The organism is Photobacterium sp. (assembly GCF_033720175.1).
In the GTDB taxonomy this organism is placed as follows: Bacteria; Pseudomonadota; Gammaproteobacteria; order Enterobacterales; family Vibrionaceae; genus Photobacterium.
In genome coordinates this window covers 1-57,671 of the sequence record NZ_JAWWDA010000005.1, presented here as the reverse complement: position 1 = coordinate 57,671, position 57,671 = coordinate 1, and the positions used below count along the sequence as shown (strand labels likewise).

The 57,671-nt window shown below is 44.4% G+C and carries 51 protein-coding genes and 1 pseudogene (1 of these 52 running past the window's edge); 27 read left to right on the top strand and 25 right to left on the bottom strand.

Annotated features, from left to right (window positions below; translation table 11 throughout):
* Window positions 1-190: the beginning of a low-specificity L-threonine aldolase gene (gene ltaE / locus R3289_RS07230; RefSeq protein WP_318924848.1), read on the bottom strand. 821 nt of this gene lie to the left of the window's left edge; 190 of the gene's 1,011 nt are visible here — the first part of the coding sequence; it begins with the start codon at window positions 188-190; its stop codon lies beyond the left edge, outside the window.
* A 235-nt stretch (window positions 191-425) separates the two neighbouring features.
* Between ltaE and R3289_RS07225 the strand changes: the two genes are divergently transcribed.
* Entirely contained in the window at window positions 426-728 is a 303-nt protein-coding gene (locus R3289_RS07225) for a hypothetical protein (protein ID WP_318924847.1), read from the top strand.
* A gap of 124 nt (window positions 729-852) precedes the next feature.
* Here the strand turns inward: R3289_RS07225 and R3289_RS07220 are convergent, their stop codons facing one another.
* The 4 genes from R3289_RS07220 to msrP all read right to left on the bottom strand — a co-directional run bounded on the left by R3289_RS07220 (window position 853) and on the right by msrP (window position 4,810).
* On the bottom strand, window positions 853-2,184 hold the full coding sequence (locus tag R3289_RS07220; protein WP_318924845.1) for an MATE family efflux transporter: 1,332 nt from the start codon (window positions 2,182-2,184) through the stop codon (window positions 853-855).
* A 79-nt stretch (window positions 2,185-2,263) separates the two neighbouring features.
* Entirely contained in the window at window positions 2,264-2,791 is a 528-nt protein-coding gene (locus tag R3289_RS07215) for a hypothetical protein (protein WP_318924844.1), read from the bottom strand.
* A 370-nt stretch (window positions 2,792-3,161) separates the two neighbouring features.
* On the bottom strand, window positions 3,162-3,791 hold the full coding sequence (gene msrQ, locus R3289_RS07210) for a protein-methionine-sulfoxide reductase heme-binding subunit MsrQ (protein ID WP_318924843.1): 630 nt from the start codon (window positions 3,789-3,791) through the stop codon (window positions 3,162-3,164).
* On the bottom strand, window positions 3,791-4,810 hold the full coding sequence (gene msrP, locus R3289_RS07205; protein ID WP_318924842.1) for a protein-methionine-sulfoxide reductase catalytic subunit MsrP: 1,020 nt from the start codon (window positions 4,808-4,810) through the stop codon (window positions 3,791-3,793). The genes msrQ and msrP overlap by 1 nt, the downstream gene beginning before the upstream one ends.
* 245 nt (window positions 4,811-5,055) lie before the next feature.
* On the opposite strand from msrP, the gene R3289_RS07200 reads away from it, so the two are divergent.
* The 4 genes from R3289_RS07200 (at window position 5,056) to R3289_RS07185 (ending at window position 8,421) form a co-directional block, all read left to right on the top strand.
* Complete coding sequence (locus R3289_RS07200; RefSeq protein WP_318924841.1) at window positions 5,056-5,472, top strand: hypothetical protein; 417 nt, start codon at window positions 5,056-5,058, stop codon at window positions 5,470-5,472.
* Window positions 5,473-5,552: 80 nt separating this feature from the next.
* On the top strand, window positions 5,553-6,023 hold the full coding sequence (locus R3289_RS07195) for a hypothetical protein (RefSeq protein ID WP_318924840.1): 471 nt from the start codon (window positions 5,553-5,555) through the stop codon (window positions 6,021-6,023).
* A 109-nt stretch (window positions 6,024-6,132) separates the two neighbouring features.
* Window positions 6,133-7,257: an acyl-CoA desaturase gene (locus R3289_RS07190; RefSeq protein ID WP_318924839.1), complete on the top strand. Its 1,125-nt coding sequence runs from the start codon at window positions 6,133-6,135 to the stop codon at window positions 7,255-7,257.
* Between the two features lie 252 nt (window positions 7,258-7,509).
* A complete protein-coding gene (locus tag R3289_RS07185) occupies window positions 7,510-8,421 on the top strand; it encodes a L,D-transpeptidase family protein (protein WP_318924838.1) in 912 nt (303 codons plus the stop codon).
* A 64-nt stretch (window positions 8,422-8,485) separates the two neighbouring features.
* Here R3289_RS07185 and R3289_RS07180 read toward each other — a convergent pair whose 3' ends face one another.
* The 7 genes from R3289_RS07180 to R3289_RS07150 all read right to left on the bottom strand — a co-directional run bounded on the left by R3289_RS07180 (window position 8,486) and on the right by R3289_RS07150 (window position 13,735).
* Window positions 8,486-8,749, bottom strand: coding sequence for an Lpp/OprI family alanine-zipper lipoprotein (locus tag R3289_RS07180; protein ID WP_318924836.1), 264 nt, complete (start codon window positions 8,747-8,749; stop codon window positions 8,486-8,488).
* Between the two features lie 234 nt (window positions 8,750-8,983).
* Complete coding sequence (locus tag R3289_RS07175) at window positions 8,984-9,454, bottom strand: copper chaperone PCu(A)C (protein ID WP_318924834.1); 471 nt, start codon at window positions 9,452-9,454, stop codon at window positions 8,984-8,986.
* Entirely contained in the window at window positions 9,454-10,050 is a 597-nt protein-coding gene (locus R3289_RS07170; RefSeq protein WP_318924833.1) for an SCO family protein, read from the bottom strand. Before R3289_RS07170 ends, R3289_RS07175 begins: the two co-directional genes overlap by 1 nt.
* Window positions 10,047-10,520, bottom strand: a complete 474-nt coding sequence (locus R3289_RS07165) for a hypothetical protein (RefSeq protein WP_318924832.1) — start codon at window positions 10,518-10,520, stop codon at window positions 10,047-10,049. Before R3289_RS07165 ends, R3289_RS07170 begins: the two co-directional genes overlap by 4 nt.
* A 199-nt stretch (window positions 10,521-10,719) precedes the next feature.
* Window positions 10,720-11,634 (bottom strand): DUF368 domain-containing protein, encoded by a 915-nt coding sequence (locus R3289_RS07160; RefSeq protein WP_318924830.1) that lies wholly within the window; start codon window positions 11,632-11,634, stop codon window positions 10,720-10,722.
* A 161-nt stretch (window positions 11,635-11,795) separates the two neighbouring features.
* A complete protein-coding gene (locus R3289_RS07155) occupies window positions 11,796-13,058 on the bottom strand; it encodes a HAMP domain-containing sensor histidine kinase (protein WP_318924829.1) in 1,263 nt (420 codons plus the stop codon).
* Window positions 13,055-13,735: a response regulator transcription factor gene (locus R3289_RS07150; RefSeq protein ID WP_318924828.1), complete on the bottom strand. Its 681-nt coding sequence runs from the start codon at window positions 13,733-13,735 to the stop codon at window positions 13,055-13,057. The genes R3289_RS07155 and R3289_RS07150 overlap by 4 nt, the downstream gene beginning before the upstream one ends.
* 637 nt (window positions 13,736-14,372) lie before the next feature.
* On the opposite strand from R3289_RS07150, the gene R3289_RS07145 reads away from it, so the two are divergent.
* A complete protein-coding gene (locus R3289_RS07145) occupies window positions 14,373-14,771 on the top strand; it encodes a VOC family protein (RefSeq protein WP_318924827.1) in 399 nt (132 codons plus the stop codon).
* Window positions 14,772-14,873: 102 nt separating this feature from the next.
* Here the strand turns inward: R3289_RS07145 and R3289_RS07140 are convergent, their stop codons facing one another.
* The 3 genes from R3289_RS07140 to pdsR form a co-directional block, all read right to left on the bottom strand.
* Complete coding sequence (locus R3289_RS07140; RefSeq protein WP_318924825.1) at window positions 14,874-15,512, bottom strand: hypothetical protein; 639 nt, start codon at window positions 15,510-15,512, stop codon at window positions 14,874-14,876.
* Window positions 15,513-16,039: 527 nt separating this feature from the next.
* Window positions 16,040-18,253: a proteobacterial dedicated sortase system histidine kinase gene (gene pdsS / locus R3289_RS07135; protein ID WP_318924824.1), complete on the bottom strand. Its 2,214-nt coding sequence runs from the start codon at window positions 18,251-18,253 to the stop codon at window positions 16,040-16,042.
* Window positions 18,254-18,258: 5 nt separating this feature from the next.
* Entirely contained in the window at window positions 18,259-18,945 is a 687-nt protein-coding gene (pdsR, locus tag R3289_RS07130) for a proteobacterial dedicated sortase system response regulator (protein ID WP_318924823.1), read from the bottom strand.
* Between the two features lie 267 nt (window positions 18,946-19,212).
* Between pdsR and pdsO the strand changes: the two genes are divergently transcribed.
* Window positions 19,213-19,968, top strand: coding sequence for a sortase-associated OmpA-like protein PdsO (gene pdsO, locus R3289_RS07125; RefSeq protein WP_318924822.1), 756 nt, complete (start codon window positions 19,213-19,215; stop codon window positions 19,966-19,968).
* A gap of 21 nt (window positions 19,969-19,989) precedes the next feature.
* Window positions 19,990-20,217: a hypothetical protein gene (locus R3289_RS07120; RefSeq protein ID WP_318924821.1), complete on the top strand. Its 228-nt coding sequence runs from the start codon at window positions 19,990-19,992 to the stop codon at window positions 20,215-20,217.
* Window positions 20,218-20,617: 400 nt separating this feature from the next.
* Here the strand turns inward: R3289_RS07120 and R3289_RS07115 are convergent, their stop codons facing one another.
* The gene (locus R3289_RS07115; protein ID WP_318924820.1) at window positions 20,618-21,562 is read right to left on the bottom strand and encodes a chemotaxis protein CheV; all 945 of its coding nucleotides are present in this window, start codon (window positions 21,560-21,562) and stop codon (window positions 20,618-20,620) included.
* 439 nt (window positions 21,563-22,001) lie between these two features.
* On the opposite strand from R3289_RS07115, the gene fdhF reads away from it, so the two are divergent.
* Complete coding sequence (fdhF, locus tag R3289_RS07110; protein WP_318924819.1) at window positions 22,002-26,177, top strand: formate dehydrogenase subunit alpha; 4,176 nt, start codon at window positions 22,002-22,004, stop codon at window positions 26,175-26,177.
* A gap of 468 nt (window positions 26,178-26,645) precedes the next feature.
* Window positions 26,646-27,020 (top strand): NADH:ubiquinone oxidoreductase, encoded by a 375-nt coding sequence (locus tag R3289_RS07105; RefSeq protein ID WP_318924818.1) that lies wholly within the window; start codon window positions 26,646-26,648, stop codon window positions 27,018-27,020.
* A 144-nt stretch (window positions 27,021-27,164) separates the two neighbouring features.
* Here the strand turns inward: R3289_RS07105 and nagA are convergent, their stop codons facing one another.
* Together nagA and R3289_RS07095 are read right to left on the bottom strand one after the other, a co-directional pair.
* Window positions 27,165-28,292 carry an N-acetylglucosamine-6-phosphate deacetylase gene (gene nagA / locus R3289_RS07100; protein WP_318924817.1) on the bottom strand — a complete coding sequence of 376 codons (1,128 nt, stop codon included), beginning with the start codon at window positions 28,290-28,292 and terminating at the stop codon, window positions 27,165-27,167.
* A gap of 174 nt (window positions 28,293-28,466) precedes the next feature.
* Window positions 28,467-29,366 carry a LysR family transcriptional regulator gene (locus tag R3289_RS07095; RefSeq protein WP_318924816.1) on the bottom strand — a complete coding sequence of 300 codons (900 nt, stop codon included), beginning with the start codon at window positions 29,364-29,366 and terminating at the stop codon, window positions 28,467-28,469.
* 93 nt (window positions 29,367-29,459) lie between these two features.
* Between R3289_RS07095 and R3289_RS07090 the strand changes: the two genes are divergently transcribed.
* Window positions 29,460-30,857, top strand: a complete 1,398-nt coding sequence (locus tag R3289_RS07090) for an MDR family MFS transporter (protein ID WP_318924815.1) — start codon at window positions 29,460-29,462, stop codon at window positions 30,855-30,857.
* Window positions 30,858-30,931: 74 nt separating this feature from the next.
* On the opposite strand, the gene R3289_RS07085 is transcribed toward R3289_RS07090, so the two are convergent.
* Both R3289_RS07085 and R3289_RS07080 read right to left on the bottom strand, forming a co-directional pair.
* Window positions 30,932-31,471 (bottom strand): hydrolase, encoded by a 540-nt coding sequence (locus tag R3289_RS07085; protein ID WP_318924814.1) that lies wholly within the window; start codon window positions 31,469-31,471, stop codon window positions 30,932-30,934.
* A gap of 118 nt (window positions 31,472-31,589) precedes the next feature.
* On the bottom strand, window positions 31,590-33,134 hold the full coding sequence (locus R3289_RS07080) for a glutamate synthase-related protein (RefSeq protein WP_318924813.1): 1,545 nt from the start codon (window positions 33,132-33,134) through the stop codon (window positions 31,590-31,592).
* A 296-nt stretch (window positions 33,135-33,430) separates the two neighbouring features.
* Here R3289_RS07080 and R3289_RS07075 point away from each other — a divergent pair, with 296 nt between their 5' ends.
* The 6 genes from R3289_RS07075 to R3289_RS07050 all read left to right on the top strand — a co-directional run bounded on the left by R3289_RS07075 (window position 33,431) and on the right by R3289_RS07050 (window position 39,593).
* Window positions 33,431-33,574, top strand: a complete 144-nt coding sequence (locus R3289_RS07075; protein WP_318924812.1) for a hypothetical protein — start codon at window positions 33,431-33,433, stop codon at window positions 33,572-33,574.
* 216 nt (window positions 33,575-33,790) lie between these two features.
* Complete coding sequence (locus tag R3289_RS07070; RefSeq protein WP_413466685.1) at window positions 33,791-34,477, top strand: VC0807 family protein; 687 nt, start codon at window positions 33,791-33,793, stop codon at window positions 34,475-34,477.
* A 340-nt stretch (window positions 34,478-34,817) separates the two neighbouring features.
* Window positions 34,818-35,273 (top strand): hypothetical protein, encoded by a 456-nt coding sequence (locus R3289_RS07065; RefSeq protein WP_318924809.1) that lies wholly within the window; start codon window positions 34,818-34,820, stop codon window positions 35,271-35,273.
* A gap of 336 nt (window positions 35,274-35,609) precedes the next feature.
* On the top strand, window positions 35,610-36,044 hold the full coding sequence (gene trxC, locus R3289_RS07060) for a thioredoxin TrxC (protein WP_318924808.1): 435 nt from the start codon (window positions 35,610-35,612) through the stop codon (window positions 36,042-36,044).
* Window positions 36,045-36,234: 190 nt separating this feature from the next.
* Complete coding sequence (locus tag R3289_RS07055; protein WP_318924807.1) at window positions 36,235-37,149, top strand: cation diffusion facilitator family transporter; 915 nt, start codon at window positions 36,235-36,237, stop codon at window positions 37,147-37,149.
* An 860-nt stretch (window positions 37,150-38,009) separates the two neighbouring features.
* The gene (locus R3289_RS07050; protein WP_318924806.1) at window positions 38,010-39,593 is read left to right on the top strand and encodes an EAL domain-containing protein; all 1,584 of its coding nucleotides are present in this window, start codon (window positions 38,010-38,012) and stop codon (window positions 39,591-39,593) included.
* Window positions 39,594-39,669: 76 nt separating this feature from the next.
* Here R3289_RS07050 and nagZ read toward each other — a convergent pair whose 3' ends face one another.
* Window positions 39,670-40,674 (bottom strand): beta-N-acetylhexosaminidase, encoded by a 1,005-nt coding sequence (gene nagZ / locus R3289_RS07045; protein WP_318924804.1) that lies wholly within the window; start codon window positions 40,672-40,674, stop codon window positions 39,670-39,672.
* Window positions 40,675-41,063: 389 nt separating this feature from the next.
* Between nagZ and R3289_RS07040 the strand changes: the two genes are divergently transcribed.
* Entirely contained in the window at window positions 41,064-41,549 is a 486-nt protein-coding gene (locus tag R3289_RS07040) for a DUF1097 domain-containing protein (protein WP_318924803.1), read from the top strand.
* 105 nt (window positions 41,550-41,654) lie between these two features.
* Here the strand turns inward: R3289_RS07040 and R3289_RS07035 are convergent, their stop codons facing one another.
* Window positions 41,655-42,590: an NAD(P)-dependent oxidoreductase gene (locus R3289_RS07035; RefSeq protein ID WP_318924801.1), complete on the bottom strand. Its 936-nt coding sequence runs from the start codon at window positions 42,588-42,590 to the stop codon at window positions 41,655-41,657.
* Window positions 42,591-42,870: 280 nt separating this feature from the next.
* Here R3289_RS07035 and R3289_RS07030 point away from each other — a divergent pair, with 280 nt between their 5' ends.
* Window positions 42,871-43,986, top strand: a complete 1,116-nt coding sequence (locus tag R3289_RS07030; RefSeq protein WP_318924799.1) for an efflux RND transporter periplasmic adaptor subunit — start codon at window positions 42,871-42,873, stop codon at window positions 43,984-43,986.
* A gap of 9 nt (window positions 43,987-43,995) precedes the next feature.
* The gene (locus R3289_RS07025; RefSeq protein WP_318924798.1) at window positions 43,996-47,148 is read left to right on the top strand and encodes a multidrug efflux RND transporter permease subunit; all 3,153 of its coding nucleotides are present in this window, start codon (window positions 43,996-43,998) and stop codon (window positions 47,146-47,148) included.
* 68 nt (window positions 47,149-47,216) lie between these two features.
* Here the strand turns inward: R3289_RS07025 and R3289_RS07020 are convergent, their stop codons facing one another.
* Window positions 47,217-48,254: a serine protease gene (locus R3289_RS07020; protein WP_318924797.1), complete on the bottom strand. Its 1,038-nt coding sequence runs from the start codon at window positions 48,252-48,254 to the stop codon at window positions 47,217-47,219.
* Between the two features lie 289 nt (window positions 48,255-48,543).
* On the opposite strand from R3289_RS07020, the gene R3289_RS07015 reads away from it, so the two are divergent.
* The 7 genes from R3289_RS07015 to maoP all read left to right on the top strand — a co-directional run bounded on the left by R3289_RS07015 (window position 48,544) and on the right by maoP (window position 55,515).
* Complete coding sequence (locus tag R3289_RS07015; protein WP_318924796.1) at window positions 48,544-49,368, top strand: DUF5718 family protein; 825 nt, start codon at window positions 48,544-48,546, stop codon at window positions 49,366-49,368.
* A 320-nt stretch (window positions 49,369-49,688) separates the two neighbouring features.
* A complete protein-coding gene (locus tag R3289_RS07010; protein ID WP_318924795.1) occupies window positions 49,689-51,467 on the top strand; it encodes an SLC13 family permease in 1,779 nt (592 codons plus the stop codon).
* A 76-nt stretch (window positions 51,468-51,543) separates the two neighbouring features.
* Window positions 51,544-52,113, top strand: a complete 570-nt coding sequence (locus R3289_RS07005) for an outer membrane beta-barrel protein (RefSeq protein ID WP_318924794.1) — start codon at window positions 51,544-51,546, stop codon at window positions 52,111-52,113.
* 256 nt (window positions 52,114-52,369) lie between these two features.
* Window positions 52,370-53,530, top strand: a complete 1,161-nt coding sequence (locus R3289_RS07000; RefSeq protein ID WP_318924792.1) for a cation:proton antiporter — start codon at window positions 52,370-52,372, stop codon at window positions 53,528-53,530.
* Window positions 53,531-53,623: 93 nt separating this feature from the next.
* Window positions 53,624-54,511: a mechanosensitive ion channel family protein gene (locus tag R3289_RS06995; RefSeq protein ID WP_318924791.1), complete on the top strand. Its 888-nt coding sequence runs from the start codon at window positions 53,624-53,626 to the stop codon at window positions 54,509-54,511.
* Window positions 54,512-54,513: 2 nt separating this feature from the next.
* The gene (locus tag R3289_RS06990; protein WP_318924790.1) at window positions 54,514-54,993 is read left to right on the top strand and encodes an ATP-dependent zinc protease; all 480 of its coding nucleotides are present in this window, start codon (window positions 54,514-54,516) and stop codon (window positions 54,991-54,993) included.
* A 174-nt stretch (window positions 54,994-55,167) separates the two neighbouring features.
* Entirely contained in the window at window positions 55,168-55,515 is a 348-nt protein-coding gene (gene maoP, locus R3289_RS06985; protein WP_318924788.1) for a DUF413 domain-containing protein, read from the top strand.
* Between the two features lie 34 nt (window positions 55,516-55,549).
* Here maoP and R3289_RS06980 read toward each other — a convergent pair.
* A pseudogene (locus R3289_RS06980) lies at window positions 55,550-55,722 on the bottom strand (IS630 family transposase); the annotation flags it as partial.
* A 200-nt stretch (window positions 55,723-55,922) separates the two neighbouring features.
* Window positions 55,923-57,314, bottom strand: coding sequence for an L-cystine transporter (locus R3289_RS06975; RefSeq protein WP_318924787.1), 1,392 nt, complete (start codon window positions 57,312-57,314; stop codon window positions 55,923-55,925).
* Window positions 57,315-57,671: the final 357 nt, after the last annotated feature.

Sequence of the window (57,671 nt, the reverse complement as noted above, 5' to 3'; positions counted from 1 at the left end):
GTAAGTTTGCCTGTGTACCAGAACTGCAGAAAATCGCCGCTTTATATCCATGACGTTCAGCAGACCACCGTTCTAAATCATTGACGGTTGGGTCATCTCCATATACATCATCCCCAACAGGAGCAGTAGCCATCGCTTGCTGCATCGACGGAGTCGGGCGGGTTACGGTGTCAGAGCGAAAATCTATCATTATTTTTAGCTTCCTATTGATCTGAAAGTATTAGCTTAGCTCACTATATCATCACGTCCTCATACGCGGAACCGCATGTTTTCAACCCAAGGTGAGGGGCAGAGGTAATGTTTTTGACAAAAATAAAACCTGTCACATTTTAAAGAAAATCGTTTTTTTAAGAGCTTTTACTACATTGAGTAAAGCATTATTGACTAAACTATTAGTAAGGGGTGTGGATTCGGAGGGACAGATCATGTTAGCTGAATATCGGAAATTTACGTTACCCGGAAAAGCTCATCTCCATGCTAGCGTTAAAGTGATCCCGACCGGTGAGGTGGAAGTGTTTATTAAGGAAAAACATGATGAGTTGCACGCTGATTTTGATGAGTTGTGCTTCTATTCATGCGGAAAGAACACGGAATTGATATGCAAAGAGCATGCTGGTCAGGATAAGGTTCGTTGGCATATAGATTTAGCAAACGAAGATGCCAGAGAGCTTGCGAAGCTGATCGAGTCAGCCGAAGAAGAGTTCGAAATACTGATGCGTGATTTATGAAGTGCTTGTCGGTTGGCAAACGGCAGATGGTATAAGCCCTACTCAATATGTAGGGCTTATTTTTGTGGCGTTAATGTAAAGGCAATTAGGCCGACGGTAGGTCAATTTTCTTAACCGATTAATATCAAGCCTTTCGCAAAGCCCAAAGCATCCAGGTTGTCAAAATGGCACTGCATAACGGCAAAGCAATCCAAACGCCATTGACACCGAATAATTTTGCCAACACGAAAATGAACAACGTGATAAAGATCAGTTTGCCACCGGTTAGGATTGATGCCTCTTTAGCCTGGTTAACCGATTGGAAATACGTTGCACCAACTAGCAGCATACCTTCCATGGGAAGCCCCCAAAAATAGCGTTGCATGCCGTTGATTGCCTCGGGTTGAAGTGTCGGATTATTACCGGCAAACAGATAAACGACCCACTCAGGGAAGCCGTACAGAATAAACAGACCAAAAGCGGCCACGATCAGTGTGGTCGCAAATGCGATGTTACGTACCTTGATAACGCGATCTTTCAGCCCAGCCCCTGTGTTATAGCTGGTGATCGGCTGAATGCCTAGCGCAATGCCTTCAAAAACCAGATAAAAGAAGGCTTCTGTATAACTGACAATACTGTAGGCCGCAACGTGAATTGCACCGCCTACCCAGAGGAAGGCTTTGTTATGCAGAATAAGTACCACAGACAGATACAGGTACATAAGCAGACTTGAGCTACCGAGGCGTAATATTTGAGTAACGATGTCCCACTTTAACTTCAGGCTGTCCCAGCCAAACCGCAGGCTGCTTCTATCGCTAAAGAAATGCTGCAGGCAGAGTAGGCAAGTCGCAGCCTGGGAAAGCATGGTGGCGATGGCAGCCCCTGTCAATCCGTAAGGAAAGACCACTATCAGTAACCAATCGAGAACGATATTGAGGATCCCGCCAAAAATCATGATCAGAGTTACGCGATTGGGCTGGCCATCATTTCGAAGCAGTGATGAAAAAGCCATGGAGATGATCGGAAAAGCGCCCAATAAGAAATACCAGAAAAGATAATCGGAGGCCATTGCCAAAATTTCGCCTTCTGCACCGATCCACAGCAAGATATCGCGCCCGAGTAAGATACCGGCACTGCAAAAAAACACGGAGGCGATCAGGCATAATGTCAGTGCATTTCCGACAATTTTTCTAGCCTGCTCGGTTTTCTGTTCGCCCAGTTTGATAGAGACTAACGCCGAAGATCCCATACCTAACATGGCACCGATGGCGTATAGAATTGAACCGATAGGGTAGCCAAGGATGATGCCTGCAAGTCCTTTTTCACCCATGACATGGCCAACGAACATACCATCAATAGCGACATATACTCCGGTGATTAACATTGCCGCGATAGTTGGCAAGGTATAACGCCAGAACAGACGGAAGATAGAATCATCACGTAATGATATAAATTGGGAAGAGCTGGATGCTGGCATAGTGAATCATCATTAATCAGGTTTGAAGGGGGCAGAATTAAGGTTGGCAGCGAGATTATAATCTTACGCTGCTTGCCATCTATATCGGGTAGTATGCCGTCAGCACAATGTATTTGTGCACAACTTTTTTATCTCCACTGCGTTTGAGTGGGTGATGAAGCTGTAATTGCCCTTCGACCAAAGAATAACGGTCAGCAATGCTGTCAGGTAGTGTACGTGATGTGTCGAGTAAACGAATGCCATCAAGACGGTAGTCATCCAGGTTTTCTGGTACTTGTCCCATCCACCATGCGGGAATTTCTTTACTGGCTTTACTGCGATCGAACCAATGGTCAGCGACAAGTAATAAGTGGTTGTTTTTACTTGGTTGGTATTTTTTCATTACCGTATCGATGGTCTCAACAAGTGCTTCTCGACGGGCGAGGTTGGCACTTAACAGATGATGAGAAATGATCCAAATTGTAAAGTCAGCTGAGCTGATGCTGAATATCGGTTGTGGCAAATCATTCTCATCGTCGGTCTGTTGCAACTCCACATTGAGTCCCGCCTGCTGGAAGGTCGCAATTATCCGGCGGCAAAGTGCCTTACCCAGATGGTTTTCGCGCATACCGCGATTATGCACTGTTGGGTAATGTTGCTCGCACAATTGTAAGCAGTCATTCTGAAATTGTTGAATGCTGACAGCAAGTAGATCACAGACCAAGAATAGCTAACCCCAAAAAAGCAACGATATAATTCAGAGATCTTATTAAACAGATAGTTATATCGTTCATGTTGGTCAGAACAGTATAACCCGAATATTATCGTGGATGATTCGGTATCGTAACAGAAAAAAAGCGATTGTCTTGCATCAATTCAATGAATTACAGGTGATTAGAGCAATTAGTATCTAGAAGCGTGAGCGAGGTAAAAAACAAGGTCCAATCTCACTGAACGGCCAGATTGGAACCTAATAAAAAATGATATATATCGACTGGTTAATGGCGATGAGACTCTAGGTGAGAAGGCATCGTTGGAAGCCAGCGTTTAATTGTTTTCCAGCGGCAGGCGAGCAAAATGGCCGCTACGATCAAATACAACCCCGGCTCAATGACCCCGGATTTCACCGACCAGTAATAATGAACCGGTGATAAGATCAATGCCAGGTAGACCCAATTATGAAGCTTTTGCCATTGACGCCCCAGTCGTCGTTGCATCCCTCGGGTGGATGTTGCCGCTAACGCACCGAGAATAATCCAGCTGATTGCGCCCAGCGTGAGGTAAGGGCGAGAGATGATTTCGCTACCGAGCAATTGCCAATTTAAGCCCAGATCTAAAATCAGATAGCCAGCCAGGTGCAAAGCAGCCCAAAAGAAACTGTACAGTCCCACCAACCGGCGTATTTTGACCAATGCACCTTGTTTGAAATATCGTGCGACAGGGGAAATCAATAAGGTAAACAACAAAGTATTCAATGCTGCTTTACCGGTGAAGTGGCTGATCCCTTGAATGGGATCTGCGCCTAGATTTCCCGTTAAGGTTTGCCCGATCAACAGTAGCAAGAAACCCATCGAAACCGCATGAATGAGTATTTTTAACCAGACTATCTGTCGCGGGGTAATTTTCATCAGAAATGTTTCCTTAAATCCATACCTTCATATAAATAGGCAACCTCTTTTTCATAGCCATTGAAATGTAAACTGGGCTGGCGACGACTACTGAACAGATTGCCTTCACCAATAAAACGTTCACTGGCCTGACTCCAGCGAGGGTGATCGACCTTAGGGTTAACGTTGGCATAGAAGCCGTATTCATTGGGTGCCAGGCGATTCCAGGTTGTTGGCGGCTCTTTATCTGTCAGCGTGATGCGTACAATAGATTTGATACTTTTAAACCCATACTTCCATGGCACAACCAAACGAAGTGGAGCACCATTCTGTGGCGCGAGAGTTCGTCCGTACAAACCGACAGATATTAACGCTAGCGGGTGCATCGCTTCATCTAAACGCAGGCCTTCTACATAGGGGTAATCGATTCCTCCGCCAATACGACGTGATGCTTGCCCTGGCATCTGTTCGGGATCATAGAGGGTTTCAAATGCGACATATTTGGCAGTGCTTTTGGGATCGGCAAGTTTGATTAAATCGGCCAGTGGAAAACCAATCCACGGAATATTCATTGACCAGGCTTCAACGCAGCGTAATCGGTAGATACGCTCTTCAAGAGGAAATTTCTTGAAGATATCGTCGTAGCCTAGAGTGATCGGCTTGTTGGCTAAACCATCAATTGTTACTGACCAGGGATCCGTTTTAAAATTCGCGGCCCGAACAGCAGGAGCCGATTTATCAGTACCAAATTCATAAAAGTTATTGTACTGAAGGATTTTACTCTCAGGGGTTAAGGATAAATCCGGGTGGTATCTGGATGACTCAGGAGCGGTTAAAGATCGGCGTAAATCTGGAACGCGATCGGTCTTTTTGCTGTCGGAGAACAGATCAAACACGCCCGCCTGGGCGCTAGTCGCAACAGGCATTCCCACTAAGGCGATACCCAACTTTTTCAATATATCCCGACGGTTCTGGTAGACAGATTCCGGTGTCGCTTCGTTTTCGTTTAATGTCCAGCGACTAGGCTTTCTAATGATCATAATTTTCCTCTACCTGTTCCGTATTGTTTGTTGTGTTGCCAGATTGCTGAATTATGGTTAATGGCAATATGTAAGGCAGTGTAGTCGAACTTCACTTTTTAAAGTGACCGGTAAAGTTGCAAAATAATTTCAAAAACTAATATTTTTTCTATGAATTCAAAAATAAAGCAGGTAATTTCCTTGTCGAAAAAGCCACAGAGTTCAGCGGCAGAGTGATGCTAGTTTGGACCGTTTAGGGATCAGGAATGATTAAAAAAGTAATATTATTTTCTTCGCTGTTGTTGCTACCTTCATACATATCGGCGATGACAACACCGCTTAGCACAGGTGTTTTTCTGGGATCGCCAACGTCAGGTATTACCGTTAAGTACCAGGATGATTTCAAGTTTGCTGTCGGTTTAGATACATTCAGCGTTTCTGCAGATGCGATGTGGAATCTGGGCCAGTTATCAGAACGTATGGAAAATTCACCGCTCTACTCTTTCGCTGGAATTCAGTGGGTTGATAATAGTGAACAGCAGTGGGGACCACGCGTTGGGCTGGGATTAGAGATCCCGTACCGTACATTCCACCTTTATGCTGAAGCGGGAACAACATGGTATCTTGAAAAGGACTCAGGATTTGAGGTAGAAGGCGCATTTGGTGTGCGTTTCAACCTGTAGTATCAACCCGTATTACTGACAACGAAGCGCGGTATATACCGCGCTATTGTGGCTGACGATATTACTGGACAACATCAGTTATGAATCAATTTCATGCCAATATGGAACTGCAGCATATCTATCTGGAAGTGTACGCCGAGCGGTTTCACTATTTGCGTCATTTTATCGAGGCTTATTACTGCTATCAGCATGGCCTGGTCACAAATAAAGGCAAAGCTGATTGGGAAGCGATTTTCGAGCATGGCACCCGATCGTTTTCTGCCAGTAAAGTGAGCAATCGCAAGCGGCTGGTTCGAGATATGCTGCTGCCATTATCCGTCATTACCGGAATGCTAAAAACCTTAGTACGAGATGATGAAGCTAATATAGAGCAGATACAATCCACGTTAGATCAGCATCTACATTACGTCATTATTACCCGCGAAGAACACCTGGCTTTGAAAAAGGCGGGTTTGTCAGAGCGTATGCCAGCCGGATTTTACCAGCAAGACACAGATGATTATCAGGATCCTTACTCGCGGTTTAATGCGATTAATATTTGTTTCGATTAACACACCTAGTTACGTTCGGTAACAAAAATCACATTTTCTGATTGACCCGGATCCATTCGATGATTATTCTGGCTTACACATGTACGCTGAATTGTAAAAGGGTTAGAAAATGTCAACCAACAGGCCTCCGATAATATGGCTGAATGCCTTTATTTTCACTGTCACGTTAGCTATCGCAGTGATAGCGACACCGCTGTATGCTTATTTTGTAGGCTTTGACTGGACACAGGCGATCATGCTGCTGTTCACATTCAGTTATTGCGGCCTGTCTATAACGGCGGGATACCATCGTTTATGGTCGCACAAAGCCTATGAAGCGAACGGTGTACTGCGTTTTATTTTTGCTGTTGGCGGTGCTTTTGCTTTGCAAAACAGTATATTGCATTGGTCATCCGATCATCGAGTTCATCATCGTCATGTTGATAACAATGAAAAAGACCCGTATTCAGCGAAGAGAGGATTCTTTTATAGCCATATTGGCTGGATGCTCAGAGAGTACCATGCGAGCCGTTACACGGATTACTCAAATTGCCGTGATTTGCAGAAAGATAAAATTGTGATGTGGCAGCATAAATATTATATAGCTTTAGCAATTGTAACCAATGTCGGGATCCCGTTACTGTTTGGCCTGATCCATGGTGATGTATGGGGAGCGCTATTGTTAGTCGGTGTCGTACGCTTGGTATTAAGCCACCATACAACGTTTTTTATTAACTCGTTGGCTCATATCTGGGGAGCTCAACCATACACCGATAAAAATACGGCACGTGATAATGGTTTTCTTGCGTTTTTAACTTTTGGTGAGGGTTACCACAACTATCACCATATCTTTGAGCATGATTACCGTAATGGCATTCGCTGGTGGCAGTTTGATCCGACAAAATGGTTGATAAAGTCATGCTTCTGGCTGGGGTTGACTAAAAATTTACGGGTTTGTCCGGAAGAGCGCATCGAGAAATCCAGAGCGACAATGACGCTTAAGCGCTTACAGGCAAAGCTATCCACGACATCGCATAGCAATGTGTGTCAGCAAAGGCTGGAAGAGGAATACGAAGCGCTGATGATCAAAATTTCAGATTATTATAGCGCCAAGAAGCGAATGATTGAGCTGAAGAAGGCACGTCTGGTCAAGCACTATGAAAATTTCGAGTTTGTACAGCAATACAGCGAAATGAAGAGGCACCTTAAAGAGCAGCGTAAAACCTGGAAGATGGTGACAGCACAATACGCTTAACTTTGACAGTACAAATGTAACGAGGATGTAAGCAAAAGGCGGGGGAGACTCCGTCTTTGTGATCTTTTTTCACGGAAAAACCGAATTAGAGTAGAATAGCTATAATGCCGATAAGGAAAGCTGCATGAGTTAGTTGGTCTCTTTACCGGTATGGTTAGGCCTAAGCGTCTTAAAGTTACGGATTTTTTGTCAACTACGACAGTTAAAACAAAACTTTGCCATAATTATCAGATTACTATTGGAGGCGTTTACGTGTATCGCTCATTACTTTTCTCGTTAGCGTGTTTAGTTTCAACGACAGTAAATGCAATTGAATACTCGTTGCCTGCTGACAACAGTAATATCATCGGTACCATGGAGTATTATCAGGTTAGCAAGGGCGACAGCCTGGCTGATATCGCGAATAGATACAATGTGGGATTTTTAGCGTTGCTGGAAGCCAATAAAGGGGTTGATCCGTTTTTGCCCGCGATAGGAACCTTGTTGGCTGTTCCTACCCAATTGATTTTACCTGATGTAAAACGACAGGGGATCATCATTAACCTCGCAGAGCTGAGGCTGTATTATTTTCCAGCCGATGATGATTCAATCGTTCATGTGTTTCCGATTGGTATCGGACGTGTCGGGCGTGAAACGCCGCCGATGGTGACCCGGATCAGTCAGAAAATAGAAAACCCCACCTGGACTCCTACTGCGAATATTAGAAAAGAGTATCTAGAACAAAGAAATATCGAATTACCTGCCGTTGTTCCAGCGGGGCCTGAAAACCCGTTGGGCGATTATGCAATGCGCCTTGGGTACGGTTATGGAGAATATCTAATACACGGTACCAATAAAGACTTCGGCATCGGCCTGCGTGTCAGTGCTGGCTGTATTCGAATGAATCCGTGGGATATCGAATGGCTATTTCCCCAAGTACCAGAAGCAACGCCAGTTCAGGTGATAAACCAGCCATTAAAGCAGACGGTAGAGCCGGATGGGACGCTATTTGTCGAAGTGCATCAGCCTTTATCAAAAACAGAGGAACAAGTCGGACAGCCTAAAAAAGTAAGAGCGAATTCGTTCTTAAAATCGGTAGTGGAAGATGACCGTGTTGCGGAATCAAGATTGAGTGCAGCACTTAGCCTGCAGATGGGGATTCCCGTCGAAATAACAAAATACTAGGCAGGGAGCAGATAAAAAGAAGAAGTGGCGTATGAACGCCACTTACAATTAGTAAATGACAGCTCTACTTAGTGTACGAACTAGCTATGTTATCGATACGCTGATTCGCACGCATTGCTTCTTGGTAGGCCGCATCTGAAGCTGCTCGCGAATCATTTACGGCACCTGCCATTTGATCTTGTTGACTTTGTAGAGCACTGACTTGATCAGAAAGCATGTCTACTTTATTGGTCAGCTGTTGCATTTGATCGACTTCATCTGAGCTAGAGCAACCAATTAAGCTCGCACTCAGGATCAGACCTGCAAGGATAGATAGGGAACGTTTCATTTTTCTTTCTTCTCCTTTGTTTGCCACTACAAACCGAGTGTTAAAAGTACCGGTCGGCACATTCATTATGGCATAACTTGCTAAAACTGCTCATTAAATGTCCTGCATTTGCAAAAAACTTCTCTCAAAGTCGAGAAAATTCTATCGTACAGGGTATGCGATGGGCTCTTTGGGAGTGGTTGTGGTTATTAGTATTTCTAGAAAGTATCTTTCAGGCGTAATCTCCGCAGGTACTTAATTGATCGGATTTTTATCTTCGTCATGCTGCATACCTTTCATTTCAGCCATTACTTTCTGTACGGGGACGAACATTGATTCGGTGCTCCCATCTGCGAAATGCAACGTCAGTACAACTTGTTCGCCTTCTTTTAAGGGGTGTTTCAAACCGAGTAGCATCACATGTAACCCGCCAGGTTTTAAAATGGTGGTGCCGTGAGATGAAATGGCAATCGAATCGACCTGGCGCATTTGCATCATCCCATCAACCATGGTGTGATTATGAAGTTCGACATTCTCTGCAATATCACTTTTGGCGGCCACCAGATTGCGGTCACTTTCGCCATGATTGATTATGGTCATGAAGATCGCACTGTTAGACACTCCGGGAGGCGTTGCGCGTGCGTATATACTATCAATCATCAGATCTGCATATACTGACGTTGAAGCCAGTAATAAACAGCTAAGAGCCAGAATTTTATATTTCATTATGAATCTCCATTTATTATTAGCAGGCGATCAATCGCATCTACCAGAATTGCTGAATTTAATGTATGTGGCACTTTTTCTAATAAGGAGCCGTCTGGTTTTAGAAAATAAAAAAATGAACTGTGATCTATAGCGTATTCCAGGGCGGAATTTTCAAGCTCGGTACGCATATAAAGCACCCCATATTTTTCAGCAAGGGCTTTTGTTTGTGTCGCATTGCCCGTTATACCAATGATGTTCTTATGAAAATATTGCGCATATTCGGCACTTTTCGCTGGCGGATCACGTTCAGGATCGAGTGTGATGAAGATAGGCCAAATTTGATCGAGCTGATCTTGCTTTACCTCTTTTAGTGCTGCAGAAAGTACGGCCAGTGACGTGGGGCAAACATCCGGGCAGTGAGTATAACCAAAATAGATGATACGCAGTCGGGGATCGTCCTGATCATAAAGGTTGACGGTTTGATCGCCACTTTCAAGAATATTCATCGGAGAGGCAGGTTCAATCGCGGTGGTAGAGTCGCGACTATCTACCACATAGCGGGTAATTAACCCTGCACCGAGTGCCAGAGTTAAGATAATCCATTGATACTTCACTTTGTCATCCTTAATGATACGTTAAGAGGCTTGACTTGTTTTGAACTGTGCAAGGGTTGAATTGTGCCTTGCCAGGTCATCGCCTTTGATGTGCAAAAGGGCAGCATTAACTCACCGTGAAATTCTCCTGAGGTATCTTTAGTTAATTTCAATCGGTAGACGCCCATCATCATCTCTTGTCCTTCGAGTGACAATGCCAATGTCGTAATTTCCAGCGGTAACTCTGGCCAGAATACCGTAATTTCGGTTGGTTCTAGCGGGTGAACAACATCAGTGCCCAATTGAATGCGGGCACCTTGTTGGTTACAGGCTTTAGAGCTTAATTGGCATACATCGCCTGGTTGTACCGCTGAGGTGCTGTTCGGTGATGTGGTGTCAGGTGTGGTGTTATTAGCGAGTGTGCTGAAATCAACCCAGAAATGGTCAATAAGCTGAAATGAACCAAAGCCGATAGTAAAGGCGATAAGCATTTGCGCCAACGCCGAACGATTTTTGTTTTTCTGTAATAGTGGCATGGCTAAAAGGAATAAGTTGTAATGTGTTTGTGAATATTATCATTCCTATTTTGCAAAGATCTGATTGATGCGGCCATTATGTGAGAAGGATTGGTATAAAACCCTGCTATTTCATTAAATTGCAATAACAGGGTTTGGGTAAGAAATGAAACGCTTATGACTGTTCAGAGCATTTTTCCAATCCCCATACCAGGGTAATACCCAGTAGCATGGCAAAAACAGCATAGCCAATCAGAGCGGGTTGTCCGGTGATCTGCTCAAAGCTGAACGGTGAGAGGTTGTGCTGCTGTAGCGGCACTAAAGTGCCACTGGAATTGGTACGCCAGGTTAACGTTTCTTTCCAAGGCCATATTTTGCTTAACGTACCGATCATTAGTCCCGTTAAGAAAGTCAGTGCAATATCGCGATAGTTACGTAAAACCCATGACAGCAGATGCGAGAAAGTCAGCAGACCAATCACGCAGCCAGTAGCGAATAGCGCTAGCGTAGCAATATCAAGCGATTTGGCTGCCGTGAGAATTGGCCCGTACATGCCTAGCAGCAACAGAATAAAACTACCTGAAATTCCTGGCAGGATCATAGCGCAAATGGCAATTGAGCCTGCAATCATGAAATTAAGAGAGGTCGGCTCCATATTAAGAGGATGGAGCACGGTTATACCGTAAGCAAACAGCGAACCAGCGATAATTGCTATGACGCGGTTGATCTTCCAGGCTTCAACTTGCTTGAGCATATGTACGACAGAGACAATGATCAAACCAAAGAAAAACGACCATAGTGGAATGGGATGAGTGTGAAGCATCCAGGTAATGAAACGGGCCAGGGTGAAGATACTGGTCAGAATGCCGGAGAACAGAACAATCAGAAATGTACCGTTGATATGCTCGAATGCGGCCTTAACCCCCCCTTTGCGTAAAATACCAATCAGACTTGGGTTAACACGGCGAATGCTTTCAAGCAATGTATCGTAAATACCGGTGATAAATGCAATTGTACCACCAGAGACCCCCGGAACGACATCGGCAGCCCCCATAGCGGCGCCTTTTAGAAAAGTAAAAAGTTTGCTCATTGTTGTCCGTAATATGCGTTAATGGAGCTGTGGAAGACAGGTTATACCAATCGAGGTAATACACTGAATTAGACAGATAATTGTCCTGATTGGCATTATACCGTGTTGCTGTAAAAAAAAAGCAATAATGACTAATTTTATGCTGGCTGGTCACTGCTTTTTCAGCCCTGTTGCAGGGTGATAATAGCGGTGCAACCTCCATTTTCATTATTTGTCAGATCGAGTAGCCAGCCATATTTACGGCAAATATCGTTGGCAATCACCAGCCCTAAGCCATACCCATCGATGCCCCGCGGTTTTGCGCCTAATCCTATGCCGCTATCAATGATTTTGATGGTCTGCGGCGATACATAAATTGTCACCTTGCCATCGTCGGTGCAGGCAAACGCATTTTTGATCAGGTTACCAATTAAGATCTTTAAAGTGGTCTCCGGTATTTTCACTTTGGTTTCGGCGCTGACAATCACTTCACATACCACTGATTTATTATTAAGTAAGTGTTTATGTGCAGAAACGATTTGCTGTAACTCTTTTTTATCTAGGCTACGCTCAGATAGCTTCGACAGATCTTCATCACGGGTGAGCGAGAGCAATGTCGTGACAAAGTCATTCATTTCGTTACTGGCATGCAATAACCGATTTCGCTGCTTCTCAATAAAAGCCGGCTCATTCGATTGCCCTAGCAGTGAAATTGCGCCTTTTATCACCATGAGTGGGGTTCGTAATTCATGGCTGGCATAACGATTGAATGAGCGTTCGCGTTCAATCGAATCATGGATCTGAGCCTGATATTGATTCAGGCTGTCAACAAGTTGTAGCAGCTCTTTCGTTGCTGTGCCTGGTGGTAGATTTATTGGAGAGAGATCATGAGGTGAACGATTTTTAAGTTCATCGGTTAATTGAGAAAAAGGGCTGGTTAATCGCTCTGAGATACGAAGAACCACAATCAGGGTGATGATAAGTAATGCAAAAGAAATAGATAGTTGCTTGGTCTGGGTCCAGAACATTTGTTCTTCACTGATCTCATAAATTTCATCGAAATGCAGTAGATAAGTGTCTTTCGGTTCACCTTTAATCGTGAACCGGGTTTTCATCATGAAATATTCAGCCGCTATAGGATCAGGGCTGGCGACTTCGAATGCTTGATCGAATTGGATATTATCGGGAATGACGATGCCATCTGGTAAATTCTCCTGGCCAATATACGCATGGCTATAAGGGGGAATCGCAATATCAGTTTCATCGCTGTCTGCCAGTAATTCTTGGGCGATTTGCTTGGTATAGATAAGGCGGTTTTGCGCATTTAATTGTTCTACGCCTTCAAGTGTAGAATCAAAGACTGAGAAATGAATCGCAATAATGGCAAATGCAACAATCGAAAAATAGGTGAATGTCAGTTGCTTGGCTGATTTGATTTTCTTCACTCTTTCTTCTCTCGAATAAGTTGATAACCTACTTTAGGTACCGTTTTGATGTATGCGTACTTAAACGGTTTGTCTATCTGAGCACGAAGTTGATAAATGTGACTTCTCAGCACATTTCCCTCAGGTTCATCATCGCCCCATAGCGTCGAAATAATTTCTTCTTTCGTCACGATATTCGGCGCTCTGAGCATCATGAGCTTCAATATGGTAAAAAGCGTTGGATTAAGTGAAAATTGACAATCATTGCGGGTGACAATGTGGCTATTCAGATCAAGCTCAAGATCGCCAAAGTGAAGTGTTTTTGTTGCGCTATTGCCAATGCGACGGCGGGTCAGGGACTTTATTCTCGCTTCCAGTATCTCAAGATCAAAAGGCTTCACCAGATAATCGTCAGCACCCAGAGCAAAGCCCTCCAACGTATCTTCACGAGTATCGCGTGCGGTCAGCATCAGAATTGGGGTATCTATTCCTTGTTCTCGCAGTTTCTGGCAAACGGTAAAGCCATTCATCCGAGGAAGCATGACATCCAGGATGACTAGATCGTAATGGTTAGTGCTGGCGAGATCATAACCATGCTGGCCATTGTTCGCATAATCAAGGGTGTACCCTTTGATTTCGAAGAAATCGAAAATGACACCAGCAATGTCTTGATGGTCTTCAATGAGAAGTAATTTCATCGTCTTATCTGTGTTCACACATTTTGAAGTCGTTTGGGGTCATATGATGGCACAAAAAAGGGTGAAAAAAATGTCGATGACTTTTTTGTGACGTTTTGAGCTGTAAAATTCATCCGGACAGAAAATACTCACAAAGTAAAAAAGATATTGTATGTTGACCATTGCTTTGATCAATTCTTGAATTGAACTCGCCCCCTTAATTCTGCGCCTTGAAGCCACTTGGGGTTACTTGCCCTTCTGGCCTAGAAAGGCCACAGGAGTTGCAAGCCAGTCTTTGAAATAAAATTGTTGTGGATTACTGGAAAAATCGACTTTGATGCTTTTTTGGGATGCTTGGAAAGACTATCAGGAATATTATTACTAAGTATGTTGTCAAGCTAACGATGTCTATTTAGCCGCCTAAAAGCATTAATCTTTTTTAATAAATTCACACCAGACGGTTACCTTTCACATTATCGTTTTAATCACTTGACGGTATCGGTCTGAGCTGCAACAGTATAAGAGACAGGCATTGTTTAATTAATAAGAATTGTCTGTGAGTTAACCAAGCATATAAAAAGAGTCGCTGATTGTCACTTCCCTATATAACGAGCGACCGTTTGGTTATTGTGTACTAAGAGCTAAGGATGATACGGCTATGATACCTAAAGACGCGACACTCCGCGTTGTAAGACCAACTGATAATTTGAAACAAATCGCTTTGATGTATAGCAAAGCGTTGGGTTTTGAAATGGTAAAACAATTTGAAGATCATGATGGATTTGATGGTGTAGTACTGAGTCATTCAAATCACCCTTATCATTTGGAATTTACCCAAGAACGTGGCGCCACTGTTGGTAAGGCGCCATCACAAGATCATTTGCTGGTATTTTATATTGCCTGTAGCCGCGAATGGGAGCGGGCATGTCGTGGCATGATTGATGCCGGTTTCGCTGTGGCTGAATCGCATAATCCATACTGGGAGCGAATCGGTAAGACATTTGAAGATGTTGATGGCTATCGGGTCGTGTTGCAAAATAGCGACTGGTCAATATAAAAAATCGCATTGTAACTAAATAAAAGCACAGAACTCTGTGCTTTTTTGCTGTTTGTGGCAGTATTTATGATGCGTAGTAACATCTCAGTTATAAATTTGGCGTTACTGTTCTGAATTTAGGGCAACTTTCAATAAATCGGAAAAAATCTCGCAAGGTTGGTTGTAGAATACCAAGGCATGATGATTTTCACCGATGGCATCCAATAGCCGCTCTTCGGCGAATTTTTTCGCGTTCAGCCGGTCGTCGGTATTAAAGTAAGCTAGTATTGGTGATGCTAAATGTCGGTCAATTTGTTGCAGGTCATAATAGCAATGATTGATGGCCATATTTTCAATGAATATTGTTTTTGCTTGTTTTAAGGTGTGGGTTTGGACGTCATTTGTGTAGACATCAAACAGTATGTCCCACTTTCTGGTCGCGAGTATCCCCATGACGACGTATTCAGGCCTTTCATAGCTCGAAAGTAGCATTTTTTCATAGTCATCTCGGATCTGATTGTTATTCAGGTCTCTACCGTAAAGATCACCTACATCTATATCATTAAAAAAATCAGTATGTTGTGGTAATTCAGTACTACTGACTCGCCATTTTGCCAGTAATGCCAGTGCATAATATTCATTGAAAGGCAGCGATATATCTTGTTTTTGATCTTCTGAGCGTTGTGTTGCGGTGTTTTGCGACTCCATAGCCAAGAGAGGGGAGATTGTGAATATAAACAGTAAGGCGAGTAATCCTTTCATGGGGTACAGTATTCGAATGGCTGTGTAAGAATGAATAGACCAGCTTCTTTGACTGGAGCAGTGGCAGCAAGTGGCTTTGAATATAAATGCGAATAAAGACACGAAAATGTTCCACAGTTACATTTTTTGCAATGGTAAGTCTCACCGCACTCTCAAGTATATGTTTACTTTATTATGGTTAAAGCTGGGGAGTCATTACTATGTTATAAAGGTGAAGTTGTTCAGGTTATATTTGGCTTCTTCTTGTAATATTACTTGTAAGTTATAAAAATAGAATAAATATCATTGTTAGCTGGTTGCTTTTGTTATTAATAATTAATGATTGGCTGAGTAAAACATGATGCTGAAAATTAGGATTGTAGTGTTTACTGGTTGGATGAATGATGCAAGAAATGTTTTTTGAAGCTCTGCTCGCGGTTGCTGCCATTCTTATTGCTATTGGTTTATTTATGGCAACTGTATCGGCATAATAATACCGCTGAATATTCACTTAATATGGGTATCTCACCCATAAACAGACCGTTTTGTTACGAAAGAGGTAACAGTAGGATGGCTTCTACCCCTTTGTTATCAGCTCTGTTACGTAATCGGATGCTACCCTGATGATATTCGGAAATTAAACGAGCGATAAATAAGCCCAGACCTAAGTGTGGTTTGGTTTGTTTATCTTGCGTACGAACGGATACCATTGAGTTGAGCAGTTGATCGGACATGTTTTCTGGCAACGGCGGCCCTTGGTTACTTACCACCAGCCGTGCTTCATTATTGTGTCGTTCCAGACTTACTTCTATCGGGTCTTGGTTTCGGCTGAAGTCTTCTGCATTGGCGATCAGTTTATCCAGCAATTGTGCAAGGTAGTCAGGCGCACCGTTTATTATTATTGCAGAATCAGGTAGCTTCACGTTAAAAGTCTGCTCCGGATATGCCATCTGATAGCCCTGCATACAGCCTGATATCAGCTCATTGAGAGGGAAAGACTCTTTTTCTGCACCCTGCAAGCTCTGCTCGATCCGCGTTGCTTCGGTCATATTTGATAAAATGGTGCTTAAGCGATGAATACCATCATGAGCCCGGGCAATATAACGCTGAGAATCTTCATCTTGATTCTGCATCGATAAGTTCTCAATCGATGAGCGTACTACCGCGACCGGCGTTCTGAGCTCATGAGATAATCGCGACGATAAACTTTCCAGGTAATGATTGTATTGACTCAAACGACTGACCATTGCGGCTAAACTCCGCGATAAATCACCGATTTCGTCAGTTCCGCTGGTTGGCGAGATGGTTTTTGTGATCCGTCCCTGGCTGTCTATTGCTTGTTCTGCTTCATCGCGGAGCAAACGAATACGTGATGAAATATTCGATGCAAATAAGAAGAGAGTAATCGTCCCAATTGCAATGATTGCCAGAATGACATTGAACAGTTTTTCCAGTGCTCGATTACGCAGAGTCTGAATTCCATTGGTGGATTCTTCTGCCACAACCGCTCCCATTACATGATCGCTGAGCCAGATTGGATAAGCAGCCGCTAAGATCATTGCGTTGCTGTCTTCTGATAAACGCCAGTGAGAATAACCTCGGCCTTGCAGTGCCTGAGAGATATGTACCCCTTTCAGGTAGGCAGTATCTTGATGGGAGTCGACAAAATCGACTGGCTCTGAAATCAGAAATTTATAATAAAACGGGTGCAAAAAACGCTCTTCGAGGTGAGACCACCAAGAGTCAGTCTCTTGACCATATTTGATGGATGTCGACCAGACACCGTTTGATTGCTGAATATCGCCGGTTTGTGCTAAAACCCGCTGGTGGCGATCAATGATCCAAATGCGTGAACCGGTGTGCCCCATGCCTTTCAAAATATTGTCAATGTCAGGCGAGGGAATTAAGACTGTGCCGAGGCGATTCAGGTGTGAAGTGTTTGAGGTACCAATGATGGTGTCTATTTCTCGATCACGCTCATTATTAACATCATAAAAAGCGAATCCTAATTTACTGCCAACCAAAGCTAATGGAATGCGTAGTTCTACGTTATAGCCTTGTTCGGTTGTTTGCCAGAAGCCCTGAATATTACTTTCGGTAACCACAGTTGCAGAGGCTATACGGGTTGGATCGGTGTTTGAAGGTTGAGTGTCATTCTGCTTGCTATCAGGCTCTTCCTCTGAAATCTGAAATGCATTTACCCGACCGTCTTGATAAGGAGATATAACATAGCGCTGGAAGTCGCCATCGGATGATGTCATGGCAATAACCAGATGATCATTGCGATCAACCTGCATGGTGTCGGTACGACGCATTACAGGCTGCTGATCTTTTACTGCAAAGACCGCATACAGGTAACCTTGATAATGACCAACCATATGTTTGAAGCTGATACTGTTTGCCGTATAGGGCCGGCGGCTGAATTGGACGTGATCGCGACCATAGACCATCATTTTGTCATCATATTCCACCCATTCGCCGATCTTACCGTCGAGCAGTATCGGGCTATATAACTCGTAGGCATACAAATCACGGCCTTTTTCAACGGATTGCAAGAAACTCGCCTGGCGATTAAATAGTTTGGGGCGTTCATTTAATGCCGTCGCCACCGCTCGGGTAGTGCCGATCAGTGTCTGCTCTTGCCCTTGACGTAACAGCTTCTCCATTTCCCAGACATATTTATAGCCAAGCCAGGGTAAGATCAACAGGAAGCTGGAAATCAAAATGACTTTGGTACGCAGACCAAGACGCAGTTCAAGCATAAGAGTTATGATCCCCAGCGATAGCCCATACCATAAACGGTATGGATGCAGTCAAATGCGGGATCGCTTTGGACAAACTTTTTACGAACACGTTTTACGTGAGAAGTGATTGTGCTGTCATCAACGACGATCTGAGCTTCCTGCATTAAGTCATCACGACTCTTTACGTGTCCGGGTCGTTTGGCAAGGGCGTAGATCAGCCAGAATTCAGTGACCGTCAGTTCGATCTGTTGCTGTTTCCAGAATACCTGCATTTTGTTTTTGTCGATGGTCAGCGAGCCTTGTTCAACTAAGCTTGCTTGCTCTGTCGGGGTTGCCATTAAATCGCTGCGTCGAAAAAGGGCAGCAATACGCGCAATTAGGTGGGGCAGGCTAACGTCTTTCGTCAGGTAGTCATCTGCTCCCATTCGTAAACCGCAGACGGTATCAAAGTCACTGTCACGGGCGGTTAAAAAGATAATCGGTACAGTAGGTGACATCGCCCGTAACGATTGACACAGGGAAAAACCACCATCAATTTCATCTTGCAGGCCAATGTCAATAATAGCGAGGTCGGGCAAGCGTTGCTCAAAAGCGGCGAGCGCCCTCGGGCGATTATCATAGCCTTGGACACTGTATCCATGTTTCTTTAATACATCGATATAGTTTTCACGGATCGCAGTTTCATCTTCGACTATGGCAATTCTTTTCATGGTTTACCTTGTTGTTTTGTCTTTATAACGTGGTTGTTGATATCGCGTTTGCCGTTTTATGTGCTGACTATACAACAAAAAGTTTGCTAAAAAAGCATGGAAAACAGATTGCCTTTTTTCTGCCACATTTGATCGCCACATTGCCATTTTTCATCCCCGGTATTGCCAGAACCGTTTGGTTTAATTACCTCATCGAAACGGGAACGCTTGTGTTAACAAGACCGTTAGTTTAACCACATACCCAGAGTAACTGATGAGGAAAACAAAATGAAAAAGCAGCTTATCTCCACAATGATCGCTACCACTCTGCTTGTTTCAGCCATTGCTCCTAGTGTACAGGCGAGTGAGGCCGATATCGCACAGAACCACGACATTGTGGCTGAGCAGGAACAACTTATTGGTTTAGGCTCGGGAGCCGCGCTGGGCGCACTAGTCGGCGGCCCGGCAGGGGCCATGATTGGTGCGATTATTGGCGGTATTGTCGGCACGACTGTCGGTCAGGAAGAGTTCATTAAGTCACAAGATGAAGAGCTGATCGAGCTGTCTGCGCGTAATACTGAACTTGAACGGGTTAGTCAGAAATTTAACCAGGCGCAAACTGAGATTGCTCATCTGCAGCAAGATCTGCAAGTGCAAAGGGATCAACAACAGGAATTGGACTTAGCGCTTGAGACGAATGTGCACTTTCGCACTGGTTCAGATTTGATTGAACCTCATTTTCAACAGCAGCTTGATGAGTTGGCCGAATTAATGAAGCAAGCACCGGAAGTAAAATGGCAGCTGTCGGGTTACGCAGATCGCCGTGGTGACAGTCAGAAGAACCTGGCCTTATCGATGCGTCGTGTGGATGCCGTGAGTCAATATCTGGCGGCTCGAGGTGTTGAGCGTGACCAGTTTGAAGTAGAAGCCTACGGGGAGTTAGAGCCGGTTAAATCAGAACAAAACTTCGAAAGTGACTTCTTTGACCGTCGTGTCACGTTGCGCAGTGAACAGCCTGAGATGCGTACAGCCCAAATGAAATAACTGCCGTAGGGGTGTTATGTGATGAAAGAAAATAAATCGGGAACACCGCGCTGGGTGCTTCCAGTTGCAATCATCGCGCTGATGACAATGCAGCTATCGCTGAAAACCGACGATGTACGGGCGCAGAAAATTGATACGCTTTATGGCGAATCGCTTGATCTTGTTAATGAAACGGTGAGTGATGGACCCTATTGGCATGAGTTGAACCGATCTGAACAAAACAGCGATGAGCCCTACCGGTATTTTTAATGGTTAATGGATTTAAAAACAGACCATTACCGTTGCACTGTAATGGTAATGAGTTGTGGTTTGTAACGTGGGGGGGAGTGGAGAGGAATGAAAATCGCGCAGGGTGTCGGTTATGACAGCAGAAGTAACAAGCTCGATTTTAACGTAAGCCATACTATTTGCTTGATTAGACAACGGTTATTACATGTATGTCTACTGGATGAGCACCAGATGATGAGAGCGGTACTCAGGTTGTCGATTATCCATTTAAGTCTGGTTTATTGCTGATTTATATTGCTTTGAATTGCCAGTTCCAGGGGATTAGTTAAATACTAATATTGGTATCGGTAAACGAAAACTCGCCTCTGGGCGAGTTTTGCTGTGAGGGCCTCGTTTGAGTGAATCTCTAGATTTGTGTTTTTTACTGCGTGATGACTTCGCGCAAACGGTCCTGAACAACTTCGACCAGTAAATCCGGTTGAAATTTTGAGATGAAGCGGTTACACCCCACTTTTTTCACCATAGCTTCGTTAAAACGACCGCTCAACGAGGTATTTAACGCGATATGAAGATCTTTCATTCGAGGATCATTTCGCACTTCATTGGTGAGCTTATAGCCATCCATTTCCGGCATCTCGGCATCGGTAAACATCATTAAGATTTCCTCATTGATGTTCTTACCTTGATCACACCAGCCTTTCAGCATGTTAAGGGCTTTCAGGCCATTACTGGCTTCGATAACGTCGACGCCAAGTTGAGCCAGAGTTTCTCGGATCTGAGCTCGGGCCGTTGATGAGTCATCGACAATTAAGATTTTACGGCCTTGGAGCTGGCTGACAATCGTGTCGTCGAGTATGTCCTCTGAAATCTGGATATTGTAGTCAATAATTTCAGCTAGCACTTTTTCAACATCAATGATGCTGACGATGCGCTTGACACCTTCGCGTTCAAGGTTGGTGATCGCCGTGAGGTAATTATTTCGGCCAACCTGATCGGGCGGTGGTTGAATATCTTTCCAGGTCATGTTGACAATATTCATAACCTGGCCTACGAGGAAAGCCTGAACTGTGCGGTTATATTCAGTAACGATCATGTTGCAATCGGGAGTTTGCTCAGTGCTTCTCATCCCAATGGCACCGCGCAGATCAATAACAGGAATAGAAATACCACGGATATTGGCGACCCCGCAGATATTGGGATGAGAGCCTGGCAAAGCGTGAAGGTGCGGAAGTTTAACAACTTCTTTTACTTTAAACACATTAATGGCAAATAGCTGTGAAGTATTCAGTTGGAAGATTAAAAGTTCAAGCCGGTTTTCACCAACAAGCTGTGTACGTTGATCAACAGAGTCTAAAATATTGGCCATAACCTGTCCGGAAAATCACTGAATAATTAAAGTTATCATTAAATTATAAAATGACATGGCTGGCAAAGTCACGCCCTATATGCATCTGTTAGACACAGATCTCCCTACAGATGCGAGGGAATTATAAAAGAGTGCTTCTTACCAGTTAAGAATAACCGCCATTTTCGTTCATGTGTAAAAGTGATAGAAATAAAGCTATCAGTGTTTTAAATCAAAGAATTTTGTGCTGCATTTGATACGTTTGGGAGATAATAAAAAATTGATGATTTTTCCCCCAATCATCCTCGCGCAACTGCTATTCGCACAATTGCTGCTATTTGCACAAAGCGAAGTTTGAGAAGCAATGGGTCACTGAAGCCAAAAGATCATTCTCGACCGAATGCCTTTAGCTCGTGGTGATCATAATGATGCATTGCCGAGAAAAACAAAGAGGCAATCAATGATAAATGTCACGATAGATGAACAGGCTTATACCGTCGATGATCAACAGACCCTGCTCGACGTTGCAATGCACTGCAAAATTGAAATTCCGTCACTGTGTGGATTAAACAAAAGTGGTGAAAAAGACCCATGTGGTTTATGCGTAGTCGATGTTGAAGGGCTGGGTATTCAACGGGCATGTGAAATAAGACCCGTTGAAGGTATGACGGTGACAACCGCCTCTGATGAGATTTCGTCGCTTCGTCAACAGGCACTTAATAGAATTTTGTCAGATCACTATGCGGACTGTGAAGCGCCATGCCAGACAGCGTGTCCCGCAGGCGTGGATATTCAGTCATATTTGTACCATATCTCGCAAAATGATCATCAAAAAGCTGTTGAGGTGATCAAGCGAACGCTGCCTATGCCACTGTCGATTGGACGCGTCTGTCCGGCTTTCTGTGAATCAGAGTGCCGTCGAGGGCTGGTGGATGAACCGGTCGCTATCAGACAGCTTAAACGTCATGCCGCCGATATTGATTTGGCAGCACAAGAAAGCTATGTGCCGGAGAAAAAACCAGCTAAAGGCAAATCAATCGCGGTGGTCGGTAGCGGCCCGGGCGGTTTAACCTGTGGTTATTATCTGACCAACGAAGGCTATGACGTTACCGTTTATGAGTCGATGCCAGAAGCGGGTGGCTGGCTCCGTTACGGGATCCCGGAATACCGTTTACCAAAAGCAATTTTAAATAAAGAAATTGAGCTGATATGCCGCAACGGCCTGCAGGTTGAGACCTCTAAAAAGCTCGGTGTCGACTTCACCCTGTCTCAGTTAAGCAAAGAGTTTGATGCTGTCTGCCTCGCGGTGGGCGCATCGAAAGCCGTCGAGATGAATTACCCGGGCAGCGATCTTAATGGTTGCTACCTGGGCGTCGATTATCTTAAAGATTATGTGACCGATCAGCGTTTTATTACCGGTAAAAAAGTGGCCGTTATCGGCGGCGGTAATACTGCCATTGACTGTGCCCGAACAGCTGTTCGTGACGGGGCCGATACAACGTTAATCTATCGACGTACCCGTGATGAAATGCCGGCGGAAGATTATGAAATTGTTGAGGCCGAACATGAAGGGGTGAAATTCCATTTCTTAACCAACCCGGTTGAAAATATTGCAGACGACCAGGGACGTGTTTGCGATATTAAACTGGAAAAAATGGCATTAGGTGAAGCGGATGCGTCTGGTCGTCGCAGACCTGAAGCAACCGGAGAGTTCTTTACCGAAGCTTTCGATACCGTGATAGCGGCGGTATCGCAAAAGCCGGATCTTGATTTCCTTGAAGGTGAAGAGCTTAAGCTGCCGGTGACGCGCTGGCTAACGCAAGAATCGGATCCGAATACCATGCACTCAGGGTTGGAGAATATCTTCAGTATCGGTGATTTCCGCCGAGGTCCGGCGACTGCCATTGAAGCGGTCGCAGACGGGCGTATTGCTGCCGAGGCGATTGATCGTTTTTTTAATGGCGATATGGAACATATTCCGGTTAAGCCGTTCAATTCGCAAAAAGAAAGCAAACTGAAGCAGGTCGATCCCGAACACTTCGCCGGTATTAAAAAAGCCATGCGTGCTGTGATGCCGGAATTAAGTAATACCGATCGTGCATTTAATTTAAGTGAAGTGGAAACCGGGTTTAGCAACGAAGAAGCCATGCGCGAAGCAGCTCGCTGTCTGGAGTGCGGTTGCCAGGCGAATACCGACTGCAAGCTGCGGGACTATGCGACCGAATATAAGGTTGCCGAAACCAATCTCAATCACGAGAGCCGTCAGAAATTCAGTGTTGATGATAGCTCGGAATTTATCGTTTTTGATGCCAATCGCTGCATCAGCTGCGGCCAGTGTGTCAAGGCCTGTAATGAGCAGGGGGTACACGGCGTACTCAACTTCTCATCAAGCGCGCCCGTCAGTGGTGCTGGCGATAGCGAAACGCGTGCCAACCGTCCCGCATGTCGACCGGGCTTTGAAAATGGTTACAGCATGGGCGATTCAAATTGTGTGCAGTGTGGCGCCTGTGTCCAGGTATGTCCGACCGGGGCGCTCGTAGACAGCCGGGATAAGTCGCAAGGCCGAATTGAAATGCTGACTCCCGTCGATACCATTTGTACCTATTGCGGCGTCGGCTGTAAGCTGACCATGTTTGTTGACGAATCTCTGAACCAGATCCGTTATGTGCAAGGTGCAAAAGATTCCCCGGTGAACCAGGGAATGCTCTGTGTTAAAGGTCGTTTCGGATTTGATTTCATTCATAGCAATGAGCGCCTGACTACGCCATTGATCCGCAGAGATGGCAAATTACAAGCTGCAAGTTGGGAAGATGCATTAGCGTTGGTAGCGGATAAGCTTAAGGGGATTAAAACCGAGCACGGTGGCAATGCCTTAGCGGGGTTCTCATCGGCCAAAACGACCAATGAAGATAATTATGCCTTCCAGAAATTTATTCGCCGCGAGCTCGGCACTAATAATGTCGATCACTGTGCGCGGCTTTGTCATGCATCAACAGTGAGCGGGCTTGAGGCATCTATTGGCAGTGGTGCGATGACCAATGATATTCCAAGTATTGCGCACTCTGATGTGGTGTTTATTATTGGCTCTGACACAACCTCTGCCCACCCGATCATTGCTTCACATATCAAGCAAGCCATTCGCCATGGTAAGGCACGCTTAATTGTGGCCGATCCGAAGCGTATTGATATTGCCGAGCATTCAGAGATCTATGTGGCGCATCGTCCGGGCACGGATGTGATGTTGCTGAACGGGATCATGCAGCAAATCATTAAGCATGGCTGGCACGATCAAGTCTATATTGCCGAGCGTGTTGAAGGATTTGATGTACTTAAAGCAGAAGTGATGAGCGAAGAGTACGCACCCGATAAAATCGAGTTGATCACCGGCGTTAAGGCATCTGACGTGATTAAAATGGCGGAAATGATCGGTAAAGCCGAGCGTACTGCAGTTTATTACTCAATGGGTATTACCCAGCATACGACGGGTCACGATAACGTCCGCTCCATTGCTAACCTGCAACTGCTGTGTGGCAACATCGGCATTGAAGGTGGCGGCATTAACCCACTACGTGGCCAGTCAAATGTACAGGGGGCCTGTGATATGGGGGCCTTGCCTGATAACCTCCCGGGTTATCAGAAAGTCTATTTGCCTGATGTTCACGCCAAGTTTGCTGACGCATGGAATAAACCGGATTTGCCGAAAGAATCTGGTCTGACTCTGACTGAAATTATTGATGCGGCATGCCATGATCAGGTCAAAGGCTTATATGTGATGGGTGAAAACCCTGTACTGAGTGATCCTAATCAGGCGCATGTCATTGAAGCACTGGAAAAGCTGGACTTCTTAGTCGTACAGGATATTTTCCTGACAGAAACAGCGCAGTATGCAGATGTGGTGTTACCGTCTTGTTCATTTGCTGAAAAATCAGGTAACTTCACCAATACTGAGCGGCGGGTGCAGCGTATCTCTCCGGCGGTGAATCCACCTGGTGAAGCCAAAGAAGACTGGTGGATCATCCAGAGCATCGCGAATGCAATGGGCAGTGACTGGACCTATCAGTCGGTGCAGGATATTACCGAAGAGATCACTCAGTTGACGCCTCAGTATGCAGGTATTAGCTGGGATCGTGTCGGTAAAGAGGGGGTTCAGTGGCCATGTAATGAGAATGCGCCCGCCGGCACCCGTATCATGCATACCGAGCAATTTACCCGTGGTAAAGGCGAAATGACCGCAATTCCGTTCCGTTATGCTGCAGAATTGCCAGATGAAGAATACCCGTTGATACTGACAACCGGTCGTCTGTTAGAGCAATTCCATACCGGGACCATGACACGCAAAACGAAAGGGTTGGATAACCTGGCCGGGCCGCGAGCCATGATTTCGGTTGCTGATGCTGAGCGGTTAGGTATTCATAACGGCGAAATGCTGAGAGTATCGACGCGTCGCGGAAGCATAGAAACGCCGGCATTCGTGACAAAGAGAATGCAGCAAGGTGTGGTTTTTGTACCATTCCACTTTGTCGAATCGCCAGCTAACCGCCTGACCAGCTCTGCAACAGATCCTTACGCCAAAATTCCGGAATTTAAAGTAGCTGCAGTGAAGATAGAGAAAGTCGAGGAGCTGGCGTCCGTATAAGATTTATTCACCGATCTAACCTATTATGAGTCAATAAACCACCAATAACTTATTGTTATTGGTGGTTTTTTTATGACAGGACCGTGATCCTGATGATTCTTTGGTTTCAATAATGAAATATAAAATTCCATATCTAGTGCTGTTTTCTGGCCAAAATAGGCGCAGAACTATCACTGGATTTTGAATTTAACAGTCAATTTCAGAATAATTAATTACAAAAGTATGTTTGTAAAAACTTCTTACAATTTACCGGTTATTTAACATGACCTTAGCCACTTTGGTAAAATTAAATAACTATCAATGGATTGGGGGGGATCTGGTTTTAAATTAATGGAAAAAAACTCTTTTATTCTGTAACGACCAAATGGCGCTTTGTATGAAAACCGAACAGAAAATGTAAAAATAAGACTGTGGACAAAGATTATTTTTGAAGGGACGCTTTATCCAATAATACTCGTTGAGGCGTTTATGAAATTCGGTCTGATCTTTCTGGTTTCGATAGTGGCAGGTGTTCTTTCTGGTGAACATTTCCATTCATTTATGGTTGGCTTTGGTATCGCAGCTGTTGCTGTCGGTGCTGGTTATTGGCTGGCGTTCCGTTCAACGCGTTATCCGCAACTTGCTGCATTGTTGTTGTTGATGGGAATGATGGCGAAAATGACCGTTACCGTTGTGGGGGTGATGTGGAGCTTAGAAGCGAATCTGATCAACTCCCCATTGGTTTTCTCATTGTCTTATTTGTTCTTTTCTATCGTCGTGACTTACCTGTACTTTAAACTACGTGAGTTCCAGATGAACAGAACATCAAAATCCGCTATGAAAAAGAAGCCATTGGCGGCATAAGCTGCGTAATGGCTGAAGAAAGTAGCTTGTCAGATACTGTTTGTTATTAAAAATGAATTATTAAAAAGGGGCTAAGTTAGCCCCTTTTTCGATCTCGACTGTAATCACAAGAAACGTATTACGCGAATATGTAACGTGGCAAACTTAAATTGTGTGCATCTGACCCATTTGGAAAACGGTCTGTATCTGATTATTCTCATCAAGTAAGGCGATGTTCGCTTTGTAACCGGTTTTTAATCGACCATATTCATTATCAATCTTTAATGCTTTTGCCGGGTATAAACTTGCCATCCGCAATGCTTCTTCGCGGCTAAGGCCGACGTGATCAATCAGGTTTTTCACCCCATCAATCATGGTAATGGCAGATCCGGCTATTGTCCCGTCTTTATAATGGCACTTACCTTCTGTTACATATGCAGTAGTACCAGCCATATTATATTCGGTTAAATCCGTTCCGGCAGGCGCTACAGCATCAGTGACCAAGAATAATTTTTCCCCCAGCACCTGGTGGGCGATACGGACGGAAGCATATGAAGAGTGAATGCCGTCGACAATAATGCCGGCATGGGGTTTTTTATCGAAGATGTAACCCACCGTGCCCGGTTCACGAGAGCCTAAAGGTGTCATGGCATTGTAGAGATGAGTCGCCATTGTTACGCCTTGCTTACTGATCAGCTCATCGTAGCTAGCGTTGGTATGGCCTAATGAAACGGTAATACCTGCTTGTGTGAGAATATCGATAACCGATTGTGGTGTGTTTTCAGGCGCAAGGGTAACGACACGGATCTTATTCGCATTATCAGCAAGGTAATGGGCGGTTGTCTCATCCAGTTGGCGTATGAAACTCTCTTGATGCGCCCCTTTTTTTTCTTTACTAATAAATGGACCTTCGAGGTGCAGGCCTAAGATACCCTGACTGGCCGGATCGTCGATATCTGCGATCAAGTCAATCACCTGTTTCATCAACGGAGCCTGACTGGTAATAAAAGTCGGCAGATACTGCGTTGTACCATTTTTGAGGTTGGTGGCATTCATGACATCGAGGGTATTTTTCCTAATATCGGTATTGAGTAATACACCTCCACAGCCGTTTAATTGAATATCAATAAAACCGGATGTTGCAAGTAACCCATTGGCATTGAAGGTCTTCTCAGGAAGGTACGCTGCAGACATCGGTACGATAGCCTGAATAGTATCTTGCTCAATGATCATTGCTTGGTCATAAAGAACGCTGCGACCATCAAAAACGTTAACATGAGTAATTGCAAACATAAGCATCTCAATTATTAAGCGTGTTTATAATTATAGATGGGGGTAGCGTCGGTTTTATCACAACCGCATTCCCAACCAATGGTGATGAAAAGATATGATTGTCTATCTTATTTCTCATTAAAAAATAAGATAGACAATCAGCGCGTTTTAGTCAATGGGTAAAGACGCATTTTTTTAAATGTTATTTTTGTAGGTATCAAGAGGTAGCCAGTGTTGAAAAATAAAGTCGACCAACGCCTGAGTACGTTCTGAAAGCAGTTTTCGTTGTGGATGCAGCATAAAGACATCTGAACCTTCCATTTGCCAGTCGGGCAACAACTGCACTAACTGTCCGTTTAGAAGCGACGATTTCGCGTACCATTGAGGCAAACGAGCAATACCCAAGCCGGCAATGGCGGCATTATAAATACATTCCAGCTCATCGGATTGAATTCGAGCATTGGGGCTTAGCCTAAATGTATCAGCTTCAGTCTGTGTAAATACCCAGCGTTGTTTGGGGTTTGGTGAAAGCAGATCATAGCAGCTTAGTTGGTTGGGGTGGGTCAATCCCGGTTTGTTTTGTAAGTAGCTCGGTGTTGCGCACAGTACCGATGGACTGTGTGACAGTTTACGTCCTACCCAGTCTGAGGCTGGCTGGTGACCAAATCGCAGCGCGATGTCGATGTCACCACGCAGATAATAATCATTTTGGTTACCCAATTGAAAACGGATCTGTACTTGGGGATGCTGTTTGGCAAACTCTAACGCAATCGGTCCAATCTGATGCTGAAGCGGAATGATCGGGGCATTGATGACAATAAGTCCGGAAAAGTCTTCTTTTTCTTTATCGACATTTTCCAGACGCAGGTGAATATCATCAAACAGCGATGAGAATTGCTGTACTAACAGTTGCCCGTCTTTTGTCAGACTCAACTCTTTGGCATGTCGCAGCAGTAACTTACGTCCGGTATCTGATTCTAGCTGTTGGATTCTGCGACTAAGAGTACTGGTAGGGACAGCCCTTTGCCGGGCGGCAATGGCAAAGCTGCCAGCCTTCACTACAGATAAAAAAAGGTCTAAGTCATCAAGCTTCATTTAATGATCCCATATTTGGAATGATGAGACTCATTATATCCTGTTTTCGAATCGGTTAAGTTGTTTTAACATTGTTTATTTATGGGGGAATGTATGTCACCTAAGACAATTTTTGCTAGCGTTGCGCTCGTTATCGCTTTGGGTTCCTTAGAAAAAAGTATTGTCACAACCCCTTTGCCTATTATTGGGCAAGAACTAGGGGCGGGGCAGGCGCTCACTTGGGTGGTCACGGCTTATTTGCTAGCCGCAACAGCGGTATTGCCAGTCTATGGCAAGTTAAGTGATATGTTCGGTCGCGTAAAAATGCTCAATAGCAGCATATTTCTATTTGTTGGCGGCTCTGTGGCTTGTGCATTGTCACAAGATTTAACGACATTGATTGCTTCACGGGTGCTGCAAGGGATCGGTGGTGGTGGCTTGATTGCCTTAGCATTCACGGTGATCGCCGATAGTATTCCTGCCCGTGAAGTGGGTAAATATCAGGGCTATATCTCTGCGGTTTATGCGGTATCCAGTATTGCTGGCCCGATGCTGGGGGGGTATTTTGCTGAGCATTTGAGTTGGCGCTGGGTGTTTTGGATTAATATTCCGCTGGGAGGCCTGGCTTTATGGATGATCAATAAAAACCTCAAGCACCTTAATACCGGGCGTAAGTCTAAGTTTGACTGGAAAGGTGCAGGGTTGCTAATGACCACAACGACCTTGCTGCTGTTACTTATTTCACCTGAATCGACTATCGATATGGGAGTCATAGGCGGCGCTCTGGCTGCGACGGTGATGCTATTGGTCTGGGTTGAGCGAAAAGCAAAAGATCCCATTCTACCCGTACGGCTGGTTTTTTTACCGGGGTATTTGGTGAGTGTATTGCTGATGCTCTGCTCACAACTGCTGATGTTTGCGGTATTGGTTTATCTGCCATTACAAATGCAGTGGCAAAAGGGTATGACGGCATCCGGCAGCGGTCTGGTGATGATGATCTTTATGTGCAGTATTACCGCAGGGGCGTATTTCGGTGGTAAACAAATTGCAAAGAGAGGCTATTATAAACCCTTTGTTGTCGTTGGTTTTTTATTGGCAACCTTAGCTTTGTGGCAACTTCATGCTGATGTGTTACTGCCGTTCGCTTTGGCGTCAGCAGGTCTCGGGTTAGGATTTACGTTACCGGCATTGAGTGTGGTGGTTCAGAATGTGTTGCCAGCAAGAGATCGTGGCATCGGAATGTCGTTATTTGGCTTTGGCCGGGAACTGGGTGGGGCGATTGGTGTTGCGATTTGTTCAGCGCTGTTTCACAGTAAGGTTCCGACCTTGATCACGGAAGGTAGTGACGGTGCTTTAGCGCACTTTGACTCAACAATATTAGAGCAAGGCTTCAGCTTAATCTATGCAGGTATGGCGGTGGTCGCTGTGGCGGCATTACTCATGGCGGTCTTCGCAATGAAGGCGCAGTCACTGTCGAGTGAAATCGCCCGTCATTCGGTGAAAGATAAGTAATAGGAATTGAAGTCGATATAGCCCAGTGAACAGCATTGGGCTACATTCTAACTTTCTTCTTTTAAGCCTTTCGATTATTTGATGATTTTTAGCATTTGTTTGAAGCGCTCGCCTTCCGCGATAGATTGCAACTCAAATAGCGCCATTTCCGTGCAAGTAAGGTTGATTCCGGCGTGCTGCATTTTATCTAGAGCAAGCTGTTTGTTTTGCGGGGTCCGTGAAGATACGGCATCGCTAATCACTTCGACATGGTAGCCGGCGTCATGTAAATCTATCGCTGTTTGATACACACAAATGTGGGCCTCAATACCGGTCACTAACACGTTTTTACAATCTGTTGCTTTGAGTGCAGCAGCAAATTCCGGGTTACGATAAGCACTAAAGGTGCTTTTAACTACAGGTTTTTGCAGTTCGATATTATCCGTAATCTGAGAAATAGTTGTTCCGAGTTTGTCCGGCAATTGTTCTACCCAAAGGGTAGGTAGTCCAAGGATATTTGCGCCTTTGACCATGGTTTCAAGATTACCGAACAGTGCCTCTTTCTCGTCCATGATCTGTGCCAGTTTACCCTGAACATCTATAATCAGTAGTGCCGTATTAGTGGTATCAAGCATAGTGGGATCCCCTTGAAATAATCAGCTAAACAGGTCCCAGCATAATCGCTTTTTTCTGTTATGCAATTAGACGTTAGCTATCTGTGAATAAGCACAGAATACATTGAGCAACAATACTTCAATCCCGCTGTTTAAACCCTGAGTATTCAATACCGGCTAATCTTGCCATCTCATGATCCCATGTTGCCAAATCATCTTTATTAAATTGATTTAAGTGGCGGTGGCCACAGGCTCTTGCCATTACTTGCATCAGTTCGGTTGAGGCGGCAAAAAAATTAGCCAGCTGTTTGGCCGCTTTGTCGGGATTTAACTTCTGGCGTAAATCCTTTTTCTGCGTCGTGATACCTGCCGGGCAATTATTAGTATTACAGATACGAGCAGCCACGCAGCCGATCGATTGCATGGCGCTGTTAGCAATGGCAATGCCATCGGCACCCAATGCCAGGGCTTTGATAAAATCACTGGGCACCCTTATGCCACCAGTGATGATCAGAGTGACATAGTCTGTCATGCCTTGCTTATCAAGAAAGTAACGGGCACGCGCTAAAGCCGGAATGGTAGGCACGCTGATGTGATCCCTAAATAATTGCGGGGCCGCTCCCGTACCACCGCCACGACCGTCAAGAATGATATAGTCTGCGCCAGCTTCGAGAGCAAATCCCATGTCACGTTCGATATGGTTAGCACTGAGCTTGAATCCAATGGGGATCCCGTTGGTGATTTCCCTGACATTATTAGCGAACTCGGCGAAATCCTTCACGGTTTTTAGATCGGTAAATGTAGGAGGGGAAATTGCGTCAGTCCCCTCTGTTAATCCACGTACTTGCGCAATTCTTCCGACATTCTTGGCTGCAGGAAGGTGACCGCCTGTCCCCGTTTTAGCTCCCTGTCCTCCTTTAAAGTGAAATGCCTGTACCATTTTCAGTAATTCCTCGTGGTAACCAAATTTGGCGCTGGCCAGTTCATAAAAATAACGGCTGTTAGCTTGTTGCTCTTCTGCGAGCATACCGCCTTCACCTGAGCAGATCCCCGTTCCGGCCAGCTCAGCCCCCATAGCTAATGCCGTTTTGGCTTCTTCCGAAAGCGCACCAAAGCTCATGTCAGAGACAAAAAGTGGTATATCAAGCACTAATGGTCGTTTTGCTTTCGGGCCTATAACCAGTTCGGTACCCACTTTCGTCTCTTCCGGTAATGGCTTGGCGGCCAGCTGCGCCACCATGATTTGGATGTCATCCCACAGGGGCAATTGGTAGCGTGGCACTCCCATGGCCGTCATAGGGCCGTGGTGGCCCAATGTTGACAGGCCTTCCCGAGCCAGTTGATGAATGAAAGCGACTGTGGGCTCTTCCTTTGTTGCGGTGGCAACTGGCATCTCATCATGACGACTTAGTACACCTGGACCTTCTTTACCGATATCACTTACTGAGAATTGCCGATGAGTGCCATCACAGAAAGGGGCATTTTGAGTATGTTTACAGGCACATAAGTATTCTTCACTGCTTTTATCCGCTTTAAAAGCCTTTGGGGTCATACCTGTACCTTGATGAGAGCCATCACAAAATGGTTGGTTGGCTGAACGGCCGCAAGCACAGAAGTGATACTCCTCGCCCGCATTAAGGTGAACTTTGAGCGGACGGTTATTGGCCACAATCGGTTTAGTCATCACTCGACTCCTGTTTAAATTGTGTGATGTACGCACAACGCCATTTCGTGTTTTTTGATTTCGTACGTATCGGATTGAGTATGGAGGAGGAGGGCAGATTTTGCCTGTACGAACTAAATGAGGGATTGTTCAAAATAATAGAACAAAGTGTTCCAAAACGACGTGTTTAAAAAATGACAGGAGCGGAGTACAGTAGCGTTCAACAATTTGATGGCATGCTATATATCCAAGTACCTCAAGATACAGTGGAAGTTCTGAATCTCACATCATGAGGGGTTGGGTATCGGATACACACAATGAATAAGTATAAAAAAGTAAAGAGTGTAATGAATGTGATGATTTATGCCGCAGGCATAGTCGGGGTGGCGTTTATCTTGCCGGCTTGTATTGGTTTTGTTTTGTCAGAGTTAGCACCATCTGTTCTTCTTCACTTTCCCTAATGGCTGATGGGGAATTAGGGCGCATTAAGGCAATATCAATCAGTTAGAACGGTCTTCAGTACGGAGGTTATTTTATACCAGCTATCAGTGTATTGTAGAGCTTTCCGGTTCTGATGGTCCTCTACTTTAATGCTTTGTAACGTGATACCTCTTTACAGCATCGAAAAATAGCGGAACAATGGACCGGCATTTCTTTAGTAACCTTTGAATGAGATTATGGCTGAAAAAAAAGCGAACCCATTTACTGATTTGATCTTTAACGTCATTGTACCGTCTGTCATTCTGATGAAATTGAGTGGTGACGACCATCTTGGCTCGGTTGGTGCGCTTGTTATCGCATTAGCATTTCCTGTTGTTTTTGGTGGCTACGAACTGATCCGATTCAAAAAGTTTAATTTTATTTCATTGCTAGGCTTTGTCAGCATCTTGCTTACTGGTGGTATAGGTCTGTTAGAACTGGATACCAAGTGGTTAGCCGTTAAGGAAGCCCTGATCCCTGGCTTAATTGGCTTGGGGGTATTTATTTCAACCTACACTAAATATCCTGTTGTCAGTAAGATGCTTTTAAACGATAACGTTTTAAATCTTCCTTTGATCAGGGAAAAATTAGCGATGAATAACAAGCAAGATCAATTTGATCGTTGTCTTGTACAGTCTAACTATTTATTTGCCAGCACGTTTATTTTCTCGTCGGTGATGAACTATATCTTAGCTACCACGATTGTAACCAGTCCTTCCGGCTCTGCGGCTTTTAACGAAGAACTCGGAAAGTTAACCTTAATGAGTTATCCGATGATAGCGATTCCATCAATGCTCATGATGATGGGCATTTTTTATTTCGTCTGGCGCAAAACTCGCCAGATGACACAGCTTGAATCAGCTCAGATCTTTAAAGCTCAATAATCAGCAAAAATCCGGAACCAATTGGTTCCGGATTTTTTATTCCAGAGTTCACCTTTCGTATTAATTCCACGTGCAAAACGCTCTGAATCGCTCAGATACTCCGCCCTCTATTGCATAAGAAATACTTCGTTGCCGCAGAGCCATCTGTAAGTGAGCGAAGGAACGGTCTTTTTGAAATTACACTCTAAATCAAATGCTTATTAATATAATCCTGCCGGCTTAGCGGGTGATGGCGTCTTATAGTTGAGACTATATGGGGTTTACATAGACACTCTGGAAGAATCGGTAATACTTTACTAAGAACACCACCGGGGTGTTCTTAATTTTCCTGTGGTGGGTTATGAAGTTGTTTTCAGGTTTTCTATCACTTTGTCTGGTCACGGCTTGTACTTCTCAGGAGCCTTTTCATGATCAGTTAAGCCAGCAAGGCCAGTTTGTGCAAGACAAGTGCTATAGCACATCGACATACAGCTTATCAGAGTCTTTTGACGAATTTATCCATGAACGTCAGCAGGAGCTGAGTGTACTGCGCCCAGAGCTGACAGATGAAAACTATGATCAGTTAGATTTTGCCCTAAAATATTTTTCAGCTCAGTGGGATGAATTGAGTTCAGAGCGGGACATGGCATGTGAACAACGTGCCACATGTGAGTTTTTCCAAACTAAAAACGCCAAGAAGCAAGGCTATGCTCAGGATATCTGCGAAAGTACAGATTTTAAATACAATGTAAGCAGAGCCAAGATCATTACTTTTTTCAGTGATATTGAGCAACTACAGCTGCAAAGAAACGAATAAACCTGCCATAGAAGCCAATAAACCTCGCTCAGAGAGTGACTGAGCGTCCCCAGTTCAGCCTCAATGAGCTTAAAAGGGAGTAATCATTCCGATACTTATTGTGTTTGAACTGAACTCGTTGAGCTGCTCTGACTCCTCCATATTGAGATCACTTGAGCATAGATTGCGCAGTGTTGAATCTACTTTTACTCCGTGATGTCTTGTATACTGATATTTAAGATAATACCGATTGGTATCACGCCGTATAGACTACTCATCGGATTCAATAAGAGCCTAGTGTGCCTGGTATAAAATATGTGACTTTTCTCTCGGCGAGAGTTGGAACTGGAATAAATAATGAAGTTAATTACTGTTGATTGCCCCCACTGTGGCAAGGGGGCAGATATCGCGGCTCAATCATTGTCAAATACGGTGAGTTGTGACCATTGCAATAAACCATTGTTAGATGGGAAGCCTGTGGAAGCGAATGCAAATAATTTTGAGCAGCTGATCCTGAGCCCTAAACCTGTTGTGGTGACTTTTTGGGGAGCGAACTGTACGCCATGCAATATGTTTAAGCCCATTATTGAAAAAGTGGCGGCTGAACGTAAGCAGCAGTTACGTTTTTTAAGAGTGAACAGCCATCAGCACAGGGCGCTGGCTTCACGATATCGAGTCCGAGGTGTTCCAACGATTATTGTGTTCAAGAAAGGTAAGCAGCAGGCTGTTCTGAATACCGCCTTACGGAAAAAAGAGTTTGGACAGTGGCTTGATGATGTATTGCCTTCCTAAAGAACCTGACCTGAAACGTTCTAGTTACTTGATTATACGCGTTCCCTAACATGTTTTTATACCCGCTATCACATTCCCATCGTATACACAAATTTCGATGGTGACTAAATAGTGATTTTGAAAAAGAGCCGTTTTGAGATATAACGGTGTTGAAAGATACATTTATTACAGAAAGTGAAAGGAGGATAATATGGCTACTAGCCGTAAAATTAGTAAAGAACGTCTTGCTCTGAAATTATCTCTAGCTGGTACTGTTTTAGTTGCCAGCCTGGGTATTGGCTATGGATTGTATGTTGATTCTAATGCCATTTTGCTTGACGGTATGTTTTCATTTCTAAGTATGGGTATGACGGGTTTAAGTCTGTATACCGCGTATTTAGTCTCCAAACCTGATGACAGGCAGTTCCAGTTCGGCTATGCGCATATCGAACCGCTTATTAATGTCATCAATGGCTTGCTCATCTTAATTACCTGCTTGTTCGCTTTCATTAGCGGTGTGCAAACCATTGTCAAAGGCGGTCATGATATTGTCCTGGAACACGCACTGACCTATGCAGTGCTATCAACCATTTGTTGTTTTGCTATTTACTATACAGAAACCCACATCGCTAAAAGTGTGGATTCAGAACTGGTTCGTATCGACTCACAAGAATGGTTAGTCGATGGCATACTGAGTGCCGCCATCTTAGTTGGTTTCATTATGGTGGTTATTTTTGACTCAATGGGTTATTCCCGTTGGAACGCTTATGTTGACCCAATCCTCGTCTCCACTCTTTCTATTGCGGCATCAGTTTTACCGATTAAGGTGTTACGTCGTAACATTCGAGAGGTGTTATTGGTTGCGCCGAAAAATAAGGCGCAGCGTCACGTCGATCGTGTGATAGAAGCCCTTTCAAAAAAATATCACTTTGATGGTTATACACACCACTTTGCTAAAATCGGGCGTCAGTATGATCTTGAAATCAATATTTTGGTTAAAGATGATGCAAGATGGACAACTAAGCGGCAGGATCATATTCGCCAGCTGTTATGGGATGAGTTATCCGATGATCTAGGTGAAACCTGGTTGTCAGTTAGCTTTACAGGGCAGGAACGATGGTTGTAAGCGGCATCATTTTCCAGTGATCTGAATTACTCGTTGTGAGTAGTTTGATTATAGACAGCGGCTTCGGCCGCTTTTTTGTACTTGATCATCCAATCATCAGTCGTAAGCTAATGTCAATTTCTGCTAAAGTTAGTGTGTATAATACAAAGATATGACTTTAAAGGACTCGCTGCTTGAAAAACAGGCCATTTTTTATCACAATCTGACAAGTCATTTGTGCAAGATTAAGCCAAGTAAGGTATCTTCTTTTCAAGTCTAAAAATTGTTTTTAGTGAGAGACATTTTTTAGACCGTAACTTAACGTTTTAGGCTGACCATGAGCTGAATATGGTATCAGTCATTTGTAACCGAGACTGTATAAGGTTAAATTATGGAAACCGTGTTAGTTCTGGCCTTTATCATTGGTGCTGTTTACATCATTGTAAAAGAGAAAAAGTGTACCAAAGATGTAGACCGTTCACGTGATGCACTTTAGCTTCTAAGGTCCTATCTGGCGTTTTGACGCTGTTCTATCGAATATGATTAATTTCTTAATCGTATTTTTCTGCTGTTTCCTTTGCTGCCGTTCTCTATATGACCTTTTTGCAAAGGTACGTTGATTTCTGAGCTTCTCTCCTCTCTGGTTATACGGGTTATTTTATTTATCTACGCTATACGGTATAACCATTGTTTATACTATTTCGGTAACTTTTTTTTCTTTGAAAATTTTTTGAACTAAGGCGTGATCTGTGTCGCTAACTTATTGAAATAATTGCTTGTTAATAATCTTGCTAATGAATATGGTTAACGAATATATGGAGATAAAACTTAGTTATATTACATAGCTTAAGTTCAGCTAATTTACAGACGGATATGAAGAAATGAGCGCGTTCACAAAGATAGCCCATTTTAAAACGGAGCTTTATGCACTCGCATTTGTGATTGGCTTAGCTTTTCTTTTTTCACTATCGACTGGATACTTTTCCAGGCTACAGCTTTCCTACGTTATTCGTACAGATTCTAAAGAGTTACTTCAGACCTATTCAATGAATTTTGCTGAACTTCCAGCTGTTTTGGGTAAGTTATCGGAAAAGTTTCAATTAGATTGTGGGGCTCTGGATGAGCATCAACTGCAGCATATTGCTTACAATGATTATATTATTCGACGTATTACCCTACAAACGCGAAATGGCAAACAATGCACCAGCTTTAAAGGCGCTGATACAGAGAGCCGTCTGACGCCCTTAATCAAAAATTTAAGTTCAAATATTTCGCTATGGGTGACATCAGAATCCCGTAATGAACAAAATATATTGGTGACTGAGTGGAAAGATGAACGAGGGACGATGCTGGTCCATATGGAGCCTTTGGTATCAGATACTCTTCGCAATAAATATTGTGATGATTGTATACTGAGCTCAATGTCATCGATAGACAATCCCACCGTTTCTTTCTGGCGTGGTGACGCATTTCTGCTGTCAAAAGAACCATTGTTCAGTTCAGAATTTGTTAACGGACTCCGGCTGAATACATTTGTTAAAACAGAGTTACTTGATAGGTATGAAGATAACCTTTGGCTACCTTTGTTTCTGTTCGGTGGTGCGATGGGAGGGCTATTTATTTTTCTTTATCGTACAGCGATAAGAAAAAAAATGTCACTACATTCTTTGGTAGAGCAGGGAATAGCAAAGCGAGAGTTCGTTCCTTATTATCAACCGATAGTGAATGTCGCCACAAATTCACTGTATGGCTGTGAAATGCTTGCTCGGTGGAAGCGTCCCGGACAGGATATGATATCGCCGATGGAATTTATTCCTTATGTTGAAAAAAGTGGTCAAATACTCCCGATCACCGAACAATTGATGGAAAAAGCCATTAATGAGATCGGTAAGTTAAACTGGCACGTCACTAAGCAAATTATAAGTATTAACGTAGTGCCTGATCAGTTAGAGAGTCTTGAAGTTATCGAAAAATCACTCGATTTATTACGAAACTCAGATCTGGAACCCACTCAAATAGCGTTTGAAGTGACCGAACGTAAACGCTTTAATAATTTGGCTATTGCATCAGATGTTATTGAGCACCTGCGACTTAAGGGTGTTGATGTTAAGTTGGATGATGCCGGTACAGGGTATGGGGGCTTTAGCTATATTCAGCAACTTAATATCCGCAGCCTGAAAATTGATAAAATGTTCGTCGAAAACATCGGAACATCGGATATCAAGCTGTCTTTGCTTGATTCAATAATTGCTTTTGGTAAAGAAGCCGGAATGGAAATGATTGCGGAAGGGGTTGAAACCGAAGAACAATCTCAGTATTTGGCCGATCAAGGGGTTAATTTGCAGCAAGGGTTTTATTTTGGCCGGCCGATGATTTTCAGAGACTTTGCCTATTTCAGTAAAACGATGGCGTCACATAAAAATGACAATCATCATATGGGAAATCAAATTGTCTGTATTGATTAAACGGAGAAAGGTGAACCGATTTTCTTTGAGCTCACCTTTGTTCAACAGCTCCGCTTACTGATCTCGGCAACGTCTATTAAGCGTTCTTATCTCGCCATGACTGAGTCAATCGGTTGATATCATTCTCTGTTTCTTGCCACATTCTGGTCTTGATCAGATCGCGGTATTCGCCAGTTGGCTTTTTCAACAGCGTATCGAGTAGCTGTACCTGGGTTTGGGGTAACCCATCTAAGGCCTCAATAGCACCGTCACGGTTGTTACACAACATTACCATGTCACAGCCAGCACGTTGTGCTGCAATGGCTCTTTCACTGTAACTGCCCAGGACATCGGCACCTTTCATATTTAAATCGTCAGAAAAAATGACTCCGGTGAAGCCGAGTTCCCCACGCAAAACATCTTTCAGCCAATAGTCTGAACCGCTTGCGGGTTTGTCATCAAAAGCCTCGAAGACCACATGGGCTGGCATCATGCCATCGAGAAGGTTTTGTTCGATTAGGTGCTGAAAGACAGTCATATCGTGTTGCTTTATTGTCTCTCGTGGATCGACAGGGGTCTCTAGATGAGAATCCGCAATGACACCTCCGTGTCCTGGGAAGTGTTTGCCTGTCGCTGCCATTCCTGCCTGTCTCATGCCCTGAATAAACTGGCTGGCATACTTTATTATTTGTTTCGGATCGTCGGAAAATGCGCGATCACCAATGGCCTTACAGTCAAAGCCTAAATCTAAAACAGGGGCGAAGCTGAGGTCAATATCCATAGCAAGCAGTTCTGCTGCCATTATCCACCCTCCTTGTTTTGCCAATTCAATTCCATTGTCCTGCTCGGCAAAAGCTTTTGCCGGTGGAAGGTGAGTGAATTCATGACGAAAGCGTTGAACACGGCCGCCTTCCTGATCAACGGCAATAAGAAGAGGGCGTTTGGCTGTTTGGCGGATATCTTTTGTCAGAGCACGTAATTGAGCTCGATTGTGATAATTGCGTGCGAACAAGATGATCCCTCCAACAGTAGGATGCTGGATAATTTCACGTTCTTCAGCGTTAAGTTCACAGCCTGAGACATCGAGCATTAAAGGGCCCATGGGTTGCTCCGAAGTTTATAAATTGGGGATATAGATAACAAAAAGCTTAACTTACCATAGCTTGAGATAACCGCAATTTGAAAAGTGTAAATACAGGTCACGGTGATCAGTATCCTCGCTTGGATAGATACCTTAGACGGAATTATATGAGTTAACTGTTTCCACATATCAACACTGGGTTGATGGTAATACAGAATGCTTAACGATAAAAAATATACAGATTGCAGTCATGTTGAAAAGTGCCTGTTTTGTGTGAGATCGATCATCTTCTCAAGAAATTGCATGCAACAAAATTTTATATAGTGTGATCGATATCTCTTTTGTTTATTTTGTAGCTGACTACACTGTTTACGAATTCAAGTGCTTTTATATATTTACGAGATCACAACATGACGGTACTGGTAGCAATTTCATTAACCACAGGTATTCTTTCTGGTATTTGGGGATGGGTGGCTGTTTCCCTGGGTCTATTGAGCTGGGCAGGATTTCTGGGTTGCACAACCTACTTTGCTTCCCCTAAAGATGGTATCAAAGGCCTTGGCCTGAGCATTGTGACAAATATGAGCGGCGTCTTTTGGGCGATGGTCATTATTCACCTGTCGAGCCTGTTCAGCGTTGAAATTTTAGGTTATATGGCCACTGCTATCGTATCGTTTTTCATGTGTTTTCAGGCAAAGAAAACATGGTTGAATTATATTCCGGGAACCTTTATCGGAGCATGTGCAACCTTTGCTGCGAACGGTGACTGGCAACTTGTCATTCCGTCGTTGACTGTTGGAGCACTGTTTGGTTATACCATGAAGGCATCTGGATTGTGGTTACATCAGAAGCTCAACCAACCCAATTCAAAATTGGCTGCAGCTGAAGCAGAGTAATACCAAATAATATTCCCTCCTTGATATCCCTTTGTGGAATGTTTTGCGCACATATCTTTATGATATGTGCGTTTTTTTGCTTTCGGGGATCTGTTTTTTTAAACATTAGATACAAGGAATAAACAGCCCCTTTATTTCTTGGCACAAAGAGGTTAGCGTTTCAGGGTGAGTGGCTTTAGGGGCCAGTACACAAACGCGTAATCCTTCATTTAATAACGCATGAACCTGATTCTGAAGTGTCTCTGGTATGTACGGCTCACGGTCAGCATCCCGGCGGCATAGATCAACGAAAATATCATTGCTTCCTTCCGGGTACAGCACAACGTCAGATTGCTGCATTACACGTAGTGCTTTTAGTGTCAGCATTTCCGGGTCGAGACCTGTTTCTATCAGGTAAAGGTGACTGGTCTGGGCTTCGGGCTTGGACAGTAACAGTGTGAATGCCTGCTCTAAACTGGCAATATTGCTTGCTTGTTCGACAGTTGGCAGGCGGAAAAAACGCTCCCAGAATTTTCTTCTTTCATCCACTGTTTTGAAATGCTGTTTGATGCGCTCTCTTTGTTTACCTGAAAACTCAGCCAGCAAACTCAGGTTCTGTGGAAGCTGGGTTTCAAGTTTTTCTCTGATAAAACGTACCAGAACGGGTGAGGCTCCGCCGCTGGAAATCGCGACTTGAATCGGGGTCCGATCAATCATTGACGGGGTAATAAAATGGCAATGGCGTGGATCGTCAACAACATTGGTCCAGATGCCTTCGTTTTCGGCATCAGAAAAAACCTGATGATTCAGTTCGGGAGCATCGGTCGTTGCCCAGATCTGATGGAACCCTATAACGCAAGATGGATCGTACTTTTGCTTAATGTAGGTCAGTCGCTGATCAGCCGCTAAGCGAGACAGGTGGGGGTGTAACTGAGGTGAAATAATTGTGATATCAGCGCCGGCACGAAGCAAGAGATCAACTTTTCTGCATGCGACGTCACCGCCGCCGACAACAAGCACTTTTCTATTCTTCAGGTTTAAAAAAACAGGGAAAAAATCCATTATATTAATACTTCCTCGGTATCCTAACGCCAATAGTATCTTATATCTATTGGTCTTATCACTAGCCAGTTATTTTTCTTGCCTTCCCGACGTTGAAATGTTTTGAAACATAAAACTGTCCAAAAACCGGTGTTATCAAAAGTCATTCAGCTTTCATTAAAGCCGGGTTGCTAACGTACCGGACAAGGAAATTATTGATATTTATTGCGTGATTTTTAGCAGGTTGCCTTGAATTCGCACATCAGAAATTTATTTTTTAATTATAACTATGGTCGGCAAAATGAAGAGAAGACTTATTATCGCGACACTCGTAAGTTCGGGTTTACTTATGGGGTGTGGTGATAATCAAAAAGGACAACAAGCCCCGGTAATTCCGCTGGTTGCAGCAGAGCCTGTGAGTGTCATTGATTACCAGCAAGGCAAGCAATATGTCGGGAGGACTAACGCCATTGAAGACGCGGCAATCACGGCGCAGGTTTCGGGTTATCTGAAAGAACGATTATTTACCGAAGGCCAGACGGTAGAAAAAGGGCAGGTGTTATTTCAAATTGAACCTGCCGCCTATGAGGCAAGAGTAGCCAGTGCTCAGGCAGCAATCTCTCAGGCTGAATCCAGTTTAAAAAATGCCGAATTAGATTTTAATCGAGGTCTGAATCTATTGCCGAAAGGCAGTATTAGTCAGTCGGAATTCGATAAGCTGACTGCGGATAAGCTAGGTGCTGAAGCGCAACTGAAATCGGCTAAAGCCCAGTTATATGCCGCTGAAGTTGATCTGTCATATACCCGCGTTGTTGCTCCGTTCAGCGGCCGGATCAGTGACAGTAAGGCCAGTATTGGTGATCTGGTTTCTCCCTCATCTGGTGTGCTGACGACTTTAGTCAGTCTTGACCCGATCCATACGGTGTTCAACCTCAGCGAACGTGAGCGGTTAGATCTGGGTATCGATACTCTTGATGGCAGCGGTCGTGGTAACGGCGATGTCGAAGTTGTTCTGACATTAAATGATGGTAAAGAGTATCCGCTTCTCGGCGAAGTCGATTTTATTGGTAATCGCATCGATTTGAATACCGGGACAATCGCCATGCGCGCAAGTTTTGCAAATCCATCTCAAGCATTGCTGCCGGGCCAGCATGTGCAAGTGTTGTTACGTGAAAAACAGCCGGTGAAAATGATGGTTATTCCACGTCGCGCGGTACAAAGCGACTTGGAAGGTGACTTTGTGATGATCCTTACCGAGGGTAACGTTGCCGAGCGTCGCAATGTGGTACTTGGCCCTCAGACCGATCAGGGGGTGATTATCCGTCAAGGCGTAGTCGCCGAAGAGGTCGTGCTGACTAAAGGTCTGCAACGTGTGCGTAATGGTATGGCCGTTCGTCTTGAAAATACGGATGCATAAGGAAAGAATATGCTGAGTCGCTTTTTTATCCAGCGTCCTAAATTCGCGCTGGTGATCTCTATAATCTTGACCTTGGCAGGTCTAATTGCCGTATTGAATTTGCCAGTGGCAGAGTACCCTAAAATCAGTCCGCCATCGGTGAGTGTAACGGCTTATTATTCAGGAGCGAGTGCGGAGGTTGTCGAAGAGGCCATTGCTGACCCGATTGAAGCCTCTGTGAATGGCGTTGAGAACATGATTTACATGTCCTCGAAAAGTGCCAATGATGGTTCTTATAACCTGAACGTGACATTTGATATCGGTACCGATCCTGATATGGCCCAGGTGAATGTGCAAAACCGTGTTGCTCAGATTGAATCGAAGCTACCGGCTGAAGTTCGCATGGTGGGTGTGACAGTAAAGAAACGTTCGCCTGACTTACTGATGGTTTTAAACTTCTATTCACCGGATGGCAAATACGATGATAAGTTCCTGATTAACTACATCAATCTGAACATCAAAGATCAGCTGGCGCGGGTACAGGGGATCAGCGAGGTTAATGTTATTGGTGGCGGTGAATACGCAATGCGTGTTTGGCTTGATCCCGACAGGATGGCGAATCTGGGGCTGACAACGTCTGATGTCAATGCCGCTCTCGCCGAGCAGAATGTGCAGGTTGCGACAGGCAAAGTGGGTGCGCCTCCTTATAACAACGCGCAGGAAGTCCAGTTTAATCTGGTGACCAAGGGCCGACTCGAATCCGCGGAAGAGTTCGAGAAAGTTGTGCTGCGCGCTAGTCCGGACGGTTCGGTTGTTTACCTCAAAGATATCGCACGGGTAGAGTTGGGTAAGAAATCCTATGAAGGATACGGTACTTTCCGAGGCAAGCCGGCTTCCATTGTGGCTTTATCGTTACAATCTGATGCCAATGCGTTAGAAAGTGGCGAGGCGGTAATGGAGTTGCTAGAGAAGCTCAGTCACAATATGCCTGATGGTATGGCCTATGAAACCAGTTATGATACAACCCTGTTCGTCGCCGAGTCGATTAAAGGTGTGGTTAAAACGCTGGTTGAAGCGGTTATTTTGGTCATTGCCGTGACTTACCTGTTTTTGGGTAGCGTACGCTCGACCCTGATCCCTGTTGTTGCTATTCCGGTTTCGCTCATTGGTACCTTTGCCGTCATGCTTGCGGCTGGTTTTACAATCAATACGGTGACGCTGTTTGGTTTGATCCTGGCGATTGGTATCGTGGTGGATGATGCCATTCTGGTTATCGAAAACGTAGATACTAATATGAGTCGCGATCCGAGTCTGACGCCGCGGCAAGCTACCCTGATTGCGATGAAAGAGGTCACGGGCCCGATCATCACCTCAACAATGGTATTGCTGGCTGTATTCCTGCCTGTTGCTATGCTACCTGGTATCACGGGGATCATGTATCGCCAGTTTGCTTTGACTATCTGCATTTCAGTTGTTATCTCCTCGATCAATGCGTTGACCCTGTCTCCGGCGCTGTGTTCTCTGGTATTAAAACAAAACGGAAATAATACTGCTCGCTGGTTCCAGAAATTCAATAAAGGGCTGGATACCGTTACGCTTAGATACGGAGTCATAGCGGGTTTCTTGGTTCGTAAAGTTGCCCTGTTAGGCAGCTTCTTCGTGATTGCTGTTTTAGCGGTTACCTTATTGGCGAAGACTACGTCTACGGCATTTGTGCCACAGGAAGATAAAGGCATTTTACTGGTTAATGTCCAGTTGCCGGATGCGGCATCGCTGTCACGTACTGAAGAAACGGCGATTAAACTTCAGAATATCATTGAGCAGGAACCTGGGGTTGAAGGGATCACGGTTGCCAACGGTTATGCATTCCTGACGGGTGCGGCTGCATCAAACGGGGCATCGATGTTCATCAAACTGAAAACGTGGGATGAGCGTAGTGAGCTGGCCGGGGATCACTCTTCATTCGCGATCACTCGCCGTATTAATGCCCGTGCCGCGATAGAATTGCCCGAAGCGGTTGTGTTTGCTATGGGTCCGCCAGCTGTTCCGGGAATGGGCGCAGCATCGGGATTTGAATTTGTATTGGAAGACACGCTCGGGCGAAGCCGAACGGATTTGGCCAATGTTATGGGAGAGTTGATTCAGAAAGCCAGTGCTCAGCCGGAGATCCAGCACACGTTCAGTACGTTCCGGGCCAATGTCCCGCATTTCTATGTCGATGTTGACCGGATTAAAGCGAAGCAGCTGGGGATTCCCCTGACCGACGTGTTCCAGACCTTGCAAGGCAATCTGGGATCTATCTATGTGAATGACTTTACCCTTTATGGTAAGAACTTCCGGGTAACACTTCAGGCAGACAGTCAGTATCGTAGCGATTTGCAATCGCTGGAGCGGTTCCATGTACGTTCATCGACTGGTGAAATGATCCCGCTAAGTACCTTGGCAACCATTGAGCAGGTGTTCGAGCCGGATGTTGCATGGCGCTACAACATGTACCGTGCTGCAGTGATCCAGGGCAGTCCCGCTCCGGGCTATTCAAGCGGCGACGCGATTGCGGCGATGGAACGTGTCGCGGCTGAAGTCTTACCGCAGGGTTATCAGTATGAGTGGACGGGGATGGCTTATCAGGAAGTGAAGGCTGGTAATCAGGCAATTTATGCTTTTGCTCTGGCGTTGATCTTCATTTATCTGTTCATGGTGGCACAGTATGAGAGCTGGAGTATTCCGCTGGCAATTATTCTGGTCGTGCCTGTGGCTACGCTAGGTTCATTCTTAGCACTGAGTATGACTGGGACACCGTTGGATCTGTATGCCCAGATCGGCTTGGTTCTGCTGATCGCGCTGGCGGCGAAGAATGCGATTTTGATCGTGGAATTTGCCAAGATTGAACGGGAAGAAAAGGAGCTGGATATTGATCAGGCGGCGGTACGTGGTGGTAAATTGCGTTTCCGCGCCGTGAATATGACGTCATGGTCATTTATTCTGGGTATCTTACCGCTGATATTTGCGTCGGGTGCCGGTCATATCAGTCAGAACTCGCTGGGGATATCACTGACGGGCGGTCTGGTATTTGTATTGCTTGCCGGTACTTTCCTCATTCCGGGTTTCTTTGCTGTTATTCAGCGCCGCCGTGAAAAAATTCATGGTGGCTCAACCAAGCTGGTGGAGTTAGCTGACGAGTAATCTCGACTAGCGTTATTAAATAAAAAGGGTTCCTATCGGAACCCTTTTTCATACGTTTTAAACACAAACTACGATGAGGATATAGTGCTATTTTTTCGCCGGAACAAGCCGACAGCGGCAAGAGAGAGTACGGCAAGCGGCGGGACAGATCCTCCGCTGCTTCCTGTACGAGCGCTGGCTTTTGTCTGAGAGCTGAGCTCTGTTTCAATCCAGCTTAAATAAGTAGAAACTTGGGTGTATAGGCCATTAAATTGTGCACCTGAAACGCCTGAATTTTTCATATCACAATTAGGACCGTTGCTGGTTACCCCGACAAGCCGTTGGCCTTTATCAGAATCGGATATATGTGTCGGGTTCTGCCAAATTAAAGGGCCACCTGAATCACCGGCACAAACGTCTTTTTTCAGTGCCGGATCATTAGAGTCAGCGCAGACAAAATGAGTTTCATCTTTTACTTGGTACGGTGTATTACACAGTGAATCTGGAATACCGGAAAGTTCTACGACTTGCAGTTCATTTGGCGGTAAATCAGTCTTGGTGGTATCCCCCCAACCAGATGCAATCAGGTTGGGCTCAGAATAAGCATCAGGTGTCCAGCTATTGGCAAAATGGTTATCAGCCATTGCTTGTTCTGCAGTTGTGGCAATTTTGATTGGTGTTGCTACGTTCAGTAATGAACGGTCAACCTCTAAAAGGGCAATATCATGATCCAGACTGGACGGATCATAATGGCCGGTATAATCTGGGTGGCGGATCTTTTTGATAACATTGAAACGGTATTGGTTGTCAATGTCTGCAGTTGCTCCCTGCAGAATATAGGAAGTTCCGGCGATCACCGTATCACTTAATAGTGGATCTACACAGTGGGCGGCTGTTACCAACCATGTGTCAGCGATCACCGAAGCGCCACAGCCTGAGATATACCTGTCAGCCGTGAGGATCGCGGCTTGCCAAGGCTGCAGGTTATCCGCATAGCCTGAAGCATTCTCTCCGTTAAGAACCTTAGCCTGTGGAGTGGCAGGGGATTGCTCGGTTTGCTGCGCCATGGCTGGTGATAACATCATGGTTATGAATGTAGCGGTTAAAGCGATTTTTTGATTGATCATCCTGATACCAAATGTACACGGCTTCAATAGGGCATAGAGGCCAATGGCTATAATGCCAGTGTGAAAAATTATACCTTTATAGCATCTGGGTTTGGTGTAGATATATTATTTCTGTGAGTGTCATTCAAATAAATCTGAACCCCCATCAATTCTTTATTTTTTAAAGGATAAAACAAAGTTCAATTATCTTGAGCTAGCACAAAATTAAGTGCTGTGAGCCTCGCAACAGCTAGGCCAGCTCGCTAGAATAGAGCTTGTTCGAATGCATCCTCAATATGAATAGGCGATTATGACTTTTAAACGTGTGATTGGTTTTGGTGTGGCGGGTAACTTTGCCGGCCATTTAGAACAGGCTGGCGAGGCTAATGATTTTCTGACGGTTGAAGTAAAAGAACAAATTCAGCCGAAAGCCATTTTTCCATTCTATGTGCCTTCTGAGAGCGCGGGGTTCTTATCCACTTATCCGCTCTCTAGCGATACCATTATTCCACCGAATGATGCTGACAATTTACAAATAGAGCCAGAAGTGGCTCTGTTATGTGATATTGAATATCAGGACAATCGTGTTACTGCTCTCAAGCCAATACGGTTTGCTGCTTATAATGACTGCTCGATTCGCAAACCGAATGCCAAGAAAATCAGTGAGAAAAAGAACTGGGGGGCGCAGACCAAAGGCGTCGCTGCTACCATGTTTGATATTGACGGGCTATCACAAGGTGGTGTGCTTGATCGTTACCGTATCGCCAGTTTTCATAAACGGGGTGAGGACGTTTCTCGTTACGGCGAAGATAGTCCTGTGATTGGCTATAGTTACTTCCATGAAAAATTACTGGACTGGATTGTTGATCGTATGAATCATCAGCAAGATATTGGTCCGGCAGAGAACATTGCGGAGCATTTAGCGAACGCTAATTATCCTGAACAGACATTAATCAGTATCGGGGCCACGCGTTATACCGAATATGGTGAAACGCACTTTTTGCAGTCGGGTGATACCAGTATTGTCGTGGTTTATGACGGTGAAAAATACAGTCAGGAAGATGTTGCTCGAATGGCCGAAAATAATACTTTCGCCGAAGATAGCTTGTCAGCGCTTGTTCAGCAGGTCGTTTAAATAGATGTGACTCGACAAATAAAAAGCCTGACTTTCAGGCTTTTCTATTGTTAGAAACCGATGGGCTACGCCCACTCTGATTTTCTCATCAGGGTTACTATTGTATCTACTGCATTGATACGAATATATTTTTTACCAGCAACTCGAATTGCTGAAGATTTCATTATTTCCCTCCTTCCTCAACTAAACTAACCAGATTCGTTTTAACGATGGCAGAGGTCTGGTGTGACAGCTAATATTTAAGTCGAGAGACAAGCTATTATGCAACCAGTGCCATTTTAGGGGGCGCTTCCCCATAGCTTTGCTAAAAGGATCTGTGCATGACAACTGAGCAGTATCAGATCACCTTCATCGTGCTGATGGCTTTGCTGCTGTTTATATGGGGACGTATTCGGCACGATATTGTTGCGATTATCACATTAGCATTGTGTGTGATTATCGGTTTGATTCCTGCCGACGAGGCGTTCATGGGAGCCGGGCATCCGGCCGTGGTAACAGTGGCTGCGGTACTTGTGATTAGTGATGCACTAAAGCGATCGGGTGTTGTTGACATGATTACGCACCTCATTTTGGATTATATTCATAACCCATTACTGCACGTATTTTTATTGACTTCCATTGTCGCGGTGGCTTCGGCATTTATGAATAATGTAGGAGCCTTAGCTTTGATGCTACCAGTTGCTCTTGCTACTGCCAGTAAGCATAAACGCTCTCCTGCTATGCTATTAATGCCTCTGGCGTTTGGCAGTATTCTTGGGGGAATGATGACATCGATAGGCACCCCTCCAAATATTATTATTGCCTCTTTGCGCAGCCAGACTGCCGGAACCCCGTTTAACTTTTTTGACTTTAGCGCCGTAGGTGCCACCGTGGCGGCTTTAGGCGTATTCTTCATTTCCTTTTTCGGCTGGCGGTTGATTCCTAAAGCTCGTATGGGAAAGAGCCCGACTGAACAGCTATTCTCAATTGATGATTATTTGACAGAAGTGATTGTGCCTGCCGATTCTAAATTGATCGGGACTGGTGTCAAAGAGCTGGAAGAACTGGATGACAACCATGTTGAGGTGATTGGATTAACCCGGGAATATGGGAGGGCGATAAATTTGCCATATAAATACCAATTGAAGGCTGGCGATATTCTGATACTTCAGGCTGATCCGGGTGATATTCAAGCCTTTTTGAATAGTTGCGATCTGGAGCTTATAACCAGTGCAGACGGTGAGTTCAAAAGGCTAACCAGTGGTGATTTGTCGCTGGCAGAAGGAGTGGTACAGTCAGGCTCTGTTCTTGAAGGGCGAGATGTGAATTATTTACGGCGTCTGAGTGGAAATTCTCTGGCATTGGTGGGTTTGGCTCGACGAGGAAAGCAGATCAGACGTCGATTGTGCCGTCAAACATTCCGTGTCGGTGATATCTTGCTGCTACAGGGAACTGGTGACAGCCTGGAAACACAGCTACCGGAGCTAGGGATGCTGCCGTTGGCGGAGAGAAGCTTGAGTTTAGGATTACCGCGGCGTATCGGATTAGCTCTGGGTATTTTTGTGGCAGCCATTGCGCTTGGTGTAGCAGAGGTATTACCGTTATCCATTGCTTTTATATTGGCTATACTGGCTTATCTGTTTTTGAGCATTTTACGCGTTCAGCAACTCTACCTTCCGATTGACTGGCCGGTCATTGTTCTATTGATGGCTATGATCCCGATAGGTGAAGCTTTGGAGACGACGGGGCTGACTAAGATGCTGGCCGAACAAGTTCTCAGCTTGACAGTCTCATATCCATTATTCTTGACGCTGGGGTTGACTCTGGTCGTCACAATGTTTCTCTCGGATGTGATTAATAATGCGGCAACTGCCATCATTATGGCTCCGATTTCGATTGATATCGCTGCAGGGATGAATGTGAGTGCAGACCCTTTTTTGATGGCTGTTGCCGTCGGTGCGTCTTGCGCCTTTTTAACACCGATCGGTCATCAATCGAATACCTTAGTGATGGGACCGGGCGGTTACAAGTTTGGCGATTATTGGCGTATGGGCTTGCCGTTAGAAATCATGATTGTTCTGGTTGGTATTCCGATGATTTTAATGGTTTGGCCACCATAAGAGCCTCAAAATAATGTTGGCCTTTAATGTGCTAGATTGCACTGCGGTGTATTTAATATTCCTCGGTAATTTATAAATGAAAAAAATTATAATTGGATTAAATATCATTGTCGCCCTGTCTCCTGCGTTGGCAAGTGCGAAAAACATGAGCGGTGCATATGTCGGTGGCGTCATTGGTGTAACCCAATTTGAATTTTCATCAGAAGATAAGGCATGGATAGCTGATGGCAGTGGAGCAATAGATGATTCCGACACGGGTTTTAAACTATTCGGAGGATATCAGTTCAATAGGTACACTGCTATCGAGGGGTTCTACGCTGATCTAGGCGGAGTAAAAATCAAATACCCCAACGAAGAACTCAAAATGAATACTGGGGCTAACAGTTTTGGTGTTTCTGGCTTAGGGATCCTCCCCGTAAGTGATAATTTAGAAATTTTCGCTAAAGTGGGTTTGCAATCATGGAACGCTAAATTAATCAATAAAGACGGCTTATTTGTCGGTGATAATGGAACTGACCTGATATTTGGTGTTGGCGTTGCATTCAGGGTCGCTCAAGTGTCACTTCGCGGGGAATTTGAACGATATGATTTTGATGACACCAATGTTGAGATGATCTCGGTTGGAATTAATTACAATTTCTATTGATATCGTGAAGGGGTAAAGATGGGTCCAGATCCATTTTAACATCAGCTCTGATTTTCTTCGCAAATTCTCAAGGTTGCGTGCTTGATGGTCGCGTTTACTATGATGTTATTTATAATTTCAGCTATCGTGGTAAGAGACGAAATCTTTCCAGATCACGATATCCATGATTTAACCCTGTCTTGAATCTGTATTTTCGTCAATATGCTCCCGCCAATTTAGAGCCGTGTCTTTATAGAGTGGAGAAGGAATTATTGTTATGCATATGGATCCAGCAATGCCGCAGGTCGTGGGCGCTCTGTTATTAATCTTGTTAACCGGTTTGTTACTTAGGTTATTACATCAGCCGCATGTTATCGCCTATCTCGTTGCCGGTGTATTTGTGGGGCCATGGGGACTGGCACTGATCACTGATGTTGAGGTGATCAACCGTCTCGGCGCGATGGGGGTGGTACTGCTGTTGTTTTTTGTTGGCATGGAGACGGACGCCAGGAAGTTGATTGCCAATTGGAAGCTAGCAATTTTCGGTACGCTGTTACAGGTGGGTTTGAGCGTCACCTGTGTCTGGTTGCTGGGCCTCTGGTTTGCATGGCCGATGCCTCGGATAATCCTGATAGGATTTGTCATTAGCCTGAGCAGTACTGCTGTCGTGATTAAGCTATTACAGGATAGCGGCATACTCAATTCCAAAGTCGGGCAAGGTGTATTAGGTGTATTGTTAGCCCAGGATTTGGCGATTATCCCAATGCTAATCATACTGGGTTTATTAGGCGCAGGAGAGGTTGACGGATATCATTTGGCAAAACAGGGGGCGGGTGCTATCGCCGCGGGATTACTTTTTGCCTATATAATCGTTCGTCAGCAGATCCATCTGCCATTATCACGCTGGTTGAAAGATGATCGTGAATTGCAGTTGTTCACCTCATTAAGTATTTGCTTCGGCTTAGCATTGATTACCGCATGGTTTGACTTATCCACGGCATTAGGCGCTTTTATTGCGGGGATGTTGATAAATGCTGCCAAAGAAACTCAATGGGTCCATCATACCTTAGAATCGTTCAGGGTACTTTTTATTGCCCTATTTTTTGTCTCTATTGGCATGTTACTTAACCTTGGTTTTTTGCTTACAAACTGGCTTCAGGTCGGTGTGCTGGTCGTCATGGCGCTGCTGACGAATACGTTTATTAACGCATTTATTCTTAAAGTTGCCAGTTTTAACTGGCGCGACAGCTTATATGCTGGCGTGCTGTTGTCACAGATAGGCGAATTTAGTTTTGTGCTGTCTGCTGTAGGAATGCAGTCAGGACTTATCAGTGAGTATGGTTATCAACTGGCATTATGCGTGATTTCTCTGTCGTTGCTGGTAAGCCCGATTTGGATCAATATGGGTAAGCGATGGCTAAAGTGGGATAATCAATAAGCATAAAATTATTTACTTATCAATTGGCTATATTTTTTGCAGAATAGGTGTCTATTAAATGACAATGTTGACTGGCTCAGGAGTATAGAGTTAATGAACGATTTTATCAGTGAAAATAAATTAATTGCCTCCATAGTCTTAGTTGTAATTGTGTGGAGCGCTCGTTGGTTGATTGTACGCCATCTTAGTCAGCGACCTTCTGGTGAAGATGAGCTTCCGCGTCGATGGATAAACAGTATAAAAAATGCGACGAACCTTTTAATCGCCATTGGCCTGATAATTATCTGGTTATCTGAACTTCGTTTTGTGGCGCTTTCTATTGCCGCCTTCGCTGTCGCACTTGTTGTTGCAACACGGGAATTTATTCAGTGTTTTCTTGGTTCATTATATCAGGCAAGTAACCGTACTTTTGTTGTTGGAGACTGGATACGGGTTGGTTCTAACAATGGCGAGGTTGTCAGGAGCGACTGGTTTAGTACTGTGTTGCTTGAAATTGATCTGGAAACCATGACTTATGGCTATACAGGAAGAACGTTGATTATTCCTAATAATCAATTTATTTCCAACACGATTCAAAACTTAAACTTTATGCGCCGCTATGTTGCTCATTCCTTTGCCATTGTTCGTGACGCAGATCCGGTCAATTTCTTCGATGCGAGAGATTTTATCTTGGAGAGAGCAAAGGAGTACTGCATGCCATTTCAAGATGTTGCCCATCGATACAGTGTGCTGATTGATAAGCGCCTGGGAGTCAACCTTAGTGGAAGCGAGGCAAGTGTCCGGATTACGAGCACTAATTTAGGGAAAAATATGTTAACGGTCACTGTATTTTGCCCAACGAAAGAGGCGGTCAATATTGAGCAGCGAATAACCGCCGATTTTATGGCGTTCTGGTACGCTGAAGTTGAAAAAATCAAAGCACAAAAAGATAAAAAATCTCATACGCAAGAAAAGAACCTTGTTGCCGCAGAGGCGGAATAAAAATGGGGAAAAAGAAAGTTGTGCTTGGCTGGCGGGAATGGGTCGATTTACCCGTTTTTGGTATTGCCGTTAAAGCCAAGGTTGATACCGGAGCCAAAACGTGTGCATTGCACGCATTTCGTATTGAACCTTATCAAAAAGAGGGAGAGTCTTGGGTGCTGTTCAACATTCATCCTTATCAAAACGACGTTGAAACAGCGGTTGAATGTCATGCTCGATTGGTCGATCAACGTGATGTTACTGATTCGGGGGGACATACTGAACAGCGTTATGTCATATTGACTACAATATCTATCGGAGCAGAACAGGTTGAAGCCGAAGTCACTCTGACCGATCGCGAATGTATGCGTTTTCGAATGTTGTTGGGGCGCAACGTGCTCAATAATCGTTTTTTGGTTGATCCGGTGAAATCTTATCTGTTGGGACCGCCGTTTCGGAAAAAGCAGGTAGACAGTGATTCAGGGGAGGATGAGGATTTATAGCAAATTATATATCAAAGAGTGATGTGAAATTAGCGACTGTTTATATACGTTGCAAATATTGGCATGTGCATAATATTCAATAAAATTATTTTATCGTCACAACGGAAATTGTTTGATTTACAAGCTGTCAATTCTGAAAGAATATCAGCGGAAACTATCAGGAGAAAGACTGTAATGAGAAATTCCGGAAAATTTTACGACGATAAAAATTTCCCTCACGGGTTTAATCGTTCAGGTGTTTTCACCATCAATGAAGCCGCTCTTTTAGAAAACTATGGCCGTACAATGCTGGGACTTCGCGATGGTATATTCATGCCGGGTGAAGAGTCTGAGCATCAATTTCTAGCTGAAATCAGCGGACAACAGGCGGTTACCTCTGATTTTGGTCGGTGTTGGGTCAAATATTCAAATCAAATCAGTCAGAAAGTACGTCGCTATAATTTATGTGCTTCGCAGCGTGTTCAGAAAGGTATGTACGATGAAGATGATGATATGGGTACTGACAACGATATCGATTATTAATCCGCTCGAGTAAATCATTACCTTCTATACCCAATTAACTTGAAGATGCAGGCTTGAGCACTTGAAAGTTTGATAAATTCGAGACCTCAAAGAGCCTGCGTTCTCTGGAAGGGTGACCTAAAAAATTGCTCAATGACTTCCTTTGAAGTCACTTTTGCTTTTGAAAGAAACGTTATTCCTCGACTTCTCGTTGATCACTTTAAAAAGCGCATTGAGCGCGTTATAAGATTCGATAAAAGCGTGCTGCTTTGCTTCATGAACTTATGTGGAAATCTCTCTAAAAAGAACTAAAGAGAGCAGTGCTCCCTCTAATTCTTGACCGCACGAAATTGTAATAGCTTGCACTAACGAGTGATCTTTTTTATATCTGAAGTTTTCATTTCGTACATAAGACGCTGAGGCTGATATTACGCTTTAGCGTCTTGTGCGGTTAGATCTCTGTCTTGTTCAAAGATCTCATTGTCAGCTTGACCCAGAACACGAGAGGTAATTGTACCCGCCGTCATCGCGCCGCTTACGTTTACCGCCGTACGGCCCATATCAATGAGAGGTTCGATTGAAATCAATAGGCCAGCTAGCGCGACAGGCATATCCAGTGCAGATAGAACAATTAGTGCGGCGAAGGTTGCACCGCCGCCAACACCAGCAATACCGAAAGAACTGATTGTGACAATCGCAATCAATGTTGCCATGAAGCTTGGATCGAGCGGGTTGATACCGACTGTAGGAGCGATCATCACCGCCAGCATCGCTGGGTAAAGGCCTGCACAACCATTTTGGCCCATAGTGGCACCGAATGAAGCTGAGAAGTTGGCTACGCCTTCTCCGTTACCTAATTGTTTAACCTGAGTTTCTACGTTAAGAGGAATGGTGCCAGCACTTGAACGAGAGGTGAATGCAAAGGTCAAGACTGGGAGAATTTTCTTCAGGTAACGAATTGGGCTCACACCAACAAATGTAACCAGAATTAAATGCATTACCAGAATAAGTCCAAGGCCAACATATGAAGCGGCAACAAAATTAATCAGGCTAAGAATATCATCGTAGTTTGAACCCGCGACAACTTTAGTCATCAGAGCCAGTACACCATAAGGCGTCAGGTTCAACACCATGCGAACTAACGTTTTTACAATTTCCTGAGCAACATTGATAAACTTTTCAAAGCTTTTACCCAACTCTGGTTCTGTTTTCATTAAGGTTAAACCGGCAACGCCAATAAAAGCAGAGAAAATCACCACAGCAATAGTTGATGTTGCACGGCTGCCAGCTAAATCTGCAAAGGGGTTACCTGGGAAGAACGAAATCACCATGTCAGCAAACGACACAGATTCAATAGTTGATAGGCGGTTTGTCAATACTTCGCCTCGTGCGATTTCACGAGCACCTTGTACAATGCCTTCGGCGGAAAGGCCAAAGAGATTACTCACTAAAATACCGATCAACGCAGATGCCGCCGTTGTCGCCAGTAAGATACCGATAGAAAGGCCTGAAATTTTACCCAGTGAACCCGAATCTTTCACTTTGATAATGGCACCAATGATCGACACCATAATTAGTGGCATGATGATCATCTTCAGTAGGCTAACATAACCTGCACCCACGATATTAACGTACTCTAGCGTAGTTGCAATAACATCACTACCGCCGCCATAAATAAACTGTAGTGTTCCACCGAAAATCACACCTAGCGCTAGGCTGGTAAATACACGCTTAGACAGTGTATTTTCTGAACGTTGTAACTTGAATAATAATCCAATGAGAAAAGCAAAGATTATAAGGTTTAAAATTGGATACATCATGAGGTGTTCCTAACAAGGTAAATTGGCAGCGAATAATTTCGTTTATCTGCTTTAAATCGAAGACGCTGGAGAGCGTATTCGATTTATCATACATTTGTGAAGCGTTTTTAATTGCTTGAGGTATAAGAAAATCGCACAATATAAAACTTTTAGTAATAAAGGATTTTGTTGCAGAGTTCAGTCTAACTACACGTGCACTAATTTACAGATACAATTAGGGCTCTGTTCAGTACTCAAGTTGATAAACTATATTATAGATAGATATGCTAACTCCTTGAGGCTACCAGCATGGAAGACTTCAATTTTACGCAACTATTAGAGTCTATCCAACGACTTACACCTGAGCAAAAACAGTGC

Excerpts from the sequence above, each read along its gene's own strand:
- R3289_RS07075 (WP_318924812.1), top strand. The coding sequence starts at position 33,431 with ATGAATAAGTATAAAAAAGTAAAGAGTGTAATGAATGTGATGATTTAT.
- R3289_RS07055 (WP_318924807.1), top strand. The coding sequence starts at position 36,235 with ATGGCTACTAGCCGTAAAATTAGTAAAGAACGTCTTGCTCTGAAATTA.
- msrQ (WP_318924843.1), bottom strand. The coding sequence starts at position 3,791 with ATGAAAATTACCCCGCGACAGATAGTCTGGTTAAAAATACTCATTCAT.
- R3289_RS07180 (WP_318924836.1), bottom strand. The coding sequence starts at position 8,749 with ATGAAACGTTCCCTATCTATCCTTGCAGGTCTGATCCTGAGTGCGAGC.
- trxC (WP_318924808.1), top strand. The coding sequence starts at position 35,610 with ATGAAGTTAATTACTGTTGATTGCCCCCACTGTGGCAAGGGGGCAGAT.
- R3289_RS07000 (WP_318924792.1), top strand. The coding sequence starts at position 52,370 with ATGCATATGGATCCAGCAATGCCGCAGGTCGTGGGCGCTCTGTTATTA.
- R3289_RS07140 (WP_318924825.1), bottom strand. The coding sequence starts at position 15,512 with ATGAAAGGATTACTCGCCTTACTGTTTATATTCACAATCTCCCCTCTC.
- R3289_RS07150 (WP_318924828.1), bottom strand. The coding sequence starts at position 13,735 with ATGAAATTACTTCTCATTGAAGACCATCAAGACATTGCTGGTGTCATT.
- R3289_RS06990 (WP_318924790.1), top strand. The coding sequence starts at position 54,514 with ATGGGGAAAAAGAAAGTTGTGCTTGGCTGGCGGGAATGGGTCGATTTA.
- pdsR (WP_318924823.1), bottom strand. The coding sequence starts at position 18,945 with ATGAAAAGAATTGCCATAGTCGAAGATGAAACTGCGATCCGTGAAAAC.
- R3289_RS06995 (WP_318924791.1), top strand. The coding sequence starts at position 53,624 with ATGAACGATTTTATCAGTGAAAATAAATTAATTGCCTCCATAGTCTTA.
- R3289_RS07015 (WP_318924796.1), top strand. The coding sequence starts at position 48,544 with ATGACTTTTAAACGTGTGATTGGTTTTGGTGTGGCGGGTAACTTTGCC.
- R3289_RS07035 (WP_318924801.1), bottom strand. The coding sequence starts at position 42,590 with ATGGATTTTTTCCCTGTTTTTTTAAACCTGAAGAATAGAAAAGTGCTT.
- R3289_RS07040 (WP_318924803.1), top strand. The coding sequence starts at position 41,064 with ATGACGGTACTGGTAGCAATTTCATTAACCACAGGTATTCTTTCTGGT.
- pdsO (WP_318924822.1), top strand. The coding sequence starts at position 19,213 with ATGAAAAAGCAGCTTATCTCCACAATGATCGCTACCACTCTGCTTGTT.
- R3289_RS07025 (WP_318924798.1), top strand. The coding sequence starts at position 43,996 with ATGCTGAGTCGCTTTTTTATCCAGCGTCCTAAATTCGCGCTGGTGATC.
- R3289_RS07190 (WP_318924839.1), top strand. The coding sequence starts at position 6,133 with ATGTCAACCAACAGGCCTCCGATAATATGGCTGAATGCCTTTATTTTC.
- R3289_RS07030 (WP_318924799.1), top strand. The coding sequence starts at position 42,871 with ATGAAGAGAAGACTTATTATCGCGACACTCGTAAGTTCGGGTTTACTT.
- R3289_RS07225 (WP_318924847.1), top strand. The coding sequence starts at position 426 with ATGTTAGCTGAATATCGGAAATTTACGTTACCCGGAAAAGCTCATCTC.
- R3289_RS07165 (WP_318924832.1), bottom strand. The coding sequence starts at position 10,520 with ATGCTTATCGCCTTTACTATCGGCTTTGGTTCATTTCAGCTTATTGAC.
- R3289_RS07105 (WP_318924818.1), top strand. The coding sequence starts at position 26,646 with ATGAAATTCGGTCTGATCTTTCTGGTTTCGATAGTGGCAGGTGTTCTT.
- R3289_RS07085 (WP_318924814.1), bottom strand. The coding sequence starts at position 31,471 with ATGCTTGATACCACTAATACGGCACTACTGATTATAGATGTTCAGGGT.
- R3289_RS07200 (WP_318924841.1), top strand. The coding sequence starts at position 5,056 with ATGATTAAAAAAGTAATATTATTTTCTTCGCTGTTGTTGCTACCTTCA.
- pdsS (WP_318924824.1), bottom strand. The coding sequence starts at position 18,253 with ATGCTTGAACTGCGTCTTGGTCTGCGTACCAAAGTCATTTTGATTTCC.
- R3289_RS07175 (WP_318924834.1), bottom strand. The coding sequence starts at position 9,454 with ATGAAATATAAAATTCTGGCTCTTAGCTGTTTATTACTGGCTTCAACG.
- msrP (WP_318924842.1), bottom strand. The coding sequence starts at position 4,810 with ATGATCATTAGAAAGCCTAGTCGCTGGACATTAAACGAAAACGAAGCG.
- R3289_RS07115 (WP_318924820.1), bottom strand. The coding sequence starts at position 21,562 with ATGGCCAATATTTTAGACTCTGTTGATCAACGTACACAGCTTGTTGGT.
- R3289_RS07010 (WP_318924795.1), top strand. The coding sequence starts at position 49,689 with ATGACAACTGAGCAGTATCAGATCACCTTCATCGTGCTGATGGCTTTG.
- maoP (WP_318924788.1), top strand. The coding sequence starts at position 55,168 with ATGAGAAATTCCGGAAAATTTTACGACGATAAAAATTTCCCTCACGGG.
- R3289_RS07050 (WP_318924806.1), top strand. The coding sequence starts at position 38,010 with ATGAGCGCGTTCACAAAGATAGCCCATTTTAAAACGGAGCTTTATGCA.
- R3289_RS07020 (WP_318924797.1), bottom strand. The coding sequence starts at position 48,254 with ATGATCAATCAAAAAATCGCTTTAACCGCTACATTCATAACCATGATG.
- R3289_RS07095 (WP_318924816.1), bottom strand. The coding sequence starts at position 29,366 with ATGAAGCTTGATGACTTAGACCTTTTTTTATCTGTAGTGAAGGCTGGC.
- nagZ (WP_318924804.1), bottom strand. The coding sequence starts at position 40,674 with ATGGGCCCTTTAATGCTCGATGTCTCAGGCTGTGAACTTAACGCTGAA.
- R3289_RS07220 (WP_318924845.1), bottom strand. The coding sequence starts at position 2,184 with ATGCCAGCATCCAGCTCTTCCCAATTTATATCATTACGTGATGATTCT.
- R3289_RS07070 (WP_413466685.1), top strand. The coding sequence starts at position 33,791 with ATGGCTGAAAAAAAAGCGAACCCATTTACTGATTTGATCTTTAACGTC.
- nagA (WP_318924817.1), bottom strand. The coding sequence starts at position 28,292 with ATGTTTGCAATTACTCATGTTAACGTTTTTGATGGTCGCAGCGTTCTT.
- R3289_RS07215 (WP_318924844.1), bottom strand. The coding sequence starts at position 2,791 with ATGCGCGAAAACCATCTGGGTAAGGCACTTTGCCGCCGGATAATTGCG.
- R3289_RS07160 (WP_318924830.1), bottom strand. The coding sequence starts at position 11,634 with ATGAGCAAACTTTTTACTTTTCTAAAAGGCGCCGCTATGGGGGCTGCC.
- R3289_RS07090 (WP_318924815.1), top strand. The coding sequence starts at position 29,460 with ATGTCACCTAAGACAATTTTTGCTAGCGTTGCGCTCGTTATCGCTTTG.
- R3289_RS07080 (WP_318924813.1), bottom strand. The coding sequence starts at position 33,134 with ATGACTAAACCGATTGTGGCCAATAACCGTCCGCTCAAAGTTCACCTT.
- R3289_RS07065 (WP_318924809.1), top strand. The coding sequence starts at position 34,818 with ATGAAGTTGTTTTCAGGTTTTCTATCACTTTGTCTGGTCACGGCTTGT.
- R3289_RS07005 (WP_318924794.1), top strand. The coding sequence starts at position 51,544 with ATGAAAAAAATTATAATTGGATTAAATATCATTGTCGCCCTGTCTCCT.
- fdhF (WP_318924819.1), top strand. The coding sequence starts at position 22,002 with ATGATAAATGTCACGATAGATGAACAGGCTTATACCGTCGATGATCAA.
- R3289_RS06975 (WP_318924787.1), bottom strand. The coding sequence starts at position 57,314 with ATGATGTATCCAATTTTAAACCTTATAATCTTTGCTTTTCTCATTGGA.
- R3289_RS07145 (WP_318924827.1), top strand. The coding sequence starts at position 14,373 with ATGATACCTAAAGACGCGACACTCCGCGTTGTAAGACCAACTGATAAT.
- R3289_RS07195 (WP_318924840.1), top strand. The coding sequence starts at position 5,553 with ATGAATCAATTTCATGCCAATATGGAACTGCAGCATATCTATCTGGAA.
- R3289_RS07120 (WP_318924821.1), top strand. The coding sequence starts at position 19,990 with ATGAAAGAAAATAAATCGGGAACACCGCGCTGGGTGCTTCCAGTTGCA.